We start from the raw sequence: 55,279 nt of genomic DNA, 5'->3' as shown, positions 1-55,279 counted from the left end.
CGCGCTGATCGTCTTCCTGGGCGACGAGTTGGGCGTGGGATCGCAGCTGTCGACGGGTGTGGTCGTCGTCCTCGGGATCCGGATCTTCTCCAATGCCGCGGCGATCCGCCGGCACGTGTTCAGGGCGTGACGGGCATGGGGAACCAGGACGAGAACGACGACACGCCCGAATACCGGCTGCGCAAGGAACTGCCGGACGAGGTTCCCGTGGCCGCGCCCGCGGACGGCACGGCCGCCGAGCCGGCAGAGCCCGCGCTGACCGGCCGGCAGCGGCTGGTGCAGGGGCTGTGGCCGCCGAGAGTCACCCGGGCCCAACTCATCGTCGCCCTGCTGCTTTTCGGTCTCGGCTTCGGGCTGGCCGTCCAGGTCGCGTCCAACAGCGACAGCGGCAACGCCCTGCGCGGCGCGCGTCAGGAAGATCTTGTTCGCATCCTCGATGAACTCGGGGACCGAACTCAGCGTCTTGAGGACGAGAAGCAGGGCCTCGAGAAGCAGCAGCAGGAGTTGGAGAACAGCTCCGACCAGGCGGAAGAGGCCCGCAAGCAGACCGTCGAGAAGCAGAGGCAACTCGGCATTCTGGCGGGGACGGTCGCCGCGCAGGGGCCGGGCATCACGATGACCATCGAGGACACGAAGGGGACGGTCGAGGCCGACATGCTGCTCGACGCGATCCAGGAGCTGCGTGCGGCCGGGGCCGAGGCGATCCAGGTGAACGGCGTGCGCGTGGTCGCCGGGACCTATCTGACGGAATCCGGCAAGGGCGTGAGCGTCGACGGGAACAAGATCGACGCGCCCTTTCGTTTCAAGGTCATCGGCAACCCGCAGGATCTCGAGCCGGCGCTGAACATCCCGGGAGGTGTGGTGCAGACTCTGGAGAAGGAGCAGGCCACCGCGACCGTCGAGCGTTCCGACAAGATCGTCGTGGACGCCTTGCGAGCAGCGAAGCGGCCTGACTACGCTCGGTCGTCGGACCGGTGACCCGGGTGTGCTTGGGGGACGTCGGGCAGGGGCATGAGGTTGCGGGGGGTCGACGCACCGATCGGGTGGTGCGTGGTGGAAACTGTCTGGTGGGCACGGACGTTGTGAAGGTGTCCGGGTCGACCGGTGTAATCAGTCAGGGTTCGTCCTGCCCCACGGGCGGGTCTGTTTCGGTCAAGGGGAATCGCCCGTGAAGTTGTTTGCGAAGTTGTTCGGCAAGAGCGCGCGAGAGGGCGGCGAGAACGCGACCGCCCGTCATCGTGCACAGCCCGACGCGGAAGGCCAGCGGCCGCTGTTCAGGGACCAGGTGGGTGGTCAGGGCAGCGACATTTCCGGTGGTCAGGGCGCGGCGTCTGTTGACCCTGCACAGGCCGGCGGCATAGGTTTCGGCCAACCGTCAGCCTCGAGTGCGGGTGGAGGGTTTTCCCCTATGTCGGCCCTGGTGTGTACGAGGTGCGGTAACCGCAACGCGGAGAACAGCCGTTTCTGCTCCAACTGCGGCGCGCCGCTGCGCCCCGGGCTGACGCCCGAGCGGGCGTCGGAGACGACGTCCACGATCTCCATTTCCGGTCTTGAGGCCTACGACGCGGAGGTCACCGGCCAGACGCAGTTGCCGGCGCTGTCTCCCGAGGCGCAGGCCGCGGTCGACGCGCTGCCGCTGGGGTCGGCGCTGCTGGTGGTGCGGCGTGGCCCGAACTCGGGCAGTCGTTTCCTGCTCGACGGCGACCTCACGACGGCCGGCCGGCACCCGCAGAGCGACATCTTCCTGGACGACGTCACGGTCTCCCGTCGGCATGTGGAGTTCCGGCGCAACCCCGACGGCACGTTCAGGGTCGCGGACGTCGGCAGCCTGAACGGCACCTATGTCAACCGCGAGCGGATCGACGAGGTCGCTCTGTCGAACGGTGACGAAGTGCAGATCGGAAAGTACCGGCTGGTCTTCTACGCGAGCCAGCAGGGCTACTGACCCGCCCCCGGGCGCTGCCCGGGGGGATTCCCCAGGGAAGGTCCATGCTTCGAACACCGAGGGGCGGTGCCGGACACGGCACCGCCCCCGCGGACGGCGATCCGATGAGCATCGGCGCGGTGCTGAACGCGTTGCGTGACGAGTTTCCCGAAGTGACCGTCTCCAAGATCCGTTTCCTGGAGTCGGAAGGGCTCGTCGAGCCGCAGCGGACCCCTTCGGGGTACCGCAAGTTCAGCGCGCGGGACGTCGAACGCCTCGGCCATGTGCTGAGGATGCAGCGGGACCACTATCTGCCGCTCAAGGTCATCCGTGAGCATCTGGACGCCATGGAGCGCGGCGAGGCCGCGCCGCTGCCCACCGTGGGCCGGCAGCGCGACGGCGAGACCGCCGTGGAGCCGTCGGACGGCCCCACCGTCGCCCGCCTCGGCCGCGCCGAGCTGCTGGCGGCCGCGGGGATCGGTGAGCGCGAACTCGAGGAGTGGGAGTCGTACGGGCTCGTCGTGCCGCTGGAGGGCGGGGTCTACGACGCCGAGGCCGCCACGGTGGCCGCGCTCGTCGCCGAGCTGGGCCGCTTCGGGATCGAGCCGAGGCACCTGCGGGTGATGAAGGCCGCCGCCGACCGGGAGGCCGGGCTCGTGGACCAGGTGGTGGCTCCGCTGAAGCGTCACCGCAATCCGCAGACGAGGGTCCTGGCGGAGGCCCGCACCAAGGAGATCGCGGGGCTCACGGTGCGGCTGCACACGGCATTGGTGCAGACCGCGCTCGGGGTGCGGCTGCCCTGAGCGGGCGGTCTCGCCGGGTACGGATCGGTCACCCGTTCCCGGCCCGACTACCCAAACGTCCCGGGCACGGCCTAGGGTTGCTGTGTGAACGAGCTCGATGTCGTAGGTGTCCGAGTCGAGATGCCCTCCAACCAACCGATCGTGCTGCTGCGTGAAGTGGGAGGCGACCGCTACCTTCCCATCTGGATCGGACCGGGCGAGGCGACGGCGATCGCCTTCGCCCAGCAGGGCATGGCTCCCGCACGGCCGCTGACCCACGATCTGTTCAAGGACGTGCTGGAGGCCGTCGGCCAGGAGCTCACCGAGGTGCGCATCACGGATCTGCGTGAGGGCGTCTTCTACGCGGAGCTGGTCTTCGCGAGCGGGGTCGAGGTGAGCGCGCGGCCGTCGGACGCCATAGCGCTGGCGCTGCGCACCGGAACGCCGATCTACGGCAGTGACACGGTGCTCGACGACGCGGGGATCGCCATCCCGGACGAGCAGGAGGACGAGGTGGAGAAGTTCCGCGAGTTCCTCGACCAGATCTCGCCCGAGGACTTCGGCACCAGCAACCAGTAGGCGGCAGACGTGAGGCGAGGGCGTCCCGTACCGGGGCGCCCGTTCCGTTCCCGGCAAATGCCGGGGGCCACTGAGAGCGTCCTACGGCTGGTTCTCAGCGCATTCGGCTAGCCTTTCCCCGCGGTGGGGTACGGGAAACCACTCCTAGGGTGATTATCACTCGGCGTGCCGAGTGTGGCGATCGTTGACGCACCCCTGGTGACTGCCTACCGTCGAGAAGGCAGTTCAAGGACGGAGGTCGGCGTGAGAAGCAGCGGCGACGGTACGGCTGGGGGTGCCCCCGGACTCGGTGTCGGGGGAAGCGGTCCGTACCCTCCCCCGAGCTCTCGGTTGCGCCCGGGTGCGGGTTACCCGCACCAGGCGGGCGCGGCCGATCACGCCCCCCATCGACCGGCGGCCGTGCCGAGCGGCGAAGGGGCGGCGTCCATGGCGTCCGAACAGATCGGCTACCGCGGTCCGACGGCCTGCGCGGCAGCGGGCATCACCTACCGCCAACTGGACTACTGGGCCCGCACCGGGCTCGTCGAGCCGAGCGTGCGGCCCGCGCACGGATCCGGCACCCAGCGGCTGTACAGCTTCCGGGACGTCGTCGTCCTGAAGATCGTGAAGCGTTTCCTGGACACCGGGGTGTCGCTGCAGAACATCCGCAGCGCCGTCCAGCACCTGCGCGAGCGCGGGTTCAGCGACCTGGAGCGCATGACGCTGATGAGCGACGGCGCGACCGTGTACGAGTGCACCTCGCCGGACGAGGTCCACGCCCTGCTCCAGGGCGGGCAGGGCGTGTTCGGGATCGCCGTGGGCGTGGTGTGGCGAGACGTGGAGAGCGCGCTGTCGCAGTTGCACGGGGAGCGCGTGGACACGGGGGAGACGCTCGTCGGGCACAATCCGGCGGACGAGCTGGCGCGTCGGCGCAATCGGGCCGTCTGAGGCCCTTCCGGCGCGTCGGAGCGACCGGGCGGCTTGAAGCGGGTTCGGGTCCGGGGCGTCGGCGGCAGTGGTGGAACGCCGTTGTCAGTGGCGTGGTGCAGCATCGGACATGTGAGAAACGCGCCCACCATCCTGCATCTCGACATGGATGCCTTCTTCGCCCAGGCGGAGCAGGCGTCCAAGCCGAGTCTGCGCGGGAAAGCCGTGGTCGTGGGCGGTCTGGGGCCGCGCGGGGTGGTGGCGACGGCGTCCTACGAGGCGCGTGTCTTCGGAGTGCACTCCGCGATGCCCACGGCGCAGGCGCGCCGCCTGGCGCCCAACGCCGCCTATCTCGTGCCGCGCTTCGCGTTCTACCGTTCGATCAGCGAGCAGGTGATGGGGCTGCTGCGGGCGCTGTCGCCGCTGGTCGAGCCGCTGAGCCTGGACGAGGCGTTCGTGGACCTGGAGGCCGGTGAGGCCGCCTGGGACGGCGACTCCGCACGGCTGGCCGGCAGCCGGCTGCGCGGGGACATACGGGCGGTCACCGGTCTGACCGGTTCGGTGGGGCTGGCCTCCTGCAAGATGCTCGCCAAGATCGCCTCGGAGCAGGCCAAACCTGACGGCCTGGTGCTGATCGAGCCGGGCACCGAGCGGGCCATGCTCGGGCCCCTGTCCGTGCGCACGCTGCCGGGGGTCGGCCCGGCCACGGGGGACCATCTCCGGCGGGCCGGCATCACCACGGTCGACGAGATCGCCGAGGCCGGTGAGGACGAGCTGGTGAGGCTGCTGGGCAAGGCGCACGGGCACGCCCTGTACGCCATGGCGCTGGCGCGGGACGACCGGCCGGTGGTGGCCGAGCGTGAGACCAAGTCCGTGTCCGTGGAGGACACCTACGACGTGGACATCCACGACCGGACGCGGGTCGAGCTGGAGGTGCACAGGCTCGCGGACCGGTGCGTGCGCAGGCTGCGCGAGGCCGGTCTGTCCGGGCGGACCATCGTGCTGAAGGTGCGGCGCTACGACTTCTCCACGCTCACCCGGTCCGAGACGCTGCGTGGGCCGACCGACGATCCCGCGGTGGTCCGTGAGGCGGCGGCGCGGCTGCTGGACGCCGTGGACACGACCGGTGGCGTGCGGCTGCTGGGGGTCGGCGTCAGCGGCCTCGCGGACTTCACCCAGGAGGACCTGTTCGCCCAGGCCGCGGAGGAGCGTGCGGACGGGCCCGAGGAGGAACCGGCCGGTGAGCCCGTCGTCGAGGAGGCGGCGCCGGCCGAGCGGCAGTGGCGGCCCGGGCACGACGTCCGCCATGCCGAGCTGGGGCACGGGTGGGTGCAGGGCAGTGGGCTCGGCCGGGTGACGGTGCGTTTCGAGACGCCCGAGTCGGAGCCCGGGCGGGTGCGGACCTTCCGGACGGACGATCCGGGGCTGGAACCGGCGGATCCGCTGCCGCTGGTACGGCGAGGACCCGACGTGGGCGGCGGGCCGCAGGCCGCCGGAGTGACCGGTCCCGATCTCGGGCTCACGGGATGGGGATCCGGGAACTCTCGGCGAGACCGGTCAGTTACATAGAGTGAGGGCGAGTGGGTCGTCCGAAGGACGCCGGGTGGTGTGGCGGGACTCGTGAGGGACGGCGGTGCCGGGCGGCGGCGCCGACAGGGGAGGGGGAGCCGGATGAACGTCGACGGGGAGCGGTGCGCGGAGCGGGCTGCCGGGGTGTCGCCGCAGCGGGCGGCCGAGATGGGTTCGGTGACGGGCCGGGTGGCGCGGTGGGCCGCCGGTCGCGGCGACGCGGCCGGTCTGCTGCTCGTCGGGTCGTGTGCGCGGGGGGCGGCGCGCGCCGACTCCGACGTCGATCTGCTGCTGCTGTCGACGGCGCCCGACGGGTACGCGGCCGACGACGCCTGGCTGCGGGAGCTGTCCCTGGGCGAGGTGGTGCGGGTCCGTGCCTGGGGGCCGCTGACCGAATGGCGGCATCGCACCGGGTCCGGTCTGGAGGTGGAGCTGTGCGTCGGTCCCGCCGACTGGGCGAGAACCGATCCGGTCGACGCCGGCACACGAAGAGTCGTCACGGACGGAGCCCGGCCGCTGTACGACCCGGCCGGGATGCTGGAGGCGCTGATACGGGCCTGCGGCTGAGCGCTCAGCCGTCGTCCGTGCCGGCCAGCCGCCCGAAGTCGTGGTCGGGCAGCGGGGGAGGGCTGCCCAGGTCGAGACCGTAGTGGTGGTAGAGCTGGAGTTCCTGCTCCGGGGAGAGGTGGCGGCCCACGCCGAAGTCCGGGGCGTCCTTGATCAGGGCCCGGTCGAACGGGATGCGCAGGGCGCCCTCGACCAGTTCGCTGGGCTCCAGGGGGACGAAGGCGTCGCGGGTGAAAAGACCCGTGCGTATGGCCGCCCACTCCGGCACGCCGGTCGCGTCGTCCAGGTAGACCTCGTCGACGGTGCCGATCTTGGTGCCGTTGCGGTCGAACGCCTTGCGGCCGATCAGGTTGCGCGGATCGATGTCGGTCTGCACGGGCCCTCCACTGGGTCGCAACTCATCCGTTAGCACTACAAAAGTGCACAATGGGATCGGCGGCCACTCGAGAGGGTGATGTTGACCTCGCTGGTAGTCTGACAACGGCTGCTGACCCCGTGCGGGAGAGTCCTCCGAACGACATCGGAGGCGCCGAAGGAGCAAATCCTCCCCGGAATCTCTCAGGCTCACGTACCGCACGGACGAGGTCACTCTGGAAAGCAGGGCGGGTCCGACGGCGTCGACGGACCCCGCTCTCACCGACGGTGAAAGCCGGTCGTCCCTCGGGCGGCCGGTGAAGCTCTCAGGTTGAGATGACAGAGGGGGAGGCCGTCCGGGTACCCGCGCCGTGGTGACCCACGAAGGTCGTGTCAGACCAGGAGGCCTCCGTAATGACCGCCCATCGCATTCCACTCTCCGAACTCGAGCAGGGAATCCCGTTCGAGCAGCGCCATGTAGGACCCGATCACGAGGCGCAGGCCAAGATGCTCGCTCACGTGGGCTACGGCTCGCTCGACGAGCTCACGGCCGCCGCGGTCCCGGACGTGATCAAGAACGCCGATGCGCTGGACCTGCCCGGCGCGCGCACCGAGGCCGAGGTGCTGGCCGAGCTGCGCTCCCTGGCGGATCGCAACCAGGTCCTCGCCCCGATGATCGGGCTCGGCTACTACGGCACGTTCACGCCGCCGGTCGTCCTGCGCAACGTCATGGAGAACCCCGCCTGGTACACGGCGTACACGCCGTACCAGCCGGAGATCTCGCAGGGCCGGCTGGAGGCGCTGCTGAACTTCCAGACCATGGTCGCCGACCTGACCGGACTGCCGACGTCCGGTGCGTCGCTGTTGGACGAGGGCACGGCCGCCGCCGAGGCGATGGCGCTCTCGCGGCGGATGGGGAAGAACAAGAAGGGCCTCTTCCTCGTCGACGCGGACGCGCTGCCGCAGACCATCGCCGTGATCGAGACGCGTGCCGAGCCGGCCGGCGTCGAGGTCGTCGTCGCCGATCTGAGCGACGGGATCCCGGCGGAGATCGCCGAGCGCGAGATCAACGGCGTGCTGGTGCAGTACCCGGGAGCCTCCGGCGCCGTCCGTGATCTCGGGGCGCTGGTCGAGCAGGCGCACGGTCTGGGCGCGCTCGTCACGGTCGCCGCGGACCTCCTCGCGCTGACCCTGCTGAAGTCGCCGGGGGAGCTGGGGGCCGACATCGCCGTCGGCACCACCCAGCGGTTCGGGGTGCCGATGGGCTTCGGCGGACCGCACGCCGGCTACATGGCCGTCCACGAGAAGTTCGCGCGCAGCCTGCCCGGGCGGCTCGTGGGCGTGTCCGTCGACGTGGACGGCAACAAGGCCTACCGGCTCGCGTTGCAGACGCGTGAGCAGCACATCCGGCGGGAGAAGGCCACCAGCAACATCTGCACGGCGCAGGTGCTGCTCGCGGTGATGGCGGGGATGTACGCCGTCTACCACGGGCCCGACGGGCTGCGGGGCATCGCCCGGCGCACCCACCGGTACGCGGCCGTGCTCGCCGCCGGGCTCCGGGCCGGCGGGATCGACGTCCTGCACGGCTCTTACTTCGACACGCTGACCGTGCGGGCGCCGGGGAAGGCCGCGCAGGTCGTCGCCGGGGCGCGCGAGCACGGGGTGAACCTGCACCTCGTCGACGCCGACCACGTGTCGGTCGCCTGTGACGAGACGACCGGGCGGGCGCAGCTGGCCGCGGTGTGGGCCGCGTTCGGCGTGACGGGCGACGTCGAGGCGCTCGACGCGGTCACCGAGGACGCGCTGCCCGCCGGTCTGCTGCGCTCCGACGCGGTCCTGACGCACCCCGTCTTCCACCGGTACCGCTCCGAGACGGCGATGCTGCGCTACCTGCGCCGCCTCGCCGACCGGGACTACGCGCTCGACCGCGGCATGATTCCCCTGGGCTCGTGCACCATGAAGCTCAACGCGACCACCGAGATGGAGCCGGTCACCTGGCCCGAGTTCGGGCAGATGCACCCCTTCGCACCGGCCGAGCAGGCCGAGGGCTACCTGACGCTCATCCGTGAGCTGGAGGAGCGGCTCGCCGAGGTCACCGGGTACGACAAGGTGTCGTTGCAGCCGAACGCCGGGTCGCAGGGCGAGCTGGCCGGGCTGCTCGCCGTGCGCGGCTACCACCGGGGCAACGGCGACGAGCAGCGGACCGTGTGCCTGATCCCGTCCTCCGCGCACGGGACCAACGCGGCCAGCGCGGTGATGGCGGGCATGAAGGTCGTCGTCGTGAGGACCGCCGAGGACGGCGAGATCGACGTCGAGGACCTCCGTGTGAAGATCGAGAAGCACCGGGACGAGCTCGCGGTGCTGATGATCACCTACCCGTCGACGCACGGGGTGTTCGAGGAGCACGTCGCCGACATCTGCGCTCAGGTGCACGAGGCCGGCGGGCAGGTCTACGTCGACGGCGCGAACCTCAACGCGCTGGTCGGGCTGGCCAAGCCGGGGCACTTCGGCGGTGACGTCTCCCACCTGAACCTGCACAAGACGTTCTGCATCCCGCACGGCGGCGGCGGTCCGGGAGTCGGCCCGGTCGCCGTACGGTCGCACCTCGCGCCCTATCTGCCCAACCACCCGCTGCAGCCCGCCGCGGGCCCGGAGACCGGCGTGGGACCGATCTCCGCGGCTCCCTGGGGTTCCGCGGGGATCCTGCCGATCTCCTGGGCCTATGTGCGGCTCATGGGCGGCGAGGGCCTCAAGCGGGCCACCCAGGTGGCGGTGCTCAGCGCGAACTACGTCGCCAAGCGGCTGGAGCCGCACTACCCCGTGCTCTACAACGGGCCGGGCGGGCTGGTGGCGCACGAGTGCATCATCGACCTGCGGCCGCTGACCAAGGCGACCGGTGTGAGCGTCGACGACGTCGCCAAGCGGCTGATCGACTACGGCTTCCACGCGCCGACGATGTCGTTCCCGGTGGCGGGGACGCTGATGATCGAGCCGACCGAGTCCGAGGACCTCGTCGAGCTGGACCGGTTCTGCGACGCGATGATCGCGATCCGCGCGGAGATCGAGAAGGTCGGCTCGGGTGCATGGCCGGCCGAGGACAACCCGCTGCACCACGCCCCGCACACCGCCGCCGCCCTGGGCGGGGAGTGGAAGCACGCGTACTCGCGTGAGGAGGCCGTCTTCCCGGCCGGGGTGTCGGCCGCCGACAAGTACTGGCCGCCGGTGCGCCGGATCGACCAGGCCTTCGGCGACCGGAACCTGGTCTGCTCGTGCCCGCCGCTGGACGCGTACGAGGACTGATCGAGCGTGACGCCGACCGCAGGGCCCCCTCCACGACGGAGGGGGCCCTGCGGCCGTTCGCGGGCCCGGTGGCCCCGTCGGCGCGCGAGTGACCGCGCGGCGCGCGCCTTGTGAGCCACCCAGACCACGTCTGCCCGGTCGTTGCTGCCCGGCGCCCCCTGCCCGCCGTCGGCCGTCCCCTGTCCGTCGCCCGTCGGGTCCTGTCGGCCGTGCGTCGCCTGCCGGGGTCGGTCGGCCCGTGCGTCGCCCGTCGAGGTCGGTGCGCCTGTGCGCGGGCCGCTGGTCCCTGCCGGCCGCTGGCGTGGTCCTGTCGGCCGGGGTGGGAAGACCGTCCGGCGTCGCCCGCCGGGTCCTGTTGGCCGTGCGCCGCCCGTCGGGGCCGGTCGCCCGTGCGTCGCCTGCCGGGTCCTGTTGGCCGTGCGCCGCCCGTCGGGGCCGGTCGCCCGTGCGTCGCCTGCCGGGTCCTGTCGGCCGTGCGTCGCCTGCCGGGTCCTGTCGGGGTCGGTCGGCCCGTCCCTCGCCCGTCGAGGTCGGTGCGCCTGTGCGCGGGCCGCTGGTCCCTGCCGGCCGCTGGCGTGGTCCTGTCGCCGGGGTGGGAAGAGACCGTCCGGCGTCGCCCGCCGGGTCCTGTTGGCCGTGCGCCGCCCGTCGGGGCCGGTCGCCCGTCCGTCGCCCGTCGGGTCCTGTCGGCCGTGCGTCGCCCGCCGGGGTCGGTGGGCCCGTGCGTCGCCCGTCGAGGTCGGTGCGCCTGTGCGGGGGCCGCTGGTCCCTGCCCGCCGCTCGCGGGGTCCTGTCGGCCGGGGTGGGACGAGACCGTCTGTGCCCCCACCGGATCGCGCGGGGGCCGATGTGTGTGCGGGCGGCTCTGTTCGCCGGGCGGGTCGTGGTGCGTTCTACGCCGTCGCCACGGCCACTTCGGTCGCCTTGATCAGCGCCACGACGTCGGAACCCACGAAGAGCCCCAGGTCGGTCGCCGCCTCCTTGGTGATCACCGCCGTGAGCAGGGCGCCCTCCAGCGTGATCTTCACCGAGGCCATGACCTCGCCCACGGTGAGTCCGGTGATCGTGCCGGGGAGCCGGTTGCGGATGGACAGGCCGGCGACCTGCCCGGCGGCCAGGGCCACCTCGGTCGACTTCACCAGGGCGTGCACGGCGGTGCCCGGGGCGAGACCGAGCTGGTGCGCGGCCTCCAGGGTGATGGCCGCCGTGAGGTCCTGCCCTCCGTCGAGGCGGATCCTGACGGTGGCCATGACCTCGCCTGTCTGGACGGCGGTCACGGTGCCGGGGAGCTGGTTGCGGATGCTCATGGTCATGAGCGCCACCGTAGAGCCCTTGGTGCCTTATGTCTGGTATGCGGGTTTGTGTGCCGTAGTCACTCCCAGGGTGCGGGCGGTGGCCGGGCGGGGTGCGGCCGCCGGTCCCGGTCGGGAACCTTCCTGTCCGGGCATGCGGTTCCGTGGATGGTTTCGGCCATCGCGTGGGCGGTGGGCGCCGGTGTGAGCGGAGGGTGACGTTCTGGGGCGTGCGTGCCGGGGCGAGGGAGTCCCGTGTGGTGTCTGTGCTGCTCATGGGCCGGTCTGAGTCGGCGGCCGGAACACTCAGCGTCACGTCGGGCGGCGGGAGGGGGACCGACCGGTGTCGATCCCGGTGCTCTTCGGTTCCGTAATGTTCGCCCATTGATCCGAATGTTTCGATGTGATCAAGGGCCGCTGCTCACGCCGGTTTCCGAACTGGGCTCCATATTGGCTGCGTTCAAGGGGTTGCCTCGCGTTGGAGGGTGTCTCTAGGGTGCGGCAGCAGCGAAGCTTTCTGGATCTCGTTCGAAACTTTCGATCTATCAAGGAGCGCATGATGGGCGACCCGGCACTCTCCCGCCGCGGCTTTCTGGCGGCCTCCGCCGCGGCCGGTGTCAGCATGACGGCACTGAGCGCCTGCGGCGGCGACTCGGACGGAGGGTCGTCGGGCGGAACGACCACCATCGAGTGGTGGAACATCTCCACCACTCAGCCGACGAAGGACGTCTGGGCAGCGCTGGCCAAGCAGTTCGAAGCGCAGAACCCCAAGATCAAGGTGAAGATCGTCCAGCTGGAGAACGACGCCTACAAGTCGAAGATGACGGCGTTGACCGCCTCCGGGAAGCTTCCCGACATCTTCCACACCTGGGGCGGTGGCGTCCTGCGGCAGCAGGTCGACGCCGGGCTCGTCGAGGACCTCACCGACCGGACGAAGGGCTGGGGCGACAGCCTGCTGTCGGTCGCCCGGGAGCCGTACCTGATCGACGACAAGGCCTACGGCGTCCCGTTCGACATCGGCATGATCGGATTCTGGTACAACAAGGCGCTCTTCAAGAAGGCCGGCGTCGCTGCGCCGCCCACCACGTGGAGCGGCTTCCTCGACGCCGTGCGCAAGCTGAAGGCCGCCGGCATCACCCCGATCGCCCTGGCCGGCAAGGAGAAGTGGCCGGGCATGTACTACTGGGCCTACCTCGCGATGCGCACCGCGGGCGTCGACGCCCTGCGCAAGGCGGGCGAGGACAAGGACTTCACGGGCGACGGGTTCGTGCAGGCCGGACAGCATCTGCAGGACCTCGTGGACCTGCAGCCGTTCCAGAAGGGCTACCTCGGCGCCGCCTACTCCAGCCCCACCGGTCAGGCCGCGGCGGTCGGCAACGGCAAGGCGGCGATGGAGCTCATGGGTCAGTGGGCGCCGGTCGTGGAGGCCGACGCGGGCAAGGGGCTCGGCGCGAACCTCGGGTTCTTCCCCTTCCCGGCGGTCGACGGCGGCAAGGGCGTCATCACCGAGGTGTTCGGCGGAGGCGGCGGGCACGCGCTGCGCAAGGGCGCCCCGCAGGCGGCCGTCGAATTCCTGAAGTTCTTCGCCTCCGCCGCCACGGACACCACCCTGGTCAAGAAGACCGGCGTGCTGCCCATCGTCCCGGCCGCGGAGAGCGCCCTCACCGACCCCAACATCAAGGCCGTCCAGGCGCAGTTGAAGGGCGCCACCGGATTCCAGCTCTATCTGGACCAGGCGTACGCGCCCGCCCTCGGCCAGGAGGTCAACGACAGCGTCGCCGCTCTGATATCCGGCTCGAAGTCGCCCCAGCAGGTCGCCCAGTCGATCACCAAGGTCGCGAAGGAAGAGCAGTAGCCGGCGATGACCTCCACCTTCCTCCCGGACAAGCGCAGCGGTCCGGACATCACGCCCGCCCCTCCCGTCGCCGGCGCGGGCCGGGGACGGGCGCGGCGGCGGGCGCTGCACTGGCTCACCGCCGTCGCCTTCCAGGTGCCGGCGCTGGCGCTGTTCGGCACGCTCGTGCTGCTGCCGATGCTGTTCGCGCTGTACGCCGCGTTCTTCCGCTGGGGCGGCTTCGGCATGCCCGAGGACTTCGTCGGCGGCGACAACTTCACCCGCCTCTTCCAGGACCCGGTGTTCCTGGGCGACCTGTGGCGCTGCCTGCTGCTCGTGGGCCTCTCGCTGGTGCTGCAACTGCCGTTCGCGCTCGCCCTGGCCGTCGCGCTCAACCAGCGCATCCGCGGCCGGGCCGTGTACCGGATGCTGTTCTTCGCGCCGTACATCCTCTCCGAGGCGATCACCGGCGTGCTGTTCAGCATGATCTTCGCCCCGGACGACGGTCTCGCCGACCACGTGCTGGGGGCCGTCGGCCTGGACGGGGCGGGCGGGCAGTGGTTCGCCGACCCCTCCACCGTCATGGCGACCCTCTTCCTGGTCATGACGTGGAAGTACTTCGGCTTCCACATGATGCTCTACCTGGCCGGACTCCAGTCCATCCCGGCCGAGTTGACCGAGGCGGCCCTGATCGACGGAGCGGGCCCCTGGCAGCGCTTCCGCAACGTCACCCTGCCGCTGCTGGCGCCGACCCTGCGCATCAGCGTGTTCCTGTCCGTCATCGGCGCGATCCAGCTCTTCGACCTGGTGTGGGTCATCACCGCGGGCGGGCCCGACCACCACTCGGAGACCCTGGCCGTGACCATGTTCCAGTACGGCTTCAAGCGCTACCAGGTCGGCTACGCCAGCGCCATCAGCGTGGCCATGTTCGGCATCTGCCTCGTCTTCGCCCTCGCCTACCAGCGGTTCGTGCTCCGCCGCGACCTCCAGGGCGCCACCACGACCATGCGAGGAGGCGGCTCGTGAGCGTCGTCAAGACCGGTCCCGCGGCCCGCGGGACCGACCGGGGATCCCGCCGCGGCGACCGGGCGGCGCCCGCGGGCGGCCGGGGCGTCCGGTCCCTGCCGCTGCACCTGGTGCTCGGGATCGCCGGCGCGGTGATGGCCGTACCGCTCGTCTACGCGGTGCTGTCCGGCTTCAAGTCCACCGACCAGCTCTCCCGCAACCCCATCGGGCTGCCCGACCCGTGGGTCCCCTCCAACTACACCGACATCCTCGGCTCCGGCTCGTTCTGGCGGCTGGTCGGCAGCAGCACCCTCATCGCGGTGGGGACGACCGTCGTCGTCGTCGCCGTGTCCGCGCTCGCCGCGTTCTCCTTCGCCCGGTTCGCCTTCCGCGGGCGGGAGGTGCTGTTCACCCTGTTCACGATGGGGCTGATGTTCCCCTTCGCGGTGGCGGCGCTGCCCCTGTTCCTGCTGCTGCGCTCCTTCGGGCTGCTGGACAATCCGCTCGGCGTGATCCTGCCGCAGGCGGCGTTCGGACTGCCGGTGACCATCGTCATCCTGCGCGGCTTCTTCCGGGAGATCCCCGCCGAGCTGGAGGAGGCGGCCACCCTGGACGGCTGCGGGCCGCTCGGCTTCTTCTGGCGGATCCTGCTGCCCATGGCCAGGCCGGCCCTCGGCACGGTGTCCGTCCTCGCCGTCGTCGGCAGCTGGAACAACTTCCTCCTGCCGCTGCTGGTCTTCAACGAGCCCACCTGGTGGACCGTGCCGATCGGCGTGCAGCAGTTCCAGGGCCAGTACTCCGCCGAGTACGCCCGCGTGTTCGCCTACCTCGTCCTCGCCATGGTTCCCGCCCTGGCCTTCTACTCCGTCGCCGAGCGCCAGCTCGTCGGCGGTCTCGCCGCCGGCGCCACCAAGGGATGACGCGCGCCCGCGGACCGTACGGCTCACACCCACCCGACGTGAGGAGTCGCACCATGCCCAGAACCATGCCCGGAACAGCAGTCCGTACCCGGCTCGGGCTCGCCGGAGCCCTCGCCGCCGTGCTCGTCGCCGCCGGGGCCGTCGCCGGGCCGGCCGCCCAGGCGCACGAGCGGCCGGGCCACGGGAAACCGCAGCCCACCCTCGCCGAACTCGCCCAGCGCCACGGACGCTACTTCGGCAGCGCCACGGACAACCCCGAACTGACCGACGCCGCCTACACGAAGATCCTCGGCCGCGAGTTCGACATGATCACCCCCGGCAACGGCATGAAGTGGTACGCCACCGAGCCTCAGCAGGGCGTCTACGACTGGACGGCGGGCGACGAGATCGTCGCCCTCGCGCGGGGGCACCGCCAGAAGGTCCGTGCCCACACCCTCGTCTGGCACAGCCAGCTGCCCGACTGGGTCACCGGCAGGCAGTGGACGCCGGACGAGCTGCGCGCCGTCCTGAAGAAGCACATCCAGACCGAGGTGCGCCACTACCGGGAGAAGGTCTACTCCTGGGACGTCGTCAACGAGGCGTTCAACGAGGACGGCACCTACCGGGAGACGGTGTTCTACAAGACGCTCGGCCCCGGCTACATCGCCGACGCCCTGCGCTGGGCCCACGAGGCCGATCCCCGGGCGAAGCTCTACCTCAACGATTACAACATCGAGGCCGTCGGCCCCAAGAGCGACGCCTACTACGCCCTGGCGAAGGAGCTGAAGGCCCGGCACGTCCCGCTGGACGGCATCGGCCTTCAGGCCCATCTCGCCCTGCAGTACGGCTATCCGACGACGCTCCCGGACAACCTGCGGCGGTTCGCCCGGCTCGGCCTGGACACCGCGCTCACCGAGGTCGACGTGCGCATGCTGATGCCCGCGACCGAGGAGAAACTGGCCCAGCAGGCCGACTGGTACCGGGATCTGACGAAGGCGTGTCTCACGGTGCGGCGCTGCGTCGGCGTCACCATCTGGGACTTCACCGACAAGTACTCCTGGATACCCGCCGTGTTCCCCGAGGAGGGGGCCGCACTGCCCTGGGACGAGCAGCTGGCGCCCAAGCCGGCCTACGGGGCGATCCGGGAGGCGCTCAACTAGCCGCGCGCGGCGACGCGGTGCTCGACCGCACCACCAGCTCCGTGCCCAGTTCCACCCGCGGCGAGTCGGGGCGCTCGCCGCGGGCCAGGCCGAGGACCGTGCGGGCGGCGAGCTTGCCCATGTCGGCGAGGGGCTGGCGGACCGTCGTCAACGGCGGGGCCGACCAGCGCACTTCGGGCAGGTCGTCGAAGCCGACCACGCTCATGTCCTCCGGGGCGCGCAGGCCGCGCCGGCGCAGCGCCTCGATCGCGCCGAGGGCCATCTGGTCGCTCGCCGCGAACACGGCGGTGGGCGGTTCGGGCAGGTCCAGCAGGGCGGCGCAGCCGGTGAATCCCGACTCGGGGCGGAAGTCGCCGGGGACGACGAGGCGTTCGTCGACGGCGAGGCCGGCCGCCTCCAGGGCGGCGCGGTACCCGTCGAAACGCGCCCGGGAGCACAGCAGTCTGGGCGGGCCGGCGATCAGGCCGATCCGGCGATGGCCCAGCGACAGCAGGTGTTCGGTGGCCGCGAGGCCGCCGGACCAGTTGGCCGCGCCGACGGTCGGGGTGTCGTCGGCGGGAGACCCCATCGGGTCGACGACCACCAGCGGGACGCCGAGGATGCGCAACTGCTCGTGCAGGGTGGGTTCCAGCGCCGAGGTGACGAGGACGACGCCGTCGGAGGCGCGGGAGCGCAGATTGCGCATCCACTCGCGGGCGTCGCCCGAGCGGCCGTGGATCGCCGAGACAACCGTGCCGGCGCCGGCCGCGTGGGCGGCCTCCTCGACGCCCCGGATGATCTCCACCGCCCAGGGGCTGTCGAGGTCGTTGAACACGAGGTCGATCAGCGTGGCGCGGGCCGGGGAGGCGGCGGGGCGCTTGCGGTAGCCGTGCAGGCGCAGCAGGTCCTCGACCCGGGCGCGGGTCTGCGGGGAGACGTCGGAGCGGCCGTTGACCACGCGGGACACGGTCGGCACGGAGACTCCGGCCCGGCGGGCTATCTCCGTGATCGTGACCCTGCCTCCGGACGCGGGTGCCCTGTCCTGTGTCGTCACTTCCCCCACCTCCGTCACCGCGCTCCGGCCGCCGCGCCGAAACTTCCAGGAGTCTTCCGGAAGACGTGCCGCCGTGGGAAGACGTCCGGGGCGGCGCTCGGGAGGCCGAAGAGCGACGGCGACGCGACGACGACGCGACGACGGTAAGGCGACGGGACGACGACGGAGGGACGACCCGAGGGCACGGCGATCGGGGCCGGTCTGCCTGGGCCAGGGCTGCGAGGGGCGGCTCGGGGCGACGACGGGGGAGCCTTCGGGGGTGGCGCCTGAGGAGCGGAGCGGTGGGCGCAGTCGCCGCGGAGCCGGGGGACTACGGGGAGTGAAGGGCCGCGGACACGCGTCGGGGCCGGTGCGCGGAGGGATCCGCGGCCGGCCCCACAGGGCTGCGGACGGCGGTGCCGCGCCGTCCGCCGGGCTTCAGGCGGCGGTCACGACCCGGTGGGGGGCGATGACCCTGCCGTCCGGCAGGAGCTCACCGGTGTCCTCGAAGAGCAGGACGCCGTTGCACAGCAGACTCCAGCCCTGTTCCGGGTGGTGCGCCACGAGACGGGCGGACTCCCTGTCGGCCGAGGTCGCTGACGGGCACGGTGGCTGGTGCTGGCACATGGATGGGAACTTCCGCTCTTGCGTGATGAGTGAGGTGGATGTCGTGTCGGTGGTGTCTGTCACGCGGCTTGAAGCGTCGTTCATGGCCGCCCCCCGTTGTGATAAGTCGTCGGAACCCAGTGTTGCCCCACGGAGGTCTTTCCGCAGGGATTTCGCGGCACCGCTTCTCACAGGTTCATGACGCGTCACCCACGCGGGCGGTTCATCCCCACCGCACTGTCACTTCGGGTGGTTTCCGGTGGCCGGATAGGGCTAGTCCCACCGGCCCGGCCCGCTCGGCCCGCCGCGTCCGGCACGGCCGTACCCCGTCGCCGGGGCCGCGGCGGCGGGGTACGGGACTCGGGGTGTCGGGCGCGGGCGGTGCGGGCCGGGCCGGGATGGGTCAGGCGGGGGAGCCGAGGAGCGGCGGAGGCGCCGGGGCCACGCGAAGCGTGAGCACCGGGAGGAGTTCGGCGACGCGGTGCGGGCGGTGGGCGGCGATGCCGGGGGGCGCCGGGGCGAGCGGGATCAGCAGATCGGTCGGGTCGGGGCGCCCCGTGGTGCCGTCGGAGGCGCAGTCGCCGTGCAGCCAGAGGGTCAGCATGTAGAGCCCGGGCACCGAGAGCAGCCGGGCCTGGTACGGCTGGGCCGCCGACTCGGCCTGGCGCAGGGCGCGTTCGGTGGAGGCGATGTAGGGGCCCTCGAAGAAGTGCGAGAACGTCCAGCCGTCCGGGGTGAGCCGGGTCTCGGCCGCGGCCACGGCGCGCTCGTCGCAGCGGATCAGGAAGCGCCAGCCGGCCAGCCGGGTCTCGGCCACGCCCTGCGCGCCGATCGCGTCCAGTACGTGCAGGGGCAGCGGATGGTCCGGGACGGCCTCCTGCCGGGCGGTGCGCAGGGCGGGCGTGCGAATCTCACGGACCGCGGTGGGGGAACCGAGTGCCGTGAGGACGGAGCGCAGGGCGGGCGCGGGAGCCGGGGGGACATGCAAAGGCATGGTGGGTCGCCTCTCATTCGACAGGCACGGTGGCGCGAGGGCGGGGGCGGACGGCGCTGTCAGCTAGCTCTCGGGGGGTCGGAGAGGCGGGGGCCCGGCCTGGGGGCTCGGGTGCGCGAGCGGCCTGCCGTCACCTCGACGACAGGCTCCTTCGACCGTGGGCGCCAACCTTCTCTGCCTTGTCCGCGGAGTTTATACGACATGTGTTCAGACGGTGTTTCGTCTAGTCGATCCGCGGATATCCGGCAAGGGTTCATCCGGTCGCCGATACGCGGAAATCGTCCCGGTTCACCGGGGGCCATACCGTGGTGACCTCGCATTATGCGCGCGTAGCGGTCGGCCCATTCTCGTCGGCGTTTTTCACGAGACCTTGATGAGTGAAAGCGCCTCCTGCCGCATGCCCGGGGAATGTGCCATGGGAACGCGGCGGACGGATTTCGGTCAGCGTAGCGGGTGCCGGGGGCGGCCGGGGACGTTATCGATGCGCCGGGCTGGGCATCATCCTTCCTGTCAGGGACACCCGGCGGACGCAGACGGCCGGCCGCCGCACGAGGAGGGACGCTTCGATGGGCGAGAAGGTCGTGGCAGGCGCATTCGACCTGTCCGATCGTCAGCACTACCGGGACAAGCTCCGACGGTGTCTGACGGGGCTCGAGCGACTGCTGGCCCAGAAGCGCTTCGACCGCCCCAAGAACCTCATGGGACTTGAGATCGAACTGAATCTGGCGGGCGCGGACGGTCAGCCGAAAATGTTGAACGGCGAGGTACTGGAGAGGATCGCGAGCCGGGATTTCCAAACAGAACTCGCCATGTTCAACCTGGAAGTCAACATAGCCCCACACCGATTGGGCGGCCGGGTATTCGACAGGCTCGCGGAGGAAATCAGCACGTCGCTGGCATATGCCCACCGAAAGGCGGGCGAGGTCGACGCCGGAATCGTGATGATCGGTATTCTGCCGACGCTCGACCGGGACGACCTGGTGTCGACCAACCTTTCCGACGTCGACCGTTACACCCTCCTCAACGACCAGATCGTCGCCGCGCGCGGCGAGGACTTCGCCCTGGAGATCGACGGGGTCGAGCGGCTGTCGTGCACCTCGAAGTCGATCGTGCCCGAGGCGGCCTGCACCTCCGTGCAGCTCCACCTCCAGGTCACGCCCGCCCGCTTCCCCGCGGTGTGGAACGCGGCGCAGGCGGTGACCGCGCCGCAGATCGCCGTCGGCGCCAACTCTCCCTTCCTGTTCGGTCACGAGCTGTGGCGGGAGTCGCGTCCCCCGCTGTTCCAGCAGGCCACCGACACCCGGCCGCCGGAACTCCAGGCGCAGGGCGTGCGGCCGCGGACGTGGTTCGGGGAGCGGTGGATCAGCTCGGCCCACGAGCTGTTCGAGGAGAACCTGCGCTACTTCCCGCCGCTGCTGCCGATCTGCGACGACGAGGACCCGCTGGAGGTCCTGGACGCCGGCGGGGTGCCCTCGCTCGCCGAACTCGTGCTGCACAACGGCACGGTGTACCGCTGGAACCGGCCCGTCTACGGCATCGCCGACGGCGTTCCGCACCTGCGGGTGGAGAACCGGGTCCTGCCCGCCGGGCCGACCGTGACGGACGTGATCGCCAACGCGGCCTTCTACTACGGCCTCGTGCGGTCGCTCGCGGAGGAGTCCCGGCCGGTGTGGTCCCGGCTGCCGTTCGAGACGGCCGCCGCCAACTTCGAGGCGGCCTGCCGCGACGGGATCGACGCGCGCCTGCAATGGCCCCGGCGTGGCCGGCTCGGCGGCCTGGTCGAGGTGGACGCGGTGAGCCTCGTCCGGGACGAGCTGCTGCCGCTGGCTGAGGCGGGGCTGGACGCGTGGGGCGTGGAGCCCGCCGACCGCGACCTGTACCTGGGGGTCATCGACGAGCGCTGCCGGCGGCGCGTCAACGGCGCGACCTGGCAGGTGGCCACGTTCCACCGGGCGCTGGAGACCGGCCTGTCCCGCGAGGCGGCGCTGGCCGCGACCACCCGGCGCTACGCGGAGCTGATGCACCTCGGGGAGCCCGTCCACACCTGGCCCGTGGGCACGCCGGAACCCGCCGCCCTGGGGTGAGCCGGGGGAGCCGTCGCACAGCCGCGACGACGTGCCACGTCCAGGGACGGCCGTCGGCAGCCGGGCGCGGCTGACGCTTCCTGCGCCGCGCGACGTCCACGGGCGGCCGCTCGTGCCCGGACGCGGCTGACATCCCGCTGCGTCCGCGGGGCCCGACCCGACCCGGCCCGGCCCGACCCGACCTGGCCCGACCCGACCCGACCCGACCTGGCCTGGCCTGGCCCGACCCGACCTGGCCTGGCCTGGCCCGACCCGACCCGACCCGACCCGACTCGACCTGGCCTGGCCTGGCCTGGCCCGGCCCGGCCCGGCCTGGTCAGGTCCTGGCGGGGACAGCGGATCGGGCGGCGCCTTCGGGCAGCGGAGTTCGGGCACCCGCGCCGGGCCGGGGCGGAGCGGCGGCGGAACGACGGCGGAAGCGCCGCGGAGCGGCGAACCGAGGGAACGGCGGGGGAGGCGGGTGGCCCCTGCCGTTCCGACTCCGGGCGCCCGTCGGGGGCGACGCGCCCGTCACCCGTCGGAGGGCCGTCACGGGAGTGGCGCGGTGTGGCGGGTGGGGGAGAGGGGGCGCGAGTGGGTGGGGTGGCGGGGGCGCTGCCGATCGTCCGGGGCTCATCGGGCAAGCTGTGACGTCCCAGGACGGTGCCGCCCACCCTGTCGGCCACCACGGCGGTTCCCGCCGTACGGCAGGCGCGGGGAGGGGGGCGAGTGTGCAGGTGGAGGCGGTACGTTGACGGATTCCCTTCCGCGGGACGCGCTCTCGCGACGGATGCTCCGGGACGAGACGCTCCTCGTCCTGGGGCTCTCGCTCGGCGCGAGCGGTGTGTCCGCGCTGATCAGCTTCGTCGGATCCGTCACCAAGCCGGGGGGCCTGAAGGATCAGGCGGCGACGCTCAACGCCTCCGCCGCGCCGGGCCGGCCCTGGCTGGATCTCGCCTGGCAGCTCTTCGGGATCGCCTCGGCGCTCGTCCCCGTCGCCCTCGTCGCGCACCTCCTGCTGCGCGAGCCCGGCGGACGCGGGCTGCGCACGCTCGGCTTCGACCGCACCCGGCCCCGGCCGGACCTCGGCCGCGGGGCGGTGATCGCGGCGGTGATCGGCAGCACCGGCATCGCCTTCTACCTGGCCGCGCGCGGCCTCGGCTTCAACCTCACGGTGGTGCCGGAGGCCCTTCCGGACGTCTGGTGGAAGTACCCGGTGCTGATCATGTCCGCGCTGCAGAACGCGATCCTCGAAGAGGTCATCGTGGTCGGGTATCTGCTGCGCCGACTCGGCGGGCTGGGCTGGACGCCGGGCACCGCGCTCGTGGCCAGCGCGGTGCTGCGCGGCTCGTACCACCTCTACCAGGGCATCGGCGGCTTCATCGGCAACATGGTGATGGGCGTCGTCTTCGTCCTCCTCTACCGGCGGTGGGGACGGGTCGGTCCGCTCGTGGTGGCGCACTCCCTGCTCGACATCGGTGCCTTCGTGGGGTACGCGCTGCTCGCGGGGAAGGTGGGGTGGCTCCCGACGGCGTGAGCCGCCCCTGCGCCTGCGACCTGCGTGAGCCGCCCCCTGCGCCCGCGGAGCGTTACCAGGCGAGCAGTTCCCCCTCGATGACGGTGACCGCGCGGCCGGTCAGCAGCGTGCGGTCGCCGCGCAGCGCGGTGCGGACGCGGCCGGAGCGGGGCGACGCCTGCAGTCCGGTGAGGTCGGGGCGGCCGAGCCGCTCGGACCAGAACGGGGCGAGCGCGGTGTGGGCGCTGCCCGTCACCGGGTCCTCGTCGATGCCGACGTTGGGGAAGAAGCACCGGGAGACGAAGTCGTATCCCCGGGCCGGGTCCTCGGCGCGGGCGGTGGCGATGACGCCGCGGCTCGAGTAGGCGGCCAGCTCCCGGTGCCGGGGCCGCAGCGCGTGGACGGTCTTCTCGTCGGCCACCTCGATCAGCAGGTCGCCCACCTGCGGGCCGGTGTCGAAGCAGGCGAGCGGCTCGGCGCCGAGGGCGTCGGAAACGCCGGCCGGGATCTCCGTCGGCGTCAGCGGGGCGGTCGGGAAGTCCAGGGTGAGCGAGCCGTCCTCGGCGGGCGTGGCGACCAGGACGCCGCTGCGGGTCGCGAAGCGCACCGGTCCCTCGTGCGCGCCGGTCGTGCGCAGGACGTGGGCCGCGGCGAGCGTGGCGTGGCCGCACATGGCGACCTCGGCGACCGGCGTGAACCAGCGCAGCGCCCAGTCGGCCCCGCCGCCCCCGGGAAGCGGGTGGGCGAACGCCGTCTCGGCGTGGTTGACCTCCAGGGCCACGTTCTGCAGCTTGGCGTCGTCCGGGAAGGCGTCCGCGTCCAGGAGCAGGACCCCGGCCGGGTTGCCGGCGAACGGGCGGTCGGTGAAGGCGTCGACGATGTGAATCCGCATGCCGTCGACGCTAGGGGGTCGCCGCGGCCCCGCGCCAAGGCCAATCCACCAGTCCTGGACCCCGTCCGCCGGCATTCCGCCGGTCGCCCGTCCCCGTCCCCGCCAGCACCGCGCCCCAGTTGCACCCGTACCGGCCCGCGCCCGTCCGGCCCGCATCGCGCCGCGCCCGCGCCCGTCCGGCCCGCGCCCGTCCGTCCCGCGCCCGCACCCGTCCGTCCCGCGCCGCGCCTGCCCGGTCCGCGCCGGGACCCGTCCGCACCGCGCCCCGCCCGCATCGGGACTCCCTCGCACCGCTCCCCGCCCGCAGCGGGCCCCCTCGCACCGCGTCCCGCCCGCAACGGGGTCCCCTCGCACCGCTCCCCGCTCGCAGGGCGGCGTCGGGCGAAGGCTGGGATATTGGGGGAGGAGCGCAGCGCCATCCAGCAGCTCAGGACAGGGGCGGTGAGCGCCATGAGCGAGCCCGAGGAGAGCGACGCCGCACACTCGGCGCCGGACGCGGATCCCCAGGGGGATCCGTTTCTGCGCACCCGGTTCGTGATGCCGGCCCGGCCGGTGGCGTTCCTTCGGCGCGAGCGGCTGGTCAGCCATCTCGACCGGGCCCTGCGGACACCGCTGACCATGGTCAACGGCCCGGCGGGGGCCGGCAAGACGCTGCTGGCGGCCGACTGGGCCGCCGCGCGCGAGACGCCCGTCGCCTGGCTCACCACCGACGCCGCGGGACAGAAGCCGGGCGTGTTCTGGGCGTACCTGCTCGAGGCCCTGCGCACGTCCGGCATGCCCCTGCCCGCCGGGATCGGCTGCCCGGCCGACGCGGGCCGGGCGCCCCCGACGCTGCTCGCACGGCTGGCCGCCGAGCTGAGCGCCCTGGACCGGCCGGTCGTCGTCGTCCTCGACGAGTACGACCGGGTGACGGACCCGGAGATCGCCGAACAACTGGAGTTCGTGCTGCACCACGCCGGCGACGGGCTGCGTCTCGTGCTCGTCACCCGCACCGAGCCGCTGCTGCCGCTGCACCGCTACCGGGCGGCCGGGGCCCTGACGGAGATCCGGGGCGCGGAACTCGCCTTCACCTGCGAGGAGGCCGCCGCACTGCTGGAACTGCACGGACTGCGCCTCCCGGAACCCGCCACCCGGGGGCTCGTGGAACGCACCCGTGGCTGGGCAGCGGGCCTGCGGCTGTGCGCCCTCGCCGCACGCGAGAGCCCCGATCCGCAGACCTACCTCAAGGAGTTCGAGGCCGACCGCACCTCGGTCGCCGACTTCCTGCTGGCGGAGGTGCTCAGACGGCAGCCCGCCCCCACCCAGGACCTGCTGCTGCGGGTCAGCGTCCTCGACCGGTTCCGCCCGGACCTGGTCAACGCGCTCACCGGCCGGACCGACGCCGAGCCCATCCTGGCCGGTCTGTGCCGCGCGAACGCCTTCGTCGAACACCTGGAACAGGACTGGTACCGCCTGCATCCGCTGTTCGGCGAGATCCTCCGGGCGCATCTGCGGGTGCGTGCGCCGGGGCTGGAGACCGAACTCCACCGGCGGGCCGCACGCTGGCTGCGGGACTCGGGCTCGCTCACGGAGACGCTGGGGCACGGCGCCGCCGCGGGCGACTGGCAGTTCACCGCGGACGCGCTGGTCGACGACCTCGCCATCGGCTGGCTCTTCGCCGGCCTGCGCACGGACGAGCTGGGCGAACTCTTCTCCCGGATGGGGCCGGAGGCCGCGGGCCCCGCCGCCGAACTGGTGCGGGCGGCCCGCGAACTGGGGCGGCACGAGGTCGACCGCGGTCTGGGTCATCTGCGCCGCGCGGAACAGGGCCTGTCGGCCGTGTCCGCCGGGACGGCGACGACGGCGGGCGCGGCCGCCGGGCTCGGAGAGCGGCTCGCGGGCGCGCCCGGCCCGGTCACCGGGTGGGGCCCGCCCGGCGGCGAGCCCGCACAGGCGCAGGCCCGGCTGACCTGGGCGCTGCTGGAAGCGCTGGCGGCCCGGCTGACCGGCGCGCCCGCCCGCGCGGAGCTGGCCGCGACGGCAGCCGAGACGCTGCGCGGCGAAGTCCCGGCCCACCTGCTCGACCGCCACCCCGAACTCCTCGCCCTCCTGCTCGCCCACCTGGGCTCCGCGCGCCTGTGGGCCGGACGGTTCGAGGACGCGCACGCCGCCCTGACGGGAGCGGCGGGGACCGTCCCCGGGGCCTCCACGGCGCTCGCCCGCGAGGACTCGCTCGGCCGGCTGGCGCTGATCGACTACCTGGACGGCAGGCTCGCCGGGGCGGAGCGCACGGCGCGCGCCGCGCTGACCGAGACGGAGCGCTACGGCCTGCCCCAGGCGTCCGGTTCCGGCATGGGACGGCTGGTGCTGGCCGCCGTCGCCGTCGAGCGTGACGACCTGGACCGGGCGCAGGCCTTCCTCGCGGAGGCGGCGCAGCCGCACCCCGCGCTGCTGGACCCCGTCATGGAGGCGGGCCGGGCCATCGCCACCGCCCGTCTCCAGCTGGCCCGCGGGGACATCGGGGCCGCGCTCGCGACAGCCGAGCGCACCGTGCCCGCCGCTGTCGCCTCACCCTGGGCGGAAGGCCAGACGGCGCTCGTCGTCTCCGCCGCGCATCTCGCCGACGGCCGGCCCGAGACGGCCGTCAAGGTGCTGCGGGCGCTGCACGGAGCGACCCCCGCCTGCACGGTGGCCGCCGCCCGCGCCGAACTCGCCGCCGGCCGGCCGCCGGCCGCGATCGACCTGCTCGACCGGATGAGCCCCGGCGACCGCGGTGGGCCCGCCGTGACCGTCCGGGCCCTTCTCGTGCGGGCCCAGGCCGCCGACGCGGCGGGCGACCGGGCCGCGGCGAGCCGACTCGTCGCCCTGGCGCTGCGCGAGGCCCGGCACGACGGTCTGCGGCGCCCTTTCACCGAGGCCGGACCGTGGATCCGTCCGTTTCTCGGCACGTCCACCTCGCGCGGCGGGACGGCCGACGCGCACGGGCGCGGCGTCAGGCCGTCCGACGGCCCCCCGCCCCCGCTCGTCGAGGAGCTGACCGGGCGGGAGCTCGACGTGCTGCGCAGGCTGGCCCTGACCATGTCGACGCAGGAGATCGCCGCCGATCTGTACCTCTCCGTGAACACCGTCAAGACCCACCTCAAGAGCGCCTACCGCAAGCTCTCGGCAGGCCGCCGCAACGAGGCGGTCCGCCGCGCCCGCGAACAGGGACTGCTGTGAACGGCGGCGAGGAGACCGGCCCGGACCGTCCGAACCGCAGAGGGAGCCCAGGCGTGCCAGGAGCCGAACCCCACACGCGAAGCCCGGCACGAGCCGACGAGCGCCGAGCACGATCCGACCGGCGCCGGGCCCGAGCGGACGAGCGCCGGGCCGCCGCCGACTACACCGGCGGCGTCTACGGGTCCATGCTCGCGGCCTCCGTGGTGGTCGGCGCGGGCACCCTGGGGTCGGTGCCACGGCTGGAGCTGGTGCTGCTGCTGTTGCTCACCGGTCTCGTGTTCTGGATCGGGCATGTCCACGCCCACCTGTTCGGGGCGCGGCTGGTGCAGCGGCGGCTGGACCGGCGGATCGTCGTGCAGGTGTGCCGCGAGGAGTGGCCGATCGTCAAGGCCGCCGTCCCGCCGGCCCTCGCCGTGGCCGTCAGCCCGCTGCTGGGCCTCGATCTGACCGGCACCCTCTGGTTCGCGCTCGCGGTCGCCGTCGCGGGCCAGGTGGGCTGGTCGACGGCGGCGGCCCGCCGCGCCGGCGCACCCTGGCGGCTGGTCGCGGTCACCGCGTCGGTGAACCTCGTGCTCGGCCTGCTGATCATCGTCTTCAAGCTCGTGGTCACGCACTGACCTCCGGCGGCTCTCACCTCGGCGGCTCTCACCTCAAACGGCTCTCACCTCCAACGGGTGAGGCCGCGGGCCGGCGGGGGACGGAGGATCGGGGAGCAAGGGCGCAGTCCGCCTGTCCCAGGCCGTCCCGGGAGCAGCTCATGCGCTACGAGATCCGCGTCGAAGGACAGCTTTCGGAGGCGCTGACCGAGGCCTTCCCCGAGCTGGACCATGTCGTCATGTCCGGCCAGACCGTGCTGTTCGGACAGGTCGTCGACGAGGCCCATCTGTACGGACTGCTGGCGCGCTGCCAGTCCCTGGGCCTGCGGGTCATGGAGATGCGCCAGCTGCCGGAGTGAGTTCCGGGTCCGCCGCCAGGACGCTTCGCCCGCCGCGAGGACACGAGGAGGAGTCATGAGTGTGTCGCCCGGTTCCGCACCGCCGCCCGCACCGCACCCCGGACCGGACCCCCGGCCGCCGGGCGGCCCGCACCCCCGTCCCGGGACGGCCGGCGGCGATCCGGCCGCCACCCTGGCCGTGCTCGGGCGCTCCTGGACCTGGATCCTCGGCTCGGCCGTCGTCACGTTCGTGCCGGGCGTCCTGATCCTGGTCTGGCCGGACGAGACCCTGCACGTCCTCGCGGTCCTCATCGGCCTGTACCTGCTGGCGACCGGGCTGTTCCGGTTCGTGGCGTCCTTCGCGGGGGAGGACGGCGGCAGTCGAGTGACCGGCCTGCTGCTGTCGGTGCTGTACGTGGTGGCCGGGGTGCTGTGCCTGCGCAACCCGCTCCAGACGATCGCCGCGCTGTCGCTGATCGTCGGCGTCCTGTGGCTGGTGTCCGGCATCGTCACGCTCTTCACGGCGCTGTCCACCAGGGACATGCCCCATCGGGGCGTCGTGATCGGCGCGGCGGCGCTGGCCGTCGTCGCGGGGGTCGTGGTGCTCGCCCTGCCCACCGAGTCGGCCCGGGCGCTGACCCGGCTGCTGGGCCTGTGGCTGGTCCTGCTCGCCCTGGTCGAGGCGGCCGTCGCGTTCGCCTGGCGGGCGGCGCTGCGCAGGGCCGGCACCGCCGTACGGGACGGGGAGCGAGGCCGGGACGCGGCTCCGGACCGGGGCCCGGACGGCGGGGACCGCGAAGGGACCGTCTGATGCGCGCGCCGATGTGCACGTCGACGTCCACTCGCCGCGCGGGAGCGGTCGGGGCCGTCACCCCTCGGGCCGGCCGCTCAAGGCCTCACGCCCTCCCGCGGTACCCCTCCCCGACTCACCCTTCCCGGGGTCATCCGTCCCCGGCTCACCCCTTCCGGGTGAGGCCGGCGGGCCGCGTCCGGCGCAGGCTGGGACCGGCATGCGACGCCATGCCGGGTTGTCGGGCGAGAGCCCGGAACGGAGGAAAGAGATGAGTGGGGACACCTACCTCGCGTACGACTATCCACTGCTGAGCGCCTTCTGGACCATGCTGGTGTTCTTCCTGTGGATCATGTGGTTCGTCCTGCTGTTCCGGGTCGTCGTCGACGTCCTGCGCGACGACCACCTCAGCGGCTGGGCCAAGGCCGGCTGGCTGGCCTTCTGTGTCTTCCTGCCCTTCCTCGGCGTGTTCGTCTACGTGATCGCGCGCGGCAAGGACATGGGGCGCAGGGAGGCCTCGCAGGCGCGAGAGCAGCAGAAGGCCTTCGACAGCTACATCCGTGAGACGGCCAAGGGCTCCGACGGCTCCTCCGGCGGCTCCTCCAGCGGCGTCGACGAACTCGCCCGGCTCTCCGAGATCCGCGCCCGCGGCGACATCACGGACGAGGAGTTCGCCAAGGCGAAGCAGATGGTCCTGAGCGGTTCCCGCCGCTGAACCGGCCGCTCGACCGGCCGGCCGTCCACGGCGGGCGGACCGTTCACCGCGGGCGGGCGGCCCACCGCGAGCGGGGCTCCGAGCGGGCCCGGTCGACCGGCCACCGGCCCCGGGCCCGAGGCCGCCGAGCGGTCCGCCCCGCCGTCCGCGACCGGCCCGCGATCGGTGTGCGACCGGCCCGCGACGGGCCCGTGACCGGCCTGCGGGCGGGCCGCGAACGACGACGACGAATCGAGGCACCGGTATGACCGAGACGCACAGCAGTCACCCCCCGGCCGCCGAGCGGCATCCGGCCCGGCAGGCCTGGGCCGGGGGACTGATGGCCTTCGCCGCCGTCACCCTCCTGCTCACCGGGGTGCTGGACATCTTCCGGGGCGTCATGGGCATCGCCGAGGACGACATCTTCGTGTCCGCCCGGCAGTACGTGTTCCGGTTCGACGTCACCGGCTGGGGCTGGATCCATCTCGCCCTGGGCGCGGTCGCCGTGATCGTGGGCATGGGACTGTTCTCGGGAGCGACGTGGGCGCGGGTGGCGGGAGTCGTCATCGCCGGGCTCATCATCGTCGGCAACTTCCTCTCGCTGCCGTACTACCCGGTCTGGTCCGTCGTGATGATCGCCTTCTCCGCGTTCGTCATCTGGGCCCTGTGCGTGGTGAGGCCGGACCGGTTCGCGGACTGACCCCGCCGGGCCCCACCGCCCGGTCCCGTTCCCCGGCACTGCCAGGAAGGCGGCGAAGATGTGCCGTTGGCTCGCCTACTCGGGCACCCCGATCCTGCTCGAAACGATTCTCTACCGGCCCGCCCACTCGCTGATCGACCAGAGCCTGCACTCCAAGATGGGCGTGGAGACGACGAACGGCGACGGCTTCGGCGTCGGCTGGTACGCGGCCGACGGGTCGGCCGGGACCCCGGCGGTCGTCCGGGAGATCGGGCCGGCCTGGAGCAACCGCAATCTGCGGGAGATCGCCGGGCACGTCCGCTCGTCGCTGTTCTTCGCCCACATCCGGGCCTCGACCGGTACGGCGGTGCAGCAGACCAACTCCCATCCGTTCCGGCACGGCCGCTGGATGTGGATGCACAACGGCGCGATCGCCGACTTCCACCGCATCCGCCGGGATCTGGCCCTTGCCGTCGACCCGCTGCTCTTCCCCGACATCGAGGGATCCACCGACTCCGAGCTGATGTTCTTCCTGGCCCTCACCTTCGGTCTGGAGGAGGATCCGCCGGGGGCGGTCGCCCGGATGGTGGGCATGGTGGAGCGCGTCGGGCGGGCGCACGGAGTGGAGTTCCCGCTGCAGATGACGGTCGCCGTGACCGAGGGGGTGCGGCTGTGGGCGTTCCGCTACTCCAGCCAGGGCGCCTCGCGCTCGCTTTTCTACAGCACGCGCGTGGAGACGCTGCGGGAGCTCCATCCCGACATGGCGTTCCTGCGCGAGGTCTCCGACGAGACCCGTCTCATCGTCTCCGAGCCCCTGGGCGACCTGCCCGGCGCCTGGAACGAGGTGCCGGAGAACACCTACGGCATCGTCCAGCCGGGCGGTGACGAGATCCTGCAGTTCACCCCGCTGGCCGCGTAGCGCGGCGGCACGGACCGCGGACGGCCCGCGTCAGTGGAACCGGGGACGGCTCGGGTCAGTGGACGGAGAACCCGCCGTCCACGAAGAGCGCCTGTCCGGTGACGTAGCCGGAGGCCGGGCCGGCCAGGAACACCGCGGCCGCGGCGAAGTCCTCGGCGAGACCGTTGCGGCCGACCATCGTGCGGGCGGCCAGCGCCGCCACCTTCTCGGGGTCGGACGACAGCCGTGTGTTGAGCGGGGTCATGACGAACCCGGGCACCAGGGTGTTGCAGGTGACGCCGTGCGGTGACCAGGCCTCGGCCTGGGAGCGGGCCAGTGACTCCAGCGCCCCCTTGGAGACCCCGTAGGCGCCGCTGCGGACGAACGCCCGGTGCGCCTGCTGCGAGGTGATGTGGATGATCCGCCCGAATCCCCGCTCGGCCATGCCCGGCCCGAAGCGCCGGCCCAGCAGGTAGGGCGCTTCCAGGTTGACGCTCATGGTGGCGTCCCACACCGTCTCGTCCAGCTCGTCCATCGGCGGTCGCAGGTTGATGCCGGCGCAGTTGACCAGGATGTCGGGCTCGCCGTAGACGTCGGCAGCCCGGTCCGCCGCGGCGCGCACCCCGGCGCGGGTGCTCAGGTCGCCGCTCACCCAGGCCGCGCGGCAGCCGTCCGCGGTCAGCTCGTCGACGGTCGCGGCCAGCCCGGCCTCCCCGCGCGCCACGATCACCACGCTCGCTCCCGCCCGGGCGAGCGCGCCGGCGATGGCGCGGCCGATGCCGGAGCTGCCGCCCGTCACCAGGGCGATCCGTCCGTCGAGTGAGAACAGCTCGGAGAGGTAGGCGGCCGAACGGGCCGGGCCGGGCGCCGGGACGGGCGAGGCGTGCGGAGGTGTCATGTCCGCACCCTAAGCGGAAGGGCGCGCGCCCTGTCGTCGGGACCTTGCCAACCGAACTTCACCGATATATCGTTGACGCATCGCGACAGATCAACGATGCGCGACAGATCAACGATGAAATGAAGGAGTGGTTTGCGATGCGTACCCACGGATTCGAGCGTGGACATGGACAGGACGGCCCCCGGCGCGGACGGGGCGGCTTCGACGGACGGCGTGCGGCCTTCGGGCCCTTCGGTCCGGGAGGGCCGGGTGGTTCCGGCGGGCCGGACTTCGGCTTCGGCGGTCCGGGCTTCGGCCCCGGCGCCTGGGGCGGACGAGGGCGGGGCGGGCCCAGGGGGAGGGCGCGGCGCGGTGACGTACGGGCCTCGATCCTGGCCCTGCTCACGGACCGGCCCATGCACGGCTACGAGATGATCCAGGAGATCGCCGAGCGCAGCGGCGGGGCGTGGAAGCCCAGTCCGGGTTCGGTGTACCCGACCCTCCAGCTGCTGGAGGACGAAGGCCTGATCAGCAGTGAGAGCGACGGCGGCAAGAAGCTGTTCTCGCTCACCGAGGAGGGCCGCGCGGCCGCCGAGGCCGGCCCGGACGCCCCCTGGGAGGAGGCCTCGCGCGGCGTCGACTGGGAGGCCCTCGGGGAGATCCGCCAGGCCGGCTTCGGTCTGATGGAGGCCTTCGGGCAGGTCTGGAAGACCGGCAGCAAGGAGCAGCGGGAGAAGGCCCTCGCGGTCGTCAACGAGGCCCGCAAGAAGCTGTACCTGATCCTCGCCGACGAGGGCTGAGGCGGCCCGGCGGCCGGCAGGACGGCGAGGAAGGCGCTTCGTGGAACCGTCCGCGAGGCGCCTTCGCGTGTCCGGGGCGGGCCGCGTCGCGCGAACCGGCGTCCGGCCGGGCGGCCGCGCGTCGCTCAGGTCACCAGCGTGCCCAGTTTGCGCAGCGACTCGTTCAGCGCGGCCGTCCCCGAGTCCTTGAGCCTGCCCGCCATCAGGGACACGGCGGCGCCGGTGAACTCGCCGTCGATGCGGACCGTCGTGGCGTCGCCGTCGGGGGTCAGGGTGTAGCGGGTGGCCACGGAGACGGCCATCGGCCCCTTGCCGCGGATCGCGAGGACGCGCGCGGGCTCCAGTTCCGCCACCGTCCACTCGACCTCCGCCGGGAAGCCCATGAGCTTCATGTTCTCCAGGAAGGTCGCACCCGGTTCGAGGGTCGCGGGGCCGCCCTTGGGGAAGTTGGTGTGCGTCGCGTTCCACTCCCCGTACGCCGGCCAGTCGGTGAGCTGGGCCCACACCTTCTCGGCCGGCGCCTGGATGCGTGCCTCCGCGCTGACTTCGGCCATGCGACCACCTCTTCGTGTCGGGCAGCTCCGGCTGCGGTGTCGCGGAACGTAGCTCCGCACGGCCTAACATTCAATACTGACGCACCGTCAGGAAGTGGCGTCGAGGGCTCCGGCGCGGTGCCCGTCGTGACGGCCGCCGGCCGCGGCCGCGGTGGAGCGGGCGTGCGAGGGGTCCGCCCGGCGCACCGGCGCTCCGGCCCGGGGCGTCGGCCTGCTCGCGGCGATGGTCGCGGACCCGCGGGCCCGCGCGGCCGAGGTCCTCGCCCGCGCCGGCGTCGACGTCGACGCGCTGCGGGCCGGGATCGAGGACGGCCCCCAAGGGCGCGAGGAGTGCCCGGAACGGGGCTCGTCCGCCTGCCGAACGGCCGGGGCCCGACGGGCACGTCCAGCCGATGAGACAGGTGTCAACGGGGATGACGCTCATGTCATCGCCTGTCATCATGGGGCGGTGCGTACCACTGTGAGCAGCCACGGCAACCGTGGGAAGGGCTTCGGCCTGTCCCTCGCGGTCGGGTCGGCCATCGCCTTCGGCGGATCCGGGGTCGCGGCGAAGCCGCTGATCGAGGCGGGCCTCGACCCGCTGCACGTGGTGTGGCTGCGGGTGACCGGCGCGGCGCTGGTGATGCTGCCGCTCGCCGTGCGCCACCGCGCGCTGCTGCGCCGCCGGCCCGCCCTGCTCGCGGGCTTCGGCCTGCTCGGCGTGGCCGGTGTGCAGGCTTTCTACTTCGCCGCGATCTCCCGGATCCCCGTCGGCGTGGCACTGCTCGTGGAGTACCTCGCGCCCGCGCTGGTGCTGGGCTGGGTGCGCTTCGTGCAGCGGCGGCCGGTGACGCGGGCCGCCGCGCTCGGCGTCGTGCTCGCGGTCGGCGGACTGGCCTGCGTGGTCGAGATCTGGGCGGGCCTGGGCTTCGACGCCCTCGGCCTGCTGCTCGCGCTGGCGGCCGCCTGCTGCCAGGTCGGCTACTTCGTCCTGTCCGACCAGGGCAGCGACGGCGGCGACGACGTCCCCGATCCGCTCGGGGTGATCGCCTACGGCCTCCTCGTGGGCGCCGCCGTGCTGAGCGTCGTCGCCCGCCCCTGGGGGATGGACTGGTCCGTGCTCGCGCACACCGCCGGCATGAACGGCTCCGAGGTTCCCGCCTGGCTGCTGCTCGCCTGGATCGTGCTGCTCGCCACCGTCGTCGCGTACGTCACCGGCGTGGTCTCCGTGCGCCGGCTCTCCCCGCAGGTCGCGGGAGTGGTGGCCTGTCTGGAGGCGGTCATCGCGACCGTGCTCGCATGGGTGCTGCTCGGCGAGCACCTGTCGGTCCCGCAGATCGCGGGCGGGGCCGTGGTGCTCCTCGGCGCGTTCATCGCCCAGTCGTCCGCGCCCGCCAAGGGCTCACCGGACCCGGTCGCCGCCGGCGGCCCCGAACGAGAACTGTCGGCCCGCGGCACGGCCGCCTAGCGAGGGCCCGCCACCCCGAAGTTCCCGCCCACCGGCAACGACGAGCCCGCCGCGGCCGGCGGGGCAGGCGTTTGTCACTTGCGCCAGAAGAGGTGGTGGGTCACCCCGCTCGGGCTGGGCACGACGTCCATGTGGAAGCGGTCCAGCAGCTCGTCGGGCGAGTCCCACAGGCGCAGTCCGTGCCCGAGCTTCACCGGTGAGACCACCACGTGCAGGGTGTCGACGAGGTCGGCGTCGAGGAACTCCCGCACGGTGGTCACTCCGCCGCCGAGCCGGACGTCCTTGCCCTGCGCGGCCTCGCGCGCCCGGGCGAGGACGGCGGCGGGATCGCCGTCCACGAAGTGGAACGTGGTGTCGGAGAGGGTGAGCGACGGGCGTCCGTGGTGGGTCAGGACGAAGACGGGCGTGTGGAACGGCGGCTCGTCGCCCCACCAGCCCTTCCACTCGTGGTCGGTCCACGGACCGCGCTGAGGGCCGAACTTGTTGCGGCCCATGATCTCGGCGCCGATGTTGTGGCTGAAATCCCGGGTGAAGTAGTCGTCGAGGCCCCGGCTGCCGCCGGGCTCGGTGCGGTTGGGCCAGCTCGCGGTGGCCCCGGCCCAGGAGAAGAGCTTGCCCGGGTCGATGTGGTGGCCGAAGGGCCGTTCCAGGGTCTGGTCCTCGCCCGCCGCGACGCCGTCGCTCGAGATGGTGAAGTTCTGCACGCGCAGCAGCTGGTCCACGGGTTTCCTCATCGGTCCTGTCGCCTCCTGATGTGTGGCGATGCGTCCTTGCACCAGGATGTCGAACGGGGCGCGGCCGGATCGACATCGGCGCGTCAGCTGTTTCGAGGAGTGCCGGCGTGACGCATCGCGCGGGCGGGCGCGGCCCGTCGCCGGCGGGGACCCGGTGGGCGGGCCCCCGCCCGGCGGACCGCCGGATCAGCCCTGCGGTCGCGTCGCGCGCCGGCGCAGCAGGTGCTCGCGGGCCGCCGCGTCGCCCGGTCCGCCGCGGGCGGTCAGGCCCGCGGCGATGCGGTCCTGGGTCTCGGCCGGCCGGTGGGCCGCGTACTTGAACTTGGCCTCCACGGAGGTCACCTCCAGCCGGATCACCCGGATGCCGGAGAGCAGGCGGCCGTACGGGGCCTCGCCCGGCGCCGGGCGCGCGGAGCCGCCCTCCGGCTGGAAGTGGGCCATCTGCCGGGCGAGCAGCTCGGCCTTGGCCGCCGGGTCGTCCACGATGTGCGCCGTGCAGCGGAGCTGGACCGCCGTGTAGAAGCTCGTCGGCGTGCCGTGCTCGGCCGGGGCGCCGGGCGGCGCCTGCCAGGGGCCGGGCACGAAGACCCAGTCGCCGACGACGCTCAGCGTCACCGCCGGATTCGCCTCCAGCGCGGGCCACAGCGGGTTGGGGCGGGCGAGGTGGGTGACGGCCGTGTCGTCGCTCGGGTCGTACGCGAAGTGCAGGGGCTGGACGGACGGCGGCTCTCCCGGCAGGCCGTTGACGGCCAGCTCGCCGAAGTCGTGCGCGGCGAGCCAGTCCCGCCACTCGGCGTCGTCGTGGGGCGCGTCCCAGGGGTGGACGAGCATCACAGCGCCGCGAGGTAGCCGGGGACCCGGGCGCCGGGCGCGAGGTCCGCCTCCGGGACGGGCGCCTCGTAGCCCTTGCGCAGGGGCACCACGCCGGCCCAGTGGGGGAGGGCGAGGTCCTCGGGCTCGTCGTTGACGCCCCCGGTGCGGGTCTTGGCGGAGACCTCGCCGAGGTCGAGGCGGATCACCGCGGTGGCCGCCAGTTCCTTGCGGTTGGCGGGGCGCGAGTCCGCGGAGCGGCCCGGGACGACGTGGTCGACGAGGGCGTCGAGGGCGTCGCGCTTCTCCCGCGGGTCCGTCACGTCGTACGCGGTGCCGTGCACCACCACGGAGCGGTAGTTGATCGAGTGGTGGAAGGCGGAGCGGGCCAGCACCAGGCCGTCGACGTGCGTCACCGTCAGGCAGACCGGCAGCCCCGGATCCGCCTGTCCCGTCATCCGCAGCGGGCGCGAGCCCGTCGAGCCGTGCACGTAGAGCGTCTCGCCGACCCGGGCGTAGAGCGTCGGCAGCACGACCGGCGCGCCGTCGCGGACGAAGCCGAGGTGGCACACGTAGCCCTCGTCGAGTATCGCGTGCACCAGGTCCCTGTCGTACGAGGCCTTCTGGGCCGCGCGGGTGGGGACCGTGCGTTCGGTCGGGGTGTAGGCGGCGGGCGGCGGTGGCGTCGTCGGCTGCTGGGTCCCCTGCATGGCGTTCTCCATTGCACTAGTGCATAATTGCTTTTGTGCTAGGAGACTATCCGATCCAGGGCCGTGGAGCGGCGGAGATTTCCGCGAGCGTCGAGGCGGCGGTCGGCCGCGGTGAGCTGCGGCCCGGCCAACTGCTGCCGCCGATGCGGGAGTTGGCGTCCACGCTGGGGGTCAACCCGAACACCGTCGCGGCCGCCTACCGCACTCTGCGCGAGCGGGGGGTGATCGAGACGGACGGCCGCCGGGGCAGCCGGGTGCGCGCGAAGCCCGCCACGACCGGACGCGAGTTCATCCGGGTGGACGTCCCGCGGGGCGTGCGGGACGCCTCCACCGGCAACCCGGACACGGCGCTGCTGCCGCCCCTGGGCCCGGCGTTCGCGTGGGCGGCCGACCGGGGCGACCGGGAGCCGGTGCTGTACGGCGACGCGCCGGTGGAGCCCGGTCTGGCCGCCGCGGCCCGGGCGGATCTGGACGCGGACGGCGTGCCCGCCGGACCGGTGGCCGTCGCCTCCGGCTCGCTGGACGCGATCGAACGCGTCCTCGCCGCCCATCTGCGGCCGGGTGACGTCGTGGCCGTGGAGGATCCCGGCTGGGGCTCCCTGCTCGACCTGGTGCCGGCCCTCGGACTGCGCATCGTGCCGGTCGGCCTCGACGACGAGGGCCCGCTGCCCCAGGACGTGCGCCGCGCCCTGGAGGCCGGGGCGCGTGCCCTGATCGTCACCGACCGGGCGCAGAACCCGACCGGCGCGGCGGTGAGCGCCTCACGCGCGCGTGCCCTGCGCGCCGTGCTGGCGGAGCATCCGCACACCCTGCTCGTGGAGGACGACCACGGCCACGGCATCGTCGACCTGCCCCTGCACCCCCTCGCGGGCGTCACCCGGCACTGGGCCTTCGTGCGCTCGGTCGCCAAGGCCTACGGTCCGGACCTGCGGTTCGCCGTCCTCACCGGGGACGACCTCACCCTCGACCGGATGAGCGGACGCCAGCGTCTCGGCCCCGGCTGGGTCAGCAGGACGACCCAGCGGGCCGTGCTGCGGCTGTGGACCGAGGGCGCGGTGGACACGCGGGCGGTGGCCCGGGCGTACGGCGGCCGGCGGGACGCGCTGATCGCCGCACTGGCCGCCCGCGGTGTCCCGGCCCGCGGCCGCAGCGGAATGAACGTGTGGGTGCCGGTGCCGGACGAGACGGGGGCCGTGACCCGGCTGCTCCAGTCGGGCTGGGCGGTCGCCCCCGGCGCGCGGTTCCGCGTCGAGTCCCCGCCCGGCGTCCGGATCACCGTGTCCGCCCTGACGCCGGACGACGTCGACGGGCTCGCCGACGCCGTCGCCGCCGCGGTACGCGTGAGCGGCGTGCGCGGATACGTCTGACGCCCATGACGCCCCTGACGCGCGGCCGCCCCCCGTCAGGGGAGCGGCCGGAAGGGGAGCGCCTGTAAGGAGGGCCGTCGCGCACCCGTCCCGAGCAGGTCCACTCCGCCCGGCCCGACGCCGGTCAGGACCGGCGCCGTACCTGGGTCAGCGCCGCGCCGGCCAGGACGATCGCGGCGCCCACCGGCGTCGACCAGCTCAGCGGCTCGTCGAGCAGGGCGACGCCCGCCGCCGTGGCGATGACCGGGATGAAGTACGTGACCATCTGGGCCGTCGTCGGGCCGACCTCCGCGACCAGGCCGTACTGGATCAGCAGCGCCAGGCCCGTGCCCAGCGCCCCCAGAGCGGCCGTCGCGAGCAGCGGCAGCAGCGGGAAACGGGCCGGGAGCGTGGTGAACAGCGGTGTGACCACGGCGAGTTGCAGGGTCGCCAGGAACAGCTGCGCGCCCGTCATCGACAGGGCGGAGGAGCCGGCGCCCGCGAGCGTGCGGCGGAGGTAGATCCAGCCGACCGGGTAGCTGAGCGAGGCCAGCAGCGCCAGCGACGTGCCCCGGGCGTCCAGGCCGTGGAAGCCCTGCCAGGCGCCGAGCACGGTCAGCACGCCCAGGAACCCGAGGCCGAGCCCCGCGACCCGCAGCCGCGTCGGCCGGTCCTCGGAGAACGCCACGAGGGACAGGGCCATGCCCCACAGCGGCGAGGTCGCGTTGCAGATGCCGGCCAGCGTGGACGGGATCGTCAGCTCCGCATAGGCGAAGAGGGAGAACGGCAGGGCGTTCAGCAGGAACGCCGACACGGTCAGGTGCGCCCAGGTGCGCGCTCCGCGCGGGAGCCGCTCCCGCTTGACCGCCATCGCGACCGCCAGCACGGCCGTCCCGAACGCCAGCCGGCCGAAGGTGACCTGGAAGGGCGCGTAGCCGCCGGTGCCCACCTTGATGAGCAGGAAGCTGAAACCCCAGATCAGCGACAGCGCGCCGAAGCGCAGCCGCCAGTCGAGGGCCGGGCGTCGCAGGCCGGCGGGAGACGGGGAGGTGGCGGTGGAAGAGGGAGTGGATGCGGTCGCCGTGGTCATGGCTCAACGATGCGGGAGACGTCCTCGTAGCACAATCGAGAATTTTGGAGCAGTACCTCGTAGCATCGCTTATATGTTGAACCTGGAGCGCCTGCGCACCCTCGACGCCCTCGCCCGGCACGGATCGGTCAGCGGAGCGGCCCTGGGCCTGCACATCACCACGTCGGCCGTCTCGCAGCAGATGGCGAAACTGGAGCGGGAGGTGGGCCAGCGGCTCCTCGCCAAGCACGGACGGGGAGTGCGGCTGACGGACGCGGGCCGGCTCCTCGCCGAGCACGCGTCCCGGATCCTGTCCCAGGTCGAGCTGGCCCAGGCCGATCTGGAGGCCCAGCGCGGCCAGGTGGCGGGCGAACTGCGGCTGTCGGCGTTCCCGACCGCCGCGCGCGGGCTGTTCCCCGGCGTGCTCGCCGAACTGCGCAAGGCGCATCCGGGGCTGCGGCTGCGCTCCTCCGAGCTGGAGCCGGAGCGCGGCATCGCCGGCGTCGTGCGCGGCGACCTCGACCTCGCCGTCGTCCTGGACTGGTACAACAAGCCGATGCCGGTGCCGGACGGCCTGGTCAAGGCGCCGATCCTCGACGACCCCGCCGACGTCGCGATGCCGGCCGGACACCCCCTCGCCCACCGGGACGAGGTGGACCTCGCGGAGTTCGCCGAGGACGAGTGGATCACCTGGGGCGAGGGCGAGTTCTGCCACGAGTGGCTCATGTTCACGCTGCGCTCGCGCGGCGTGGAGCCGATCGTCGGCCACCGGGCGGCCGAGACGCACACCCAGCTCGGCCTGGTGGCGGCCGGTCTCGGCGTCTGCATCGCCCCGTTGCTCGGACGGCACCCGGTGCCCGAAGGAGTCGTGACGGTGCCGCTGCGGCAGCGGGTGCGCCGCCATGTGTACGCGGTGTGGCGGGCGGACGCCGACCGCCGCCCCTCCATCCGGGCCGCCGTGGAGGCGCTCAAGACGGCGGGCGGCGCGCTGGGCCGCCCGGCGGACGGCCCGGCGGGGGAGCGGGCCGGCTGAGACGAGCCCCCGGGCGACCGGCGGCGCGGCAGCCCGCGGAACTGCCGGCCGGGGCGGGCCGCCGGGTCACACCCCGCCGAGCTTGCGGAAGTCCCAGGACACGACCTTCTCCGGCGTCAACCGCACCCAGGCGTGCCGCCCGTCGTGCGGCATCGCGTCGAGACCGAAGTTCTTGCGGGCGAACAGGGTCTCCACCGCGTCGAGTTCGGCGCACAGCTCGCCGGTGCGCGGGCACTCGCCGACGAACTCCACGGCGCCGGACAGCTCCACCCCGCGCAGTGAGTCGTACTCCTCGCCCGTGTCGATCACGATCGCGACCCGGGGATCGCGGCGCAGATCGGCCCAGCGCTTGCTGCGCACGACCGAGTACAGCCAGAGCGCGGTCCCGTCCCAGAGGAACCACAGGGCGCTGACGTGCGGGGCGCCGTCGGTGGACACGGTCGCGACCCGGCAGGTGCGCTGGACGGTGAGGAACGCGTCCAGCTCGCCCGAGGTCATCATGATCTTCCGGCCCCGACGCTGAGTGGCGGTCATCCGGCCCCCTCATCTTCTCTTGTGTCGTCCTGTGCTGATGGTCCGAGACGCCGATTCCTGAGACTCCGTCAGAAAATGATGGGTCTTCTTCCTTCTCCGCGCAATGGCGGTTAGTGTCGCCCGCCCCACACCGACGTCAGGGGAGCCCATGCCGTCGCACGAACAGCTCGGCGAACTGCTCGACCCCGCCGGCACCGTCCTGATCACGGTGGAATGCCAGCAGGGCGTCGTCGGCCCGGCCGCCGCCCTCCCGCAACTCGCCCGCGAGGCACGGGAGTCCGGAGCCCTCGCCAACATCGCCCGGTTGGTGACGGCCGCCCGCGCGCGGGGCGTCCAGATCGTGCACGCCGTGGCGGAGCGCCGGCCCGACGGGCGGGGCGCCAACCGCAACGCCCGGCTGTTCCGCGCGGCCGAACGCCTCCCCGTCCAGCAGCTCGCCGGAACCGACGCGACCCGCGTCGCACCCCCGATCGAGGTCGCCGGACAGGATCTCGTCGTCCGGCGGCTGCACGGGCTGTCACCCGTCCAGGGCACCGACGTCGACGCCCTGCTGCGCAACCTCGGCTGCCGCACCCTGATCGTGACCGGGGTCTCCGCCAACGTCGCGATCCCCAACACCGTCTTCGACGCCGTCAACCGGGGATACACGGTCGTCGTGCCGTCGGACGCCGTCGCGGGGGTGCCCGCCGACTACACCGCCGCGATGATCCGCCACACCCTCGCGCTGGTCGCCACGGTCGCGACCACCGACGAGGTGCTGGACGCCCTCCGGCCGGACGCCCCGGCGCGGGTCAGGCGAGAGTGATCGAGTCCCCGCTGACCTTGATCGGCACCTCGGGCAGCGGCTTGCGCGCGGGACCGCTCTTCACACTGCCGTCCGTGATCGAGAAGTTGCTGTTGTGACAAGGGCAGTTGATCACGCCGTCACTGATGGACTTCACCGCGCAGCCCGCGTGCGTGCACACCGCCGAGAACGCCTTGTACGTGCCCGCCGTCGGCTGGGTGACGACCACCTTCTCGGAGTCGAAGACCTTGCCGCCGCCCTCGGGGATGTCGGCCGTCTTCGACAGCGCCGCGCCCGCCGCCGCGTTGTCCCCGCCACCGCCGCCCGTGCTCGCGGCCGCCGTGCCGCCGGCGGCGCCCGCGGCGCCGGACGGCGAGGAGCCCGACGCGTCGTCGTCGGATCCTCCGCACGCGGTCAGCGCCACGGAGAGCCCCGCGGCTCCGGCGGCCGCCACGACGGTACGGCGGGCGGGCCCCGACGCGGACTTGAACGATGCGCTGGTCATGCTGGGGGGTTCCCTTCCAGGGGGGAGTGTGGATCTGCCGTCAGGTACGGGCCGGGGGGACGCCGTGTTCAGCGCCCCCGCCGAGTTCGGGCAGTGTCGCGATGGTGACGGCTTCGACATGAGCACGGCGTAAGCCGCAGCTGTCGCCGAGCTGTCGGCCGCGCATCGGCCCAGGCCCGGCCACCTGCGGCGACGCTCAAGTAGCCTGGGGCGATGCTCAAGGAAGTCACCGCGACCCGGTACGTCACGCCCCTGCGCGAGGGCGGATCCCTGCCGGGGCTCGTCGAGGCGGACGACCTCGGCCTGTACGTCCTGAAGTTCACCGGGGCCGGACAGGGCCGCAAGACGCTCGTCGCGGAGGTGGTCTGCGGCGAGCTGGCCCGCCGGCTCGGCCTGCGGATGCCCCGGCTGGCCGCCGTGGAACTCGACGTCCTGCTGGGACTCGGCGAACCCGACACCCAGGTGCAGGAGTTGCTCAAGGCGAGCGGCGGGACCAACCTCGGCATGCAGTTCCTCTCCGGCGCCCTCGGCTACGACCCGCTCGCCTTCCCGGTGAGCCCCGAGGAGGCCGGCCGGATCGTCTGGTTCGACGCGCTGGTCAACAACGTCGACCGCTCCTGGCGCAACCCCAACCTCCTGGTGCACCGGGGCGACCTGTGGCTCGTCGACCACGGCGCCACCATGATCTGGCAGCACAACTGGCCCACCGCCGAAGCCTCCGCGGCCCGCCCCTACGACGCCTCCGACCACGTCCTCGCCCCCTTCGGGCCGGACGTCGCGGCCGCGGCGGAGCGACTGGCCCCGCTGGTCACCGCGGACCTGCTCGCCGAGGTCACCGCCGAGATCCCCGACGTCTGGCTGACGGACGAACCCGGCTTCGACACCCCGGACAGCCTCCGGCAGGCCTACGCCGCGCCGCTCCTGGCACGCGCCGCCGTCATCCACGACCGCATCAAGGGGACCGAGTGAACGACCGCCACATCATCAGGCCGGGCCAGGGCGGCGACCGGGACGTCTTCGAGTACGCGCTGCTGCGCGTCGTCCCGCGCGTGGAGCGCGGCGAGTGCATCAACGCGGGCGTGCTGGTCTACTGCCGCGGCCGGGACTACGTCGGCGCCCGCACCCACCTCGACGAGGCGAGACTGCTGGCGCTGGACCCGCGCGCGGACGTGGCGGGGGTGCGGGCCGCCCTGCGGGCCGTCGAGGGCGTCTGCGCGGGCGGCGCCCTCGCCGGCCAGGCGGCGCACGACGACGCCGGACGGCGCTTCCGGTGGCTGATCGCGCCCCGCTCGACGATCGTCCAGCCGGGCCCCGTGCACACCGGACTCACCGCCGATCCGGCGGCCGAGGCGGACCGGCTCCTCCAGTTGCTGGTGAGGTAATGGATCACACCGGCGACGTGTGGCGTTGACACCGGGTGCCAGGGCTTCTAGCGTCACGTCTGCCGAAGGTACTAAGCGGTCGCTCACCAGTCGGGCGCACCGGCGCCGGCCGGGCGCACCGGCGCCCCGGGCGGAACAGCGCCTCCGGGCGCATCAGGCTTTCTCAAGGGCGAGGAGAACCAGCAATGTCCACCACTGAGCAGCGGGTCGCCGTAGTCACGGGCGCGGCACGGGGCATCGGAGCGGCCACCGCCGTACGGCTGGCGGCCGAGGGCCGCGCCGTCGCGGTCGTCGACCTCGACGAGGCCGCCTGCAAGGACACCGTCGAGAAGATCACCGCGGCCGGCGGCAGGGCCGTCGCCATCGGCGCCGACGTCTCCGACGAGGCCCAGGTCGAGGCCGCGATCGCGCGGATCGTCGAGGAGCTCGGCGCGCCGACCATCCTCGTCAACAACGCCGGCGTCCTGCGCGACAACCTGCTGTTCAAGATGAGCGCCGCCGACTGGGACACCGTCCTGAACGTGCACCTGCGCGGCTCGTTCCTCATGACGAAGGCCGTCCAGAAGCACATGGTCGACGCCGGCTTCGGCCGCGTGGTCAACCTGTCCTCGTCCTCGGCGCTCGGCAACCGCGGCCAGGCCAACTACTCGGCCGCCAAGGCCGGTCTCCAGGGCTTCACCAAGACCCTGGCCATCGAGCTCGGCAAGTTCGGCATCACCGCCAACGCCGTCGCCCCCGGCTTCATCGCCACCGACATGACGGCCGCCACCGCCGCCCGCGTCGGCATGGGCTTCGAGGAGTTCAAGGCCGCGGCGGCCACCCAGATCCCGGTCGCGCGCGTCGGCGAGCCCGGCGACGTCGCCAACGCGATCGCCTTCTTCACGAACGAGGCCGCCGGCTTCGTCTCCGGCCAGGTGCTGTACGTCGCCGGCGGACCGCTCGACTAACCGCTGCCAAGGACCCTGGGGATCACGAACATGACTGAACTGCCCGCACTCTCCGGCAAGGTCGCCCTCGTCACCGGAGCCAGCCGGGGCATCGGCTACGGCGTCGCCGAGGCGCTCGTCGCCCGCGGCGACCGGGTCTGCATCACCGGCCGGGGCGAGGACGCCCTGAAGGAGGCCGTCGAGCGGCTCGGCGCCGACCGGGTCATCGCCGTCGCCGGCAAGGCGCACGACGAGGAGCACCAGGCCGCCGCCGTGGCCCGCACGATGGAGGCCTTCGGCCGCGTCGACTTCCTGGTCAACAACGCCGGCACGAACCCGGTGTTCGGGCCGATCGCCGACCTGGACCTCAACGTGGCCCGCAAGGTCTTCGAGACCAACGTGGTCTCCGCGCTCGGCTTCGCGCAGCGCACCTGGCACGCCTGGCAGAAGGAGAACGGCGGCGCGATCGTCAACATCGCCTCCGTCGCGGGAATCTCGGCCTCCCCCTTCATCGGCGCCTACGGCATCAGCAAGGCCGCGATGATCAACCTGACCGTGCAGCTGGCGCACGAGTACGCGCCGCGCGTGCGGGTCAACTCGATCGCCCCCGCCGTGGTGAAGACCAAGTTCGCCCAGGCCCTGTACGAGGGCCGCGAGGAGGAGGCGGCCGCGGCCTACCCGCTGGCCCGGCTGGGCGTGCCGTCCGACATCGGCGGCACGGCCGCGTTCCTGACCTCGGACCAGTCCGACTGGATCACCGGCCAGAACATCGTCGTCGACGGCGGGATCTTCCTCAACGCCGGCGTGGGCTGAGAACGCCCCGGACCGCACGCCGGTCCGGGACCACCGCGACGACCGCGTCCACGGGCGCCGTTTCCCCGACGGAAACGGCGCCCGTGTCGTCCTATACCGGACATCTCCACCCCGAACACGGTGATGACAACGTCGTCATACCGAGAGTGATCAAGAACGCCGTACAGGCGCGGGTTCAGGCCGCCTGGCGCTGCGGTATGGTCTGCCAACCCTTGGCATGGCAGATCGAGGAGCGTGCGCGTGTTCAACCGGAACCGATCCTTGCAGCGAATGGCGGCGATCGTGTCCATATCCCTGGTGGCCGGGTGCAGCCTCCTGGGGGAGGAGAGCTCCGACGACGCCGGGCCGATCGTGGTGGGCACCACCAGTGCGCCCAGCACGCTGGATCCCGCGGCCGCCTGGGACGGCTCCTGGGAGCTGTTCCGCAACATCTACCAGACCTTGCTGAGCTACCCGTACGGCACGACGGCCCCGCAGCCGGACGCCGCCAAGTCCTGCGGGTTCACGGACGACACCAGCCGCGTCTACCGGTGCGAACTGCGCGACGGGCTCACGTTCTCCAACGGCGACGCCCTGGACGCCAAGGCCGTGAAGTACTCGATCGACCGGATCCGCGCGATCAACGCCCCCACCGGCCCCAACGGCCTGCTCGGCAGCCTGGACAGCGTCGAGACGAAGGGCGACGGCGAGGTGCTCTTCCGCCTGAACAAGGCCGACGCCACCTTCCCGTTCGTGCTCGCCACCCCCGGCATGTCGATCGTCGACCCCGACGACTACCCCGCGAAGTCCCTGCGCAAGGACGACGGGATCGTCGGCTCCGGGCCCTACCGGCTGCAGTCCTACGAGGAGGGCAAGCAGTCCGTCCTCGTGCGCAACGACCACTACAAGGGCCTCGCCGAGCGCCGGAACGACGCGGTGAACATCCGCTACTTCCAGGACTCCGGCGCCATGGTCAAGGCCCTGCGCGCCAGGGACATCGACATCACCTACCAGGGGCTCGCCGCCGACGACATCGTCGACCTGGAGAACAAGAAGGCCGAGAACGAGGGCCTGCAACTCGTCGAGGGCGCGGCCACCAACATCAACTACCTGGTCTTCAACCCCAAGGACACCTGGTCGGACAAGCTGGCCGTGCGCCGGGCCATCGCCCAGGTCATCGACCGGGCCGCCATCGCCCACAAGGTGTACAAGGACACCGTCGACCCGCTGTACTCCATGGTCCCGACCGGCCTGACCGGCCACACCACCGGCTTCTTCGACTCCTTCGGCGACCCCGACACCGCCAAGGCCCGCAAGATCCTCACCGAGGGCGGCATCACGCGGACCGTGCCGCTCACCCTCTGGTACACCACCGACCGCTACGGCTCCGACACCGCGCTGGAGTTCAAGGAGATCAAGCGTCAGCTGGACGCGTCCGGCCTGTTCTCGGTCACCCTGAAGAGCAGCCCCTGGAACACCTACGTGGTCGGCTACCAGAACGGCGAGTACCCGGTGTTCGGGCGCGGCTGGGCCCCCGACTTCCCGGACCCCGACAACTTCATCGCCCCCTTCGTCGGCGAGCAGAACGCGCTCGGCACGCCCTACCCGGAGAAGAAGATCACGCAGGTGCTGCTGCCCCGCTCGCGCCGGGAGAGCGACCGCGCCGAGGTGTCGAAGGACTTCGAGGAGGCCCAGCAGATCCTCGTCCGGGACGCCCGGCTGCTGCCGCTGTGGCAGGGCAAGCAGTACATCGCCTCCTCCGAGGACGTCTCGGGCGGAGAGCGCGCCCTCGACCCGTCGACGATCATGATGGTGTGGGAGCTCTCGCGGAAGACCAGCTGGTAGCGACGGGCCGGCGCACGGGTGACGAGCCGGGCGCCGCGCCCGGTGGCGGGCGGGCAGACCGGCCGCGGGCCGGGCTGTCAGTGGCCGCCTGTAGGTTCTGTGGTCTGAAGCGACCGCACACCGAAGGACGTTGACGTGACCGACATCGCCATGCTGCCCGAGTCCTGGCGCGGGGTTCTGGGCGACGAACTGCAGCAGCCCTACTTCAAGGAGCTGACGGAGTTCGTCGAGGAGGAGCGGGCGAAAGGCCCCGTCTACCCTCCGCGCGAGGAGGTGTTCGCCGCGCTCGACGCGACACCGTACGAGCGGGTGAAGGTCCTCGTCCTCGGACAGGACCCCTACCACGGCGAGGGCCAGGGACACGGCCTGTGCTTCTCGGTGCGGCCCGGCGTGAAGATCCCGCCGTCGCTGCGCAACATCTACAAGGAGATGCACGCGGAGCTGGGCACGCCCATCCCGGACAACGGCTACCTGATGCCGTGGGCGCAGCAGGGTGTCCTGCTGCTCAACGCGGTCCTCACGGTCCGCGCCGGGGAGGCGAACTCGCACAAGGGCAAGGGCTGGGAGAAGTTCACCGACGCGGTGATCCGCGCGGTGGCCGACCGGCCCGACCCGGCGGTCTTCGTGCTGTGGGGCAACTACGCGCAGAAGAAGCTGCCCCTCATCGACGAGACGCGGCACATCGTGGTCAAGGGCGCGCACCCCTCGCCGCTGTCGGCGAAGAAGTTCTTCGGCTCCCGCCCGTTCACCCAGATCGACGCGGCGGTGGCCCAGCAGGGCCACGAGCCCATCGACTGGACCATCCCGAACCGGGCCTGACACGGTCCGGCGGGGGCCGCCCGCCCGGTTCGGCCGGGGCCGTCCGCCGCTCCGGCGGGGGCCTCCCGCCGCCGGGCCGGTACCCGTCGGGCCCGGCCCGGTGCCGCCTGACCGTGATCGTCCGCGCGGGCGGCTAGCGTCGTCGCAACGACGCAAGGAGGCCGAGGGTGGCGGAGCGACAGGGGCGCACGACGGCGGACACCCTGCTCACGCGGATCGGGCAGGTCGTGATGCTGCACCACGGGGGAGACCGCGAGGAGGCCCGCCGCCGCCTCCTCGGCCTGTGGACGGAGATCGGCGAGGAGGGCGACGCCCTGCACCGCTGCACCCTCGCCCACTACCTCGCCGACACCCACGACGACCCCTGCGACGAACTGGCCTGGGACCTGCGGGCGCTGACGGCGGCGCAGGAGCACGACGGCCCGGCGGACGGCCCGGGGGACGGCTCGGAGGACGGGCGCGGCCGGCCGGGGGAGGAGCCGGAGGGCGGGGCCCACGGCCGGGGCTCCCCCGAGGCGAGGGCGCTCTTCCCCTCCCTCCACCTCAACCTGGCCGCCGACTACGTGAAGCTCGGCCGCCCCGACGCCGCCCGCTCCCATGTGCGCCGGGCCCGCCGGGCGGCCGCCGCACTGGGCGACGACAGCTACGGGGACGGGATGCGGGCCGCGATCAGCAGGATGGAGCTGCGTCTCGGGGAGGGCGAGTGGCGGCGGGACCGATGAGAGCGGAGGGCGCCGGTACGGCAGCCCCCGGCCACCCGGCCCGTGCTCACCGCCCGTAGGCCCGCCGGCAGAGCACCGCCTCCGGGCTGTCGCCCTGCCACCCGCCGTACTTCCTGCCGAAGGCGCACACGTCGGCCTTCCCGCGCACCGCGTCCTCCACGTCCTGGAGGTCCACGCGCGGCCGTGCGTGCGGTCGCGGCTGCTCGTGGGGAGGTCGGGCGGGCGGACGAGGACCGGACGACGCGGGCGGCCCGGCCGGCGGCTCCTCGGCGGGCTCCCGCCGCCGCTCCGTCCGCCGCCCTTCCGGTTCGCGGGACGGTTCCGCCATCTCCAGCGCCTCCCGGACCGGCGCCTGCACGATCTGGGTCCCGGCCCGCCCGTCCGGCCGCGGCACGGACGGCTCGGAGGGCGCCGCGGCGGGACCGGGCACGGGCGGACGCTGGACGGTCACGCAGCCGGACAGGGCCGAGAGGGCCACGGTGACCAGGAGCGTCGCGGTAGTCGTCGTTCGATGCACCCGCGCCACTCTGTCGGGTCCGGCCGCCCGAGCGACAGCACACGAGCGGAGGTTGCCCCGCACGGGTGATCCCGTACCCCGTACGAAGGGCGCGACGCCGCCCCCGCTGACGCCGCCACGGGCGACGACCTGTGCCGGCGGTACCCCGACGCCGAGGCCCAGGCCGACGCCGACGCCGACGCCGACGCCGATGCCCGCGGCCGGCGGTCGGCGGTCGCGGGCGTCAGTCCCCGGTGGCGCCGTCGATCCGCTCGCGGATCAGGTCGGCGTGGCCGTTGTGGCGGGCGTACTCCTCGATCATGTGCGTGTAGATCCAGCGCAGGCTGAACGGCTCGTCGGTGAACCTGCTCGGGCCGCGCGAGAGATCGTCCAGGGCGAAGCCGGCCGCGTACCGCCGGGCGGTCTCGATCTCGGCCTGCCAGGTGGCGTGCGTCTGCGCCCAGGTGTCCGCCTCGGTGAGGTGGAACTCGCCGTCCGGGTCCGCGTCGCTGTAGTGGAGCGGTCCGGCCCCGTCGCCCGCGAGCACCCTGCGGAACCAGCTGCGCTCCACGTCCGCCATGTGCCGCACCAGCCCCATCAGGGACAGTTCGGACGGCGGCACCGAGGCGGTGCGCAACTGGCCGTCGGTGAGGCCCTCGCACTTGAGCGCCAGGGTCTGCCGGTGGTAGTCCAGCCAGCCTTCCAGCATCGTGCGTTCGTCGGCGTTCAGGGCCGGTACGGTGCGCGGTGTCGTCATCCCCCGCATGGTGCCCGCCGACCGCTCCGCCCACCACGGGTTTTCCACCGGCCACCGGCCGTCGGACACGGCCACGGTCACCGGTCACCGGTCACCGGCCACGGCCACCGGTCACCGGCCACCGGCCACGGCCACCGGCCACGGCCGCCGTGGCCGGTGGCCGGCCACCGGCCACGGCCACCGGCCGCCGGTCACCGGCCGCCGGCCGACAGGGCGGGACCCCGGCCCAGGCCCCCGCGATGCCGTCCGGGGACGGCCGCTCCTCGCCCCGCCCGGGCGGGGCCGTATGCTGCCGGGCAGGCAGGCAAGCACTGAAGGAGCGCCCGTGAAGGTCGGCTGCGTCGGACTCGGCGACATCGCACAGAAGGCGTACCTGCCCGTGCTGGGCGCGCTGCCCGGGATCGAGCTGCACCTGCAGACCCGCACCCCCGCCACCCTCGACCGGGTCGCCGACGGCCTGCGGGTGCCCCGCGAGCAGCGCCACCGCGACCTCGACGCACTCCTCGCCGCCGGGATGGACGCCGTCTTCGTGCACGCCCCCACCGCCGTCCACCCCGAGATCGTCGGCCGGCTGCTGGAGGCGGGCGTACCGACGTACGTGGACAAGCCCCTCGCCTACGAACTCGCCGACTCCGAGCGCCTGGTGACGCTCGCCGAGGCCCGGAACACGACGCTGGCCGTGGGCTTCAACCGGCGGCTCGCGCCCGGCTACGCGCAGTGCGCCGACCATCCTCGTGAACTGATCCTCCTGCAGAAGAACCGGGTAGGCCTGCCCGAGGAACCGCGCGCGATGATCCTCGACGACTTCATCCACGTCGTCGACACCCTGCGCTTCCTGGCGCCCGGCCCGGTCGACGACGTGACCGTCCGCGCCCGCGTGGTGGAGGGGCTGCTGCATCACGTCGTCCTCCAGCTCTCCGGCGACGGCTTCACCGCCCTCGGCGTGATGAACCGGCTCAGCGGTTCCAACGAGGAGATCCTGGAGGTGTCCGGGCAGGACACCAAGCGCCAGGTGATCAACCTGTCCGACGTCGTCGACCACAAGGGACAGCCGACGGTGCGGCGGCGCGGCGACTGGGTGCCGGTGGCCCGCCAGCGCGGCATCGAGCAGGCGGTCGTCGGCTTCCTCGACGCCGTGCGCGCGGGAAAGGTGCTCAGCGCCAGGGACGCGCTGGCCACGCACGAACTGTGCGAGCGGGTGGTCCTAGCGGTGCTGGAACGGTCCGCCGCAGCCTGACCGCCCGCACGCCCTCGGTGAGGCCCAGGGCGACGAGGACCAGCAGCGCCCCGTGGACGGCCCAGTCGCCGTAGCGGACGTACAGGGTGACGCCGTCGGCGAGCGGCACGTCGTACACCGCGGCCGTGCTCGCGTCCGGACCCAGCCACGGGCCGAGCCGCCGGCCGCTTGCGTCGTAGACGGCAGAGTCGCCGGTCAGCGTGGCGTGGACGAAGGGCCGGCCGGTCTCCGCGGCGCGCAGAGCGCCCAGCGAGGCGTGCTGCGCGGGCGCCCAGCTCCGCTGGAACGACGACGTCGACGACTGACCTACCAGCAGGTCCGCGCCGTCCTCGACGAGATGCCGGCTCATGTCCGGGAACGCCGTCTCGAAGCACACCGCCGGCCCGACGCGCACCCCGTGACCCGCGTCCATCAGGACCTGTCCGGCGCCACGCCGCCGGTCCTCACCGGCCGCCCTGCCGACCGAGGTGGCCCAGCCCAGCAGCGCACGGGCCGGTATGTACTCGCCGAACGGCACCAGGCGCATCTTGTCGTACCGGTCGCCGGTCGGGCCGCCCGCGCCGACGAGGATCGAGCTCTTGTAGATGCCGGGCCGGTCGGAGCGGCGGGCGTCGACGTTGACGAGGATGTCGGCGCCGGTGGCCCGCGCCAGCCCGGCGACCCGCCGGGCCAGGTCGGGGCGCTCGGCGAGGTCGTAGCCGACGCTGCTCTCGCCCCAGACGATCAGATCGACGTCCCGTCCGACCAGACGGCGCGTCAACTCCTCCTCGCGGTCGAAGCGCAGGTCGGGCCCGTCGATGACGCCCGGCTGGACGACGGCGACCCGGGTGTCCCCGTCGGCGTCGGGACGCGGCGCCCACGCCCACGCGGCGGAGGCCGTGGCGGCGGTGGCGACCAGGCCGGCGACGGCCGGCGCCCGGGACGCGGGGAGCGCCACGAGAACGGCGGCCGCCACGTTGACCGCGACCACCAGGAAGCTCAGCAGCCACACCCCGCCGACGGAGGCGAGCCGCAGAGCGGGCGCCACCTGCCACTGGCTGGCCCCCAGCACACCCCACGGCCCGCCCAGCCCCTGCCAGGACCGGACGAGCTCGACGGCGAGCCAGGCCGAGGGAAGCACCAGCAGCGCGGCGAGCACCCGCCCGCGCGTGGGGGCCTCGGCCTCGGCGAGGAACCGGCGCACCAGCCACGCCCACGGCGCCCACAGCCCGCCGAGCAGCGCGGCCAGGACGAGGGTGAACACATGCAGGTCCGGCAGCAGCCAGTGGTGCATCGCCAGCATGAAGCCGAACCCGCCGCCCCAGCCGTCGTACGCCGCGCGCCGCCCCGTGGGCGCGGAGCGCGCCAGCAGGATCCACGGCACGAGCGCCACGTAGGCCCACCACCACAGGGCGGGCCCCGGGAAGGCGAGCACGGGCAGGGCGCCCGCGAGGGCGGCGACGGCCGTACGTCGCCAGGGGGAGGTGAGCCAGTGGCCGCATCTGTTCATACGACACCTCCCTACCCGGGTTGGGTCGCTTCAGTGTGCGCCTCGGGGACGACCTCCGACAGGGCGTGCGCGCCGCCCGTTCCCGAGCGGCGCACCACCCCGTGCACACGTCGCACCGGGCCGGAACGCGGCGACCGGACACCGCCGCGCGCGGGGGGGCAGCGGTGTGTCCCGCTACGGTCTCCGCCGTGCGCCGGGCTCCGCCCCGATTCGGTGCCGTCGTCGACGGGCCGTCGTTCACAGTCGTGTTGGCGGCCGGGCGCACGGTCGCTGGCAGCGGGCTCCGGTCGTGGGGATGCGGTCGGGGCGGCGGTGTCAGCCGGGGAGCCGCCGCCACTTCTCCTGTACGACCACCTCGTGCACCCGCCAGCCCTCGGGCGTGCGCAGCAGGGCGAAGGAGTACCGGCCGCCGCAGATGAAGTCGGGCGCCTCGGCCGGCGCTTCCGCACGCCCGTCGGCGAGGCGCATGGGGTTGACGTAGTCGGCCTGCACCTGTGCCGTGTCGCCGGTGTCCTGGTCCAGGACGCCGAACCGCACCCGGCGGTTGACGATGAGGTGCTGCCGCATCGCGAACGCCCTCAGGGTGTCGGCGAGCCAGGACGCGACGTTCCCCGCCTCGCCCTCGATGCCGCCGGCCGACCGGTAGTCCGCGCGTCCGTCGGCCGTGAACAGTTGCCGGTACGCCGTCCAGTCGCCGTCGTCCACCGCCACGGCGTAGTCGGTGATCAGTCCGTCGACGGCCAGCCGGTCCATCACGGCGGCGAGCTCCACACGCTGCGTCATGGCCCGAGTGTTGGGCATGGCGGGTGCACAGCCAAGGTCCGTGCGGCGATCGGCGCGGCTTCAGGCCGCCGCGACCACCTCGCCGCGGATCGCCGCGGCCCACTCCACGACCAGCAGTTCGTACTCGGCCCGCTCCTGGGCCGACAGCGACCCGCCCGCGCGCGCCCAGAGGGCGCGAATCCGCTCGTTCAACTCGGCGGCGGACCGCACGGAACCAGAGGCGACAGAGTGGGGGGACATGCGACAAGCGTAGGCGCATCCACTGACACTGCGCTACCGGACGGCTACGCGCCAGGCTATGGGCTTGGTCACGGCCGATCGACCGGCCGGACGGTCAGCCGGTCGGTCAACTTCGCTTCCTCGGCGGCGGTTTGGGTCGGCCGGTGCGGAACGGTGCGGAACGGCGCGGGCGTTCCGGAGCGCGGGCAGGCGACCGCGAGGCCGGGGAGCGCGAGGCCGGGGAGCGGCGGGGTCAGCCGGCGGACTCCGCCGCGTGCGGGCTCAGCGCGCCGGTCGCGACGGGGGGCGGACCGCATCCGGAGGTCGAGTCCGGCGCACGCACTCTGCGGCCTCCACTAGACTTCCGAATACGTTCCGAATACTATGGATCCATGACCATCACAGCAGGCCTCCCCGTGGCGACTCGGCGCTCCTCGGACCTGAGCAAGCACTCCGCCGAGGTCTTCGCCGAGGCCGAGGATCACCCCGTGACGGTGACCCGGCGCGACGGCGAGGCTCTGGTCCTGATGTCGCAGCGTGAGGCCGAGGGCCGTGCCCGCTTGCTGAACTTTGCCGCACAACTCATCACCGTCACCCTCGACGACCGCGGCTCGCTCGCCGAGCGGATGTCCAAGGCCTTCCCTTGGATGCTCGCGCTGTCGCCGGCCGACCGGGAGTCCTGCGCGCAGGACCTCGTCGATGCGGCGCGCGCGTCGTTCGCCACCGGCCAGCCGCACCTCGCGCTCGCAGAGCTGACCTCCTGGAAGGAGACGGCCACGGCCGTCGCGGCCGGGCTCAGCAGCGACAGTGCCGATCTGGAGTGGCTCGACGACGATGAGACCGTGGAGCGTCCGTAGCCGTGGCGGCCGCCAGGAAGGGCGAGTTGGTTCCTTGCCCACCGAAGAAGATCGAGTACGAGATCCGCTTCGCCACAGCCGACGCGCAGAAGGGTTGGCGCGACGTCGTCGCGACGATCCGCAACCCCGTGACGGAGACCTGGGACTTCCTCACGCGGACGCCGCTGTCCATGACGCCGACGAACTATCGGCTCAAGGGTGAGCTCGGCGTCATCGGGCGTGGCGACGCGCCCCATGAGCGGTGGCAGCACAAACCGACTGCGAAGGGCACCGCGCGCATCTGGTTCTACGTCCACGAGCGCACGGTCTTCCTGGAGCAGGTGCACACGAGCCACCCGAACGAGACGAAGTAGGCGCGCTTCGCAGCGTGCACATCGTCGGTGAGCGCGCATCCGATGGGGATGATCGCTGTGTGGCTGCCGCGACCGGGGACTTCGAGCGCGAACGTGAGAGAAGCGTGACCGCACCCCGTGCCGCCGGCCGTGAACGGTCAGCCGGGCATTACGGTGGGACACGAAGACCTCCGTGCGGTGTGTTCCCAGACAGCTCCACCACATCGGAGGTCTTCGCCATGTTCAAGACCCGCCAGTGTCAACGACGCTCGTGATCAATACAGCCGGGAAATGCTGGACAGCGCTGCCTCAGCCGCCGGATTCGCCCGCGTGCGGGCTGAGCACACCCATGCTGACCAGCACAATCACCACCACACCGAGGGCAATGCGGTAGTAGACGAACGGCATGAAGGACTTGGTGCTGATGTACTTCATGAACCAGGCGATGACCGCGTAGCCCGACGCGAAGGCGATCGCCGTGGCGAACAGCGTCGGTCCCCAGGCCACATGGCCGCCCTCCAGCGCGTCCTTCGTCTCGAAGACCCCGGAGGCCAGCACCGCCGGGATGGCGAGCAGGAACGAGTAACGGGCCGCGGCCTCGCGCTTGTAGCCCATGAACAGGCCGCCGCTGATGGTCGCGCCGGAGCGCGAGACGCCGGGGATGAGGGCACAGGCCTGGCACAGGCCGAAGACGAGGCCGTCCTTGACGCCCAGGTTCTCCAGGGTCTTGCGCTGCTTGGGCGCGCGGTGCTTGCCGCCCGTCTCGTCGCGGGCCGCGAGCCGGTCGGCGATGCCGATCACGACGCCGACCACGACGAGCATCGTGGCCGTGATGCGCAGGTCGCGGAAGGGGCCCTCGATCTGGTCCTTGAGAGTGACGCCCAGCACGCCGATCGGGATCGAGCCGACGATCACCAGCCAGCCCATCTGGGCGTCGTGGTCCCCGCGCATCGTCTTGTCGAACAGAGACCGG

Annotated in this window: 57 protein-coding genes, 1 pseudogene and 1 riboswitch (2 of these 59 only partly in view); of the genes and pseudogenes, 38 read left to right on the top strand and 20 right to left on the bottom strand. The window is 72.8% G+C overall.

The features are described 5' to 3' along the window. The 8 genes from OG802_RS05570 to OG802_RS05535 all read left to right on the top strand — a co-directional run. Window positions 1-130 carry the 3' end of a small basic family protein gene (locus OG802_RS05570; RefSeq protein WP_020133151.1) on the top strand. The gene continues 203 nt to the left of window position 1, outside the view, so the window shows 130 of its 333 coding nt (coding positions 204-333); the start codon falls outside the window, past its left edge; it ends in the stop codon at window positions 128-130. A 5-nt stretch (window positions 131-135) separates the two neighbouring features. Further along, window positions 136-978 carry a DUF881 domain-containing protein gene (locus OG802_RS05565; RefSeq protein WP_329407749.1) on the top strand — a complete coding sequence of 281 codons (843 nt, stop codon included), beginning with the start codon at window positions 136-138 and terminating at the stop codon, window positions 976-978. A gap of 190 nt (window positions 979-1,168) precedes the next feature. After that, window positions 1,169-1,945, top strand: coding sequence for an FHA domain-containing protein (locus OG802_RS05560; protein ID WP_329407747.1), 777 nt, complete (start codon window positions 1,169-1,171; stop codon window positions 1,943-1,945). 44 nt (window positions 1,946-1,989) lie between these two features. Next, window positions 1,990-2,727: a transcriptional regulator FtsR gene (gene ftsR, locus OG802_RS05555; protein WP_329407745.1), complete on the top strand. Its 738-nt coding sequence runs from the start codon at window positions 1,990-1,992 to the stop codon at window positions 2,725-2,727. A gap of 84 nt (window positions 2,728-2,811) precedes the next feature. Beyond that, a complete protein-coding gene (locus tag OG802_RS05550; RefSeq protein ID WP_004934251.1) occupies window positions 2,812-3,285 on the top strand; it encodes a bifunctional nuclease family protein in 474 nt (157 codons plus the stop codon). Window positions 3,286-3,528: 243 nt separating this feature from the next. Then, window positions 3,529-4,212, top strand: coding sequence for a MerR family transcriptional regulator (locus tag OG802_RS05545; RefSeq protein WP_329407743.1), 684 nt, complete (start codon window positions 3,529-3,531; stop codon window positions 4,210-4,212). A gap of 111 nt (window positions 4,213-4,323) precedes the next feature. Beyond that, window positions 4,324-5,760: a DNA polymerase IV gene (locus OG802_RS05540; protein WP_329407741.1), complete on the top strand. Its 1,437-nt coding sequence runs from the start codon at window positions 4,324-4,326 to the stop codon at window positions 5,758-5,760. A 102-nt stretch (window positions 5,761-5,862) separates the two neighbouring features. Further along, window positions 5,863-6,327 (top strand): nucleotidyltransferase domain-containing protein, encoded by a 465-nt coding sequence (locus OG802_RS05535; RefSeq protein ID WP_329407739.1) that lies wholly within the window; start codon window positions 5,863-5,865, stop codon window positions 6,325-6,327. A gap of 4 nt (window positions 6,328-6,331) precedes the next feature. On the opposite strand, the gene OG802_RS05530 is transcribed toward OG802_RS05535, so the two are convergent. Further along, a complete protein-coding gene (locus OG802_RS05530) occupies window positions 6,332-6,703 on the bottom strand; it encodes a PRC-barrel domain-containing protein (RefSeq protein ID WP_329407737.1) in 372 nt (123 codons plus the stop codon). Window positions 6,704-6,815: 112 nt separating this feature from the next. Beyond that, window positions 6,816-6,911, top strand: a riboswitch (glycine riboswitch). Window positions 6,912-7,095: 184 nt separating this feature from the next. Between OG802_RS05530 and gcvP the strand changes: the two genes are divergently transcribed. Continuing rightward, window positions 7,096-9,981 carry an aminomethyl-transferring glycine dehydrogenase gene (gene gcvP, locus OG802_RS05525; RefSeq protein WP_329407735.1) on the top strand — a complete coding sequence of 962 codons (2,886 nt, stop codon included), beginning with the start codon at window positions 7,096-7,098 and terminating at the stop codon, window positions 9,979-9,981. An 893-nt stretch (window positions 9,982-10,874) separates the two neighbouring features. On the opposite strand, the gene OG802_RS05520 is transcribed toward gcvP, so the two are convergent. Beyond that, window positions 10,875-11,294 carry a TOBE domain-containing protein gene (locus OG802_RS05520; protein ID WP_329407733.1) on the bottom strand — a complete coding sequence of 140 codons (420 nt, stop codon included), beginning with the start codon at window positions 11,292-11,294 and terminating at the stop codon, window positions 10,875-10,877. Window positions 11,295-11,832: 538 nt separating this feature from the next. Here OG802_RS05520 and OG802_RS05515 point away from each other — a divergent pair. The 4 genes from OG802_RS05515 to OG802_RS05500 all read left to right on the top strand — a co-directional run bounded on the left by OG802_RS05515 (window position 11,833) and on the right by OG802_RS05500 (window position 16,171). Next, the gene (locus OG802_RS05515) at window positions 11,833-13,128 is read left to right on the top strand and encodes an extracellular solute-binding protein (protein WP_329407731.1); all 1,296 of its coding nucleotides are present in this window, start codon (window positions 11,833-11,835) and stop codon (window positions 13,126-13,128) included. 6 nt (window positions 13,129-13,134) lie between these two features. Next, a complete protein-coding gene (locus tag OG802_RS05510) occupies window positions 13,135-14,133 on the top strand; it encodes a carbohydrate ABC transporter permease (protein WP_329407729.1) in 999 nt (332 codons plus the stop codon). A gap of 134 nt (window positions 14,134-14,267) precedes the next feature. Continuing rightward, a complete protein-coding gene (locus OG802_RS05505) occupies window positions 14,268-15,032 on the top strand; it encodes a carbohydrate ABC transporter permease (RefSeq protein ID WP_329416947.1) in 765 nt (254 codons plus the stop codon). Between the two features lie 53 nt (window positions 15,033-15,085). Then, on the top strand, window positions 15,086-16,171 hold the full coding sequence (locus OG802_RS05500; protein WP_443055184.1) for an endo-1,4-beta-xylanase: 1,086 nt from the start codon (window positions 15,086-15,088) through the stop codon (window positions 16,169-16,171). Here the strand turns inward: OG802_RS05500 and OG802_RS05495 are convergent. The 3 genes from OG802_RS05495 to OG802_RS05485 all read right to left on the bottom strand — a co-directional run bounded on the left by OG802_RS05495 (window position 16,164) and on the right by OG802_RS05485 (window position 18,783). After that, window positions 16,164-17,204: a LacI family DNA-binding transcriptional regulator gene (locus OG802_RS05495; RefSeq protein ID WP_329407727.1), complete on the bottom strand. Its 1,041-nt coding sequence runs from the start codon at window positions 17,202-17,204 to the stop codon at window positions 16,164-16,166. The two genes, OG802_RS05500 and OG802_RS05495, sit on opposite strands and share 8 nt — an antisense overlap. A gap of 417 nt (window positions 17,205-17,621) precedes the next feature. Continuing rightward, a complete protein-coding gene (locus OG802_RS05490; protein ID WP_329407725.1) occupies window positions 17,622-17,810 on the bottom strand; it encodes a DUF5999 family protein in 189 nt (62 codons plus the stop codon). Between the two features lie 382 nt (window positions 17,811-18,192). Further along, window positions 18,193-18,783, bottom strand: a complete 591-nt coding sequence (locus tag OG802_RS05485) for a hypothetical protein (protein WP_329407723.1) — start codon at window positions 18,781-18,783, stop codon at window positions 18,193-18,195. Between the two features lie 566 nt (window positions 18,784-19,349). Here OG802_RS05485 and OG802_RS05480 point away from each other — a divergent pair. Both OG802_RS05480 and OG802_RS05475 read left to right on the top strand, forming a co-directional pair. Then, window positions 19,350-20,867, top strand: coding sequence for a glutamate--cysteine ligase (locus OG802_RS05480; RefSeq protein ID WP_329407721.1), 1,518 nt, complete (start codon window positions 19,350-19,352; stop codon window positions 20,865-20,867). A 769-nt stretch (window positions 20,868-21,636) separates the two neighbouring features. Then, a complete protein-coding gene (locus OG802_RS05475; protein WP_329416945.1) occupies window positions 21,637-22,383 on the top strand; it encodes a CPBP family intramembrane glutamic endopeptidase in 747 nt (248 codons plus the stop codon). 52 nt (window positions 22,384-22,435) lie between these two features. On the opposite strand, the gene OG802_RS05470 is transcribed toward OG802_RS05475, so the two are convergent. Further along, on the bottom strand, window positions 22,436-23,254 hold the full coding sequence (locus OG802_RS05470; protein ID WP_329407719.1) for a PhzF family phenazine biosynthesis protein: 819 nt from the start codon (window positions 23,252-23,254) through the stop codon (window positions 22,436-22,438). Window positions 23,255-23,704: 450 nt separating this feature from the next. Here OG802_RS05470 and OG802_RS05465 point away from each other — a divergent pair, with 450 nt between their 5' ends. The 7 genes from OG802_RS05465 to OG802_RS05435 all read left to right on the top strand — a co-directional run bounded on the left by OG802_RS05465 (window position 23,705) and on the right by OG802_RS05435 (window position 30,468). After that, on the top strand, window positions 23,705-26,452 hold the full coding sequence (locus OG802_RS05465; protein ID WP_329407717.1) for a LuxR C-terminal-related transcriptional regulator: 2,748 nt from the start codon (window positions 23,705-23,707) through the stop codon (window positions 26,450-26,452). 53 nt (window positions 26,453-26,505) lie between these two features. Next, window positions 26,506-27,069, top strand: a complete 564-nt coding sequence (locus tag OG802_RS05460; protein ID WP_329407715.1) for a hypothetical protein — start codon at window positions 26,506-26,508, stop codon at window positions 27,067-27,069. A 140-nt stretch (window positions 27,070-27,209) separates the two neighbouring features. Further along, entirely contained in the window at window positions 27,210-27,407 is a 198-nt protein-coding gene (locus OG802_RS05455; protein ID WP_329407713.1) for a hypothetical protein, read from the top strand. Between the two features lie 55 nt (window positions 27,408-27,462). Continuing rightward, the gene (locus tag OG802_RS05450; protein WP_329407711.1) at window positions 27,463-28,197 is read left to right on the top strand and encodes an HdeD family acid-resistance protein; all 735 of its coding nucleotides are present in this window, start codon (window positions 27,463-27,465) and stop codon (window positions 28,195-28,197) included. Between the two features lie 250 nt (window positions 28,198-28,447). After that, a complete protein-coding gene (locus tag OG802_RS05445) occupies window positions 28,448-28,891 on the top strand; it encodes an SHOCT domain-containing protein (RefSeq protein WP_329407709.1) in 444 nt (147 codons plus the stop codon). A gap of 244 nt (window positions 28,892-29,135) precedes the next feature. Continuing rightward, entirely contained in the window at window positions 29,136-29,570 is a 435-nt protein-coding gene (locus tag OG802_RS05440; protein WP_329407707.1) for a DUF7144 family membrane protein, read from the top strand. A 58-nt stretch (window positions 29,571-29,628) separates the two neighbouring features. Next, window positions 29,629-30,468 carry a class II glutamine amidotransferase gene (locus OG802_RS05435; RefSeq protein WP_329407705.1) on the top strand — a complete coding sequence of 280 codons (840 nt, stop codon included), beginning with the start codon at window positions 29,629-29,631 and terminating at the stop codon, window positions 30,466-30,468. A gap of 55 nt (window positions 30,469-30,523) precedes the next feature. Here OG802_RS05435 and OG802_RS05430 read toward each other — a convergent pair whose 3' ends face one another. Next, entirely contained in the window at window positions 30,524-31,345 is an 822-nt protein-coding gene (locus tag OG802_RS05430) for an SDR family NAD(P)-dependent oxidoreductase (RefSeq protein WP_329407703.1), read from the bottom strand. A 137-nt stretch (window positions 31,346-31,482) separates the two neighbouring features. On the opposite strand from OG802_RS05430, the gene OG802_RS05425 reads away from it, so the two are divergent. Continuing rightward, window positions 31,483-32,124, top strand: a complete 642-nt coding sequence (locus tag OG802_RS05425; protein WP_329407701.1) for a PadR family transcriptional regulator — start codon at window positions 31,483-31,485, stop codon at window positions 32,122-32,124. A gap of 125 nt (window positions 32,125-32,249) precedes the next feature. Here the strand turns inward: OG802_RS05425 and OG802_RS05420 are convergent, their stop codons facing one another. After that, window positions 32,250-32,678 (bottom strand): type II toxin-antitoxin system Rv0910 family toxin, encoded by a 429-nt coding sequence (locus OG802_RS05420; protein WP_329407700.1) that lies wholly within the window; start codon window positions 32,676-32,678, stop codon window positions 32,250-32,252. A 223-nt stretch (window positions 32,679-32,901) separates the two neighbouring features. Here OG802_RS05420 and OG802_RS35925 point away from each other — a divergent pair. Then, window positions 32,902-32,976: pseudogene (locus OG802_RS35925) on the top strand (peptidase); the annotation flags it as partial. A gap of 150 nt (window positions 32,977-33,126) precedes the next feature. Further along, window positions 33,127-34,125: an EamA family transporter gene (locus OG802_RS05415; RefSeq protein WP_329407698.1), complete on the top strand. Its 999-nt coding sequence runs from the start codon at window positions 33,127-33,129 to the stop codon at window positions 34,123-34,125. A gap of 74 nt (window positions 34,126-34,199) precedes the next feature. Here OG802_RS05415 and OG802_RS05410 read toward each other — a convergent pair whose 3' ends face one another. From OG802_RS05410 to OG802_RS05400, 3 genes are all read right to left on the bottom strand, one after another. Beyond that, the gene (locus tag OG802_RS05410) at window positions 34,200-34,847 is read right to left on the bottom strand and encodes a dihydrofolate reductase family protein (protein WP_329416943.1); all 648 of its coding nucleotides are present in this window, start codon (window positions 34,845-34,847) and stop codon (window positions 34,200-34,202) included. Between the two features lie 198 nt (window positions 34,848-35,045). After that, window positions 35,046-35,690, bottom strand: a complete 645-nt coding sequence (locus OG802_RS05405) for an FMN-binding negative transcriptional regulator (RefSeq protein WP_329407697.1) — start codon at window positions 35,688-35,690, stop codon at window positions 35,046-35,048. After that, the gene (locus tag OG802_RS05400; protein WP_329407696.1) at window positions 35,690-36,379 is read right to left on the bottom strand and encodes a pyridoxamine 5'-phosphate oxidase family protein; all 690 of its coding nucleotides are present in this window, start codon (window positions 36,377-36,379) and stop codon (window positions 35,690-35,692) included. Before OG802_RS05400 ends, OG802_RS05405 begins: the two co-directional genes overlap by 1 nt. Window positions 36,380-36,414: 35 nt before the next feature. On the opposite strand from OG802_RS05400, the gene OG802_RS05395 reads away from it, so the two are divergent. Beyond that, window positions 36,415-37,746 (top strand): aminotransferase class I/II-fold pyridoxal phosphate-dependent enzyme, encoded by a 1,332-nt coding sequence (locus OG802_RS05395; protein WP_329407695.1) that lies wholly within the window; start codon window positions 36,415-36,417, stop codon window positions 37,744-37,746. Between the two features lie 124 nt (window positions 37,747-37,870). Here OG802_RS05395 and OG802_RS05390 read toward each other — a convergent pair whose 3' ends face one another. Beyond that, on the bottom strand, window positions 37,871-38,815 hold the full coding sequence (locus OG802_RS05390) for a DMT family transporter (RefSeq protein ID WP_329407694.1): 945 nt from the start codon (window positions 38,813-38,815) through the stop codon (window positions 37,871-37,873). 73 nt (window positions 38,816-38,888) lie between these two features. On the opposite strand from OG802_RS05390, the gene OG802_RS05385 reads away from it, so the two are divergent. Continuing rightward, window positions 38,889-39,827, top strand: a complete 939-nt coding sequence (locus tag OG802_RS05385; protein ID WP_329407692.1) for a LysR family transcriptional regulator — start codon at window positions 38,889-38,891, stop codon at window positions 39,825-39,827. Between the two features lie 66 nt (window positions 39,828-39,893). Here the strand turns inward: OG802_RS05385 and OG802_RS05380 are convergent, their stop codons facing one another. After that, a complete protein-coding gene (locus OG802_RS05380) occupies window positions 39,894-40,361 on the bottom strand; it encodes a pyridoxamine 5'-phosphate oxidase family protein (protein WP_329407690.1) in 468 nt (155 codons plus the stop codon). Window positions 40,362-40,509: 148 nt separating this feature from the next. On the opposite strand from OG802_RS05380, the gene OG802_RS05375 reads away from it, so the two are divergent. After that, the gene (locus OG802_RS05375) at window positions 40,510-41,166 is read left to right on the top strand and encodes a cysteine hydrolase (RefSeq protein ID WP_329407688.1); all 657 of its coding nucleotides are present in this window, start codon (window positions 40,510-40,512) and stop codon (window positions 41,164-41,166) included. Here the strand turns inward: OG802_RS05375 and OG802_RS05370 are convergent. Beyond that, entirely contained in the window at window positions 41,153-41,650 is a 498-nt protein-coding gene (locus OG802_RS05370) for a Rieske (2Fe-2S) protein (RefSeq protein WP_329407686.1), read from the bottom strand. The genes OG802_RS05375 and OG802_RS05370 overlap by 14 nt on opposite strands. Window positions 41,651-41,863: 213 nt before the next feature. Between OG802_RS05370 and OG802_RS05365 the strand changes: the two genes are divergently transcribed. From OG802_RS05365 to OG802_RS05335, 7 genes are all read left to right on the top strand, one after another. Beyond that, a complete protein-coding gene (locus tag OG802_RS05365; protein WP_329407684.1) occupies window positions 41,864-42,619 on the top strand; it encodes a HipA family kinase in 756 nt (251 codons plus the stop codon). Further along, on the top strand, window positions 42,616-43,032 hold the full coding sequence (locus OG802_RS05360; protein WP_329407682.1) for a DUF3037 domain-containing protein: 417 nt from the start codon (window positions 42,616-42,618) through the stop codon (window positions 43,030-43,032). Before OG802_RS05365 ends, OG802_RS05360 begins: the two co-directional genes overlap by 4 nt. A gap of 185 nt (window positions 43,033-43,217) precedes the next feature. Next, entirely contained in the window at window positions 43,218-43,979 is a 762-nt protein-coding gene (gene fabG, locus OG802_RS05355) for a 3-oxoacyl-ACP reductase FabG (protein ID WP_329407680.1), read from the top strand. Window positions 43,980-44,009: 30 nt separating this feature from the next. Continuing rightward, a complete protein-coding gene (locus tag OG802_RS05350; protein ID WP_329407678.1) occupies window positions 44,010-44,771 on the top strand; it encodes an SDR family oxidoreductase in 762 nt (253 codons plus the stop codon). Between the two features lie 270 nt (window positions 44,772-45,041). Next, window positions 45,042-46,595 (top strand): ABC transporter substrate-binding protein, encoded by a 1,554-nt coding sequence (locus tag OG802_RS05345; RefSeq protein WP_329407676.1) that lies wholly within the window; start codon window positions 45,042-45,044, stop codon window positions 46,593-46,595. Window positions 46,596-46,730: 135 nt separating this feature from the next. Further along, window positions 46,731-47,414 carry a uracil-DNA glycosylase gene (gene ung, locus OG802_RS05340; RefSeq protein ID WP_329407673.1) on the top strand — a complete coding sequence of 228 codons (684 nt, stop codon included), beginning with the start codon at window positions 46,731-46,733 and terminating at the stop codon, window positions 47,412-47,414. Window positions 47,415-47,581: 167 nt separating this feature from the next. Then, window positions 47,582-48,136, top strand: a complete 555-nt coding sequence (locus OG802_RS05335) for a hypothetical protein (protein WP_329407671.1) — start codon at window positions 47,582-47,584, stop codon at window positions 48,134-48,136. 46 nt (window positions 48,137-48,182) lie between these two features. Here the strand turns inward: OG802_RS05335 and OG802_RS05330 are convergent, their stop codons facing one another. Together OG802_RS05330 and OG802_RS05325 are read right to left on the bottom strand one after the other, a co-directional pair. Next, entirely contained in the window at window positions 48,183-48,653 is a 471-nt protein-coding gene (locus tag OG802_RS05330) for a hypothetical protein (protein WP_329407669.1), read from the bottom strand. A 223-nt stretch (window positions 48,654-48,876) separates the two neighbouring features. Further along, window positions 48,877-49,389, bottom strand: a complete 513-nt coding sequence (locus OG802_RS05325) for a DinB family protein (RefSeq protein WP_329407666.1) — start codon at window positions 49,387-49,389, stop codon at window positions 48,877-48,879. Between the two features lie 325 nt (window positions 49,390-49,714). On the opposite strand from OG802_RS05325, the gene OG802_RS05320 reads away from it, so the two are divergent. Next, on the top strand, window positions 49,715-50,626 hold the full coding sequence (locus OG802_RS05320; protein ID WP_329407664.1) for a Gfo/Idh/MocA family protein: 912 nt from the start codon (window positions 49,715-49,717) through the stop codon (window positions 50,624-50,626). Here OG802_RS05320 and lnt read toward each other — a convergent pair. From lnt to OG802_RS05305, 3 genes are all read right to left on the bottom strand, one after another. After that, window positions 50,544-52,115, bottom strand: a complete 1,572-nt coding sequence (lnt, locus tag OG802_RS05315; RefSeq protein ID WP_329407662.1) for an apolipoprotein N-acyltransferase — start codon at window positions 52,113-52,115, stop codon at window positions 50,544-50,546. The genes OG802_RS05320 and lnt overlap by 83 nt on opposite strands. Window positions 52,116-52,430: 315 nt before the next feature. Beyond that, entirely contained in the window at window positions 52,431-52,898 is a 468-nt protein-coding gene (locus tag OG802_RS05310) for a nuclear transport factor 2 family protein (RefSeq protein WP_329407661.1), read from the bottom strand. A 60-nt stretch (window positions 52,899-52,958) separates the two neighbouring features. Next, window positions 52,959-53,138: a hypothetical protein gene (locus tag OG802_RS05305; protein WP_329407659.1), complete on the bottom strand. Its 180-nt coding sequence runs from the start codon at window positions 53,136-53,138 to the stop codon at window positions 52,959-52,961. Between the two features lie 371 nt (window positions 53,139-53,509). On the opposite strand from OG802_RS05305, the gene OG802_RS05300 reads away from it, so the two are divergent. Together OG802_RS05300 and OG802_RS05295 are read left to right on the top strand one after the other, a co-directional pair. Continuing rightward, complete coding sequence (locus tag OG802_RS05300) at window positions 53,510-53,974, top strand: prevent-host-death protein (RefSeq protein ID WP_329407658.1); 465 nt, start codon at window positions 53,510-53,512, stop codon at window positions 53,972-53,974. Window positions 53,975-54,000: 26 nt separating this feature from the next. Next, window positions 54,001-54,327, top strand: a complete 327-nt coding sequence (locus OG802_RS05295) for a hypothetical protein (protein WP_329407656.1) — start codon at window positions 54,001-54,003, stop codon at window positions 54,325-54,327. 288 nt (window positions 54,328-54,615) lie between these two features. Here the strand turns inward: OG802_RS05295 and OG802_RS05290 are convergent, their stop codons facing one another. After that, window positions 54,616-55,279 carry the 3' portion of an undecaprenyl-diphosphate phosphatase gene (locus OG802_RS05290; protein WP_329407654.1) on the bottom strand. It continues 212 nt past the right edge of the window, so the window shows 664 of its 876 coding nt (coding positions 213-876); its start codon lies off the right edge, out of view; its stop codon occupies window positions 54,616-54,618.

Source organism: Streptomyces sp. NBC_00704, assembly GCF_036226605.1.
Taxonomy (GTDB): domain Bacteria; phylum Actinomycetota; class Actinomycetes; order Streptomycetales; family Streptomycetaceae; genus Streptomyces.
Note: the sequence above shows the minus strand (reverse complement) of the source record. Positions and strands in the feature narration are given on the sequence as shown.

Excerpts from the sequence above, each read along its gene's own strand:
- OG802_RS05565 (WP_329407749.1), top strand. The coding sequence starts at position 136 with ATGGGGAACCAGGACGAGAACGACGACACGCCCGAATACCGGCTGCGC.
- ftsR (WP_329407745.1), top strand. The coding sequence starts at position 1,990 with ATGCTTCGAACACCGAGGGGCGGTGCCGGACACGGCACCGCCCCCGCG.
- OG802_RS05535 (WP_329407739.1), top strand. The coding sequence starts at position 5,863 with ATGAACGTCGACGGGGAGCGGTGCGCGGAGCGGGCTGCCGGGGTGTCG.
- gcvP (WP_329407735.1), top strand. The coding sequence starts at position 7,096 with ATGACCGCCCATCGCATTCCACTCTCCGAACTCGAGCAGGGAATCCCG.
- OG802_RS05520 (WP_329407733.1), bottom strand. The coding sequence starts at position 11,294 with ATGACCATGAGCATCCGCAACCAGCTCCCCGGCACCGTGACCGCCGTC.
- OG802_RS05515 (WP_329407731.1), top strand. The coding sequence starts at position 11,833 with ATGGGCGACCCGGCACTCTCCCGCCGCGGCTTTCTGGCGGCCTCCGCC.
- OG802_RS05510 (WP_329407729.1), top strand. The coding sequence starts at position 13,135 with ATGACCTCCACCTTCCTCCCGGACAAGCGCAGCGGTCCGGACATCACG.
- OG802_RS05505 (WP_329416947.1), top strand. The coding sequence starts at position 14,268 with ATGGCCGTACCGCTCGTCTACGCGGTGCTGTCCGGCTTCAAGTCCACC.
- OG802_RS05500 (WP_443055184.1), top strand. The coding sequence starts at position 15,086 with ATGCCCAGAACCATGCCCGGAACAGCAGTCCGTACCCGGCTCGGGCTC.
- OG802_RS05490 (WP_329407725.1), bottom strand. The coding sequence starts at position 17,810 with ATGTGCCAGCACCAGCCACCGTGCCCGTCAGCGACCTCGGCCGACAGG.
- OG802_RS05485 (WP_329407723.1), bottom strand. The coding sequence starts at position 18,783 with ATGCCTTTGCATGTCCCCCCGGCTCCCGCGCCCGCCCTGCGCTCCGTC.
- OG802_RS05480 (WP_329407721.1), top strand. The coding sequence starts at position 19,350 with ATGGGCGAGAAGGTCGTGGCAGGCGCATTCGACCTGTCCGATCGTCAG.
- OG802_RS05475 (WP_329416945.1), top strand. The coding sequence starts at position 21,637 with ATGCTCCGGGACGAGACGCTCCTCGTCCTGGGGCTCTCGCTCGGCGCG.
- OG802_RS05470 (WP_329407719.1), bottom strand. The coding sequence starts at position 23,254 with ATGCGGATTCACATCGTCGACGCCTTCACCGACCGCCCGTTCGCCGGC.
- OG802_RS05465 (WP_329407717.1), top strand. The coding sequence starts at position 23,705 with ATGAGCGAGCCCGAGGAGAGCGACGCCGCACACTCGGCGCCGGACGCG.
- OG802_RS05455 (WP_329407713.1), top strand. The coding sequence starts at position 27,210 with ATGCGCTACGAGATCCGCGTCGAAGGACAGCTTTCGGAGGCGCTGACC.
- OG802_RS05450 (WP_329407711.1), top strand. The coding sequence starts at position 27,463 with ATGAGTGTGTCGCCCGGTTCCGCACCGCCGCCCGCACCGCACCCCGGA.
- OG802_RS05445 (WP_329407709.1), top strand. The coding sequence starts at position 28,448 with ATGAGTGGGGACACCTACCTCGCGTACGACTATCCACTGCTGAGCGCC.
- OG802_RS05440 (WP_329407707.1), top strand. The coding sequence starts at position 29,136 with ATGACCGAGACGCACAGCAGTCACCCCCCGGCCGCCGAGCGGCATCCG.
- OG802_RS05435 (WP_329407705.1), top strand. The coding sequence starts at position 29,629 with ATGTGCCGTTGGCTCGCCTACTCGGGCACCCCGATCCTGCTCGAAACG.
- OG802_RS05430 (WP_329407703.1), bottom strand. The coding sequence starts at position 31,345 with ATGACACCTCCGCACGCCTCGCCCGTCCCGGCGCCCGGCCCGGCCCGT.
- OG802_RS05425 (WP_329407701.1), top strand. The coding sequence starts at position 31,483 with ATGCGTACCCACGGATTCGAGCGTGGACATGGACAGGACGGCCCCCGG.
- OG802_RS05420 (WP_329407700.1), bottom strand. The coding sequence starts at position 32,678 with ATGGCCGAAGTCAGCGCGGAGGCACGCATCCAGGCGCCGGCCGAGAAG.
- OG802_RS05405 (WP_329407697.1), bottom strand. The coding sequence starts at position 35,690 with ATGCTCGTCCACCCCTGGGACGCGCCCCACGACGACGCCGAGTGGCGG.
- OG802_RS05400 (WP_329407696.1), bottom strand. The coding sequence starts at position 36,379 with ATGCAGGGGACCCAGCAGCCGACGACGCCACCGCCGCCCGCCGCCTAC.
- OG802_RS05390 (WP_329407694.1), bottom strand. The coding sequence starts at position 38,815 with ATGACCACGGCGACCGCATCCACTCCCTCTTCCACCGCCACCTCCCCG.
- OG802_RS05385 (WP_329407692.1), top strand. The coding sequence starts at position 38,889 with ATGTTGAACCTGGAGCGCCTGCGCACCCTCGACGCCCTCGCCCGGCAC.
- OG802_RS05380 (WP_329407690.1), bottom strand. The coding sequence starts at position 40,361 with ATGACCGCCACTCAGCGTCGGGGCCGGAAGATCATGATGACCTCGGGC.
- OG802_RS05375 (WP_329407688.1), top strand. The coding sequence starts at position 40,510 with ATGCCGTCGCACGAACAGCTCGGCGAACTGCTCGACCCCGCCGGCACC.
- OG802_RS05370 (WP_329407686.1), bottom strand. The coding sequence starts at position 41,650 with ATGACCAGCGCATCGTTCAAGTCCGCGTCGGGGCCCGCCCGCCGTACC.
- OG802_RS05365 (WP_329407684.1), top strand. The coding sequence starts at position 41,864 with ATGCTCAAGGAAGTCACCGCGACCCGGTACGTCACGCCCCTGCGCGAG.
- fabG (WP_329407680.1), top strand. The coding sequence starts at position 43,218 with ATGTCCACCACTGAGCAGCGGGTCGCCGTAGTCACGGGCGCGGCACGG.
- OG802_RS05350 (WP_329407678.1), top strand. The coding sequence starts at position 44,010 with ATGACTGAACTGCCCGCACTCTCCGGCAAGGTCGCCCTCGTCACCGGA.
- OG802_RS05345 (WP_329407676.1), top strand. The coding sequence starts at position 45,042 with ATGGCGGCGATCGTGTCCATATCCCTGGTGGCCGGGTGCAGCCTCCTG.
- OG802_RS05325 (WP_329407666.1), bottom strand. The coding sequence starts at position 49,389 with ATGACGACACCGCGCACCGTACCGGCCCTGAACGCCGACGAACGCACG.
- lnt (WP_329407662.1), bottom strand. The coding sequence starts at position 52,115 with ATGAACAGATGCGGCCACTGGCTCACCTCCCCCTGGCGACGTACGGCC.
- OG802_RS05310 (WP_329407661.1), bottom strand. The coding sequence starts at position 52,898 with ATGACGCAGCGTGTGGAGCTCGCCGCCGTGATGGACCGGCTGGCCGTC.
- OG802_RS05305 (WP_329407659.1), bottom strand. The coding sequence starts at position 53,138 with ATGTCCCCCCACTCTGTCGCCTCTGGTTCCGTGCGGTCCGCCGCCGAG.
- OG802_RS05300 (WP_329407658.1), top strand. The coding sequence starts at position 53,510 with ATGACCATCACAGCAGGCCTCCCCGTGGCGACTCGGCGCTCCTCGGAC.